50 protein-coding genes (2 of these 50 running past the window's edge) are annotated in these 57671 nt (G+C 71.5%); 29 read left to right on the forward strand and 21 right to left on the reverse strand.

Annotated features, from left to right (window positions below):
* From AB0D74_RS27805 to AB0D74_RS27815, 3 genes are all read left to right on the forward strand, one after another.
* On the forward strand, positions 1-327 hold the final stretch of the coding sequence (locus AB0D74_RS27805) for a SpoIIE family protein phosphatase (RefSeq protein ID WP_362592580.1). Its footprint begins 2163 nt before the window's first position; the window shows 327 of its 2490 coding nt (coding positions 2164-2490); the start codon falls outside the window, past its left edge; it ends in the stop codon at positions 325-327.
* Between the two features lie 65 nt (positions 328-392).
* Positions 393-1310, forward strand: a complete 918-nt coding sequence (mmuM, locus tag AB0D74_RS27810) for a homocysteine S-methyltransferase (protein ID WP_362592583.1) — start codon at positions 393-395, stop codon at positions 1308-1310.
* Positions 1311-1459: 149 nt separating this feature from the next.
* Positions 1460-2518 carry a LacI family DNA-binding transcriptional regulator gene (locus AB0D74_RS27815; RefSeq protein WP_362592586.1) on the forward strand — a complete coding sequence of 353 codons (1059 nt, stop codon included), beginning with the start codon at positions 1460-1462 and terminating at the stop codon, positions 2516-2518.
* Here AB0D74_RS27815 and AB0D74_RS27820 read toward each other — a convergent pair.
* The 7 genes from AB0D74_RS27820 to AB0D74_RS27850 form a co-directional block, all read right to left on the reverse strand.
* Entirely contained in the window at positions 2492-4051 is a 1560-nt protein-coding gene (locus AB0D74_RS27820) for a carboxylesterase family protein (RefSeq protein ID WP_362592589.1), read from the reverse strand. The two genes, AB0D74_RS27815 and AB0D74_RS27820, sit on opposite strands and share 27 nt — an antisense overlap.
* A 110-nt stretch (positions 4052-4161) precedes the next feature.
* Positions 4162-5400, reverse strand: coding sequence for an alginate lyase family protein (locus AB0D74_RS27825; protein WP_362592592.1), 1239 nt, complete (start codon positions 5398-5400; stop codon positions 4162-4164).
* Between the two features lie 29 nt (positions 5401-5429).
* Entirely contained in the window at positions 5430-8762 is a 3333-nt protein-coding gene (locus AB0D74_RS27830; RefSeq protein WP_362592595.1) for an alginate lyase family protein, read from the reverse strand.
* Positions 8759-10291: a glycosyl hydrolase family 28 protein gene (locus AB0D74_RS27835; protein ID WP_362592598.1), complete on the reverse strand. Its 1533-nt coding sequence runs from the start codon at positions 10289-10291 to the stop codon at positions 8759-8761. Before AB0D74_RS27835 ends, AB0D74_RS27830 begins: the two co-directional genes overlap by 4 nt.
* A 23-nt stretch (positions 10292-10314) precedes the next feature.
* Positions 10315-11172, reverse strand: coding sequence for a carbohydrate ABC transporter permease (locus tag AB0D74_RS27840; RefSeq protein WP_362592601.1), 858 nt, complete (start codon positions 11170-11172; stop codon positions 10315-10317).
* Complete coding sequence (locus tag AB0D74_RS27845) at positions 11169-12098, reverse strand: sugar ABC transporter permease (protein ID WP_362592604.1); 930 nt, start codon at positions 12096-12098, stop codon at positions 11169-11171. Before AB0D74_RS27845 ends, AB0D74_RS27840 begins: the two co-directional genes overlap by 4 nt.
* Positions 12095-13438: an extracellular solute-binding protein gene (locus tag AB0D74_RS27850; protein WP_362592607.1), complete on the reverse strand. Its 1344-nt coding sequence runs from the start codon at positions 13436-13438 to the stop codon at positions 12095-12097. Before AB0D74_RS27850 ends, AB0D74_RS27845 begins: the two co-directional genes overlap by 4 nt.
* Positions 13439-13770: 332 nt before the next feature.
* Between AB0D74_RS27850 and AB0D74_RS27855 the strand changes: the two genes are divergently transcribed.
* The 6 genes from AB0D74_RS27855 to AB0D74_RS27880 all read left to right on the forward strand — a co-directional run bounded on the left by AB0D74_RS27855 (position 13771) and on the right by AB0D74_RS27880 (position 20050).
* Positions 13771-15099 carry an extracellular solute-binding protein gene (locus AB0D74_RS27855; protein ID WP_362592610.1) on the forward strand — a complete coding sequence of 443 codons (1329 nt, stop codon included), beginning with the start codon at positions 13771-13773 and terminating at the stop codon, positions 15097-15099.
* 12 nt (positions 15100-15111) lie between these two features.
* On the forward strand, positions 15112-15996 hold the full coding sequence (locus AB0D74_RS27860) for a sugar ABC transporter permease (protein WP_362592613.1): 885 nt from the start codon (positions 15112-15114) through the stop codon (positions 15994-15996).
* Positions 15996-16901, forward strand: a complete 906-nt coding sequence (locus AB0D74_RS27865) for a carbohydrate ABC transporter permease (RefSeq protein WP_362592615.1) — start codon at positions 15996-15998, stop codon at positions 16899-16901. The genes AB0D74_RS27860 and AB0D74_RS27865 overlap by 1 nt, the downstream gene beginning before the upstream one ends.
* On the forward strand, positions 16898-18538 hold the full coding sequence (locus AB0D74_RS27870; protein WP_362592618.1) for a family 43 glycosylhydrolase: 1641 nt from the start codon (positions 16898-16900) through the stop codon (positions 18536-18538). Before AB0D74_RS27865 ends, AB0D74_RS27870 begins: the two co-directional genes overlap by 4 nt.
* A gap of 210 nt (positions 18539-18748) precedes the next feature.
* A complete protein-coding gene (locus tag AB0D74_RS27875) occupies positions 18749-19813 on the forward strand; it encodes a substrate-binding domain-containing protein (RefSeq protein ID WP_362592621.1) in 1065 nt (354 codons plus the stop codon).
* 30 nt (positions 19814-19843) lie between these two features.
* Positions 19844-20050 (forward strand): hypothetical protein, encoded by a 207-nt coding sequence (locus AB0D74_RS27880; protein ID WP_362592624.1) that lies wholly within the window; start codon positions 19844-19846, stop codon positions 20048-20050.
* Positions 20051-20137: 87 nt separating this feature from the next.
* Here AB0D74_RS27880 and AB0D74_RS27885 read toward each other — a convergent pair whose 3' ends face one another.
* The 3 genes from AB0D74_RS27885 to AB0D74_RS27895 form a co-directional block, all read right to left on the reverse strand.
* The gene (locus AB0D74_RS27885) at positions 20138-20395 is read right to left on the reverse strand and encodes a hypothetical protein (protein WP_362592627.1); all 258 of its coding nucleotides are present in this window, start codon (positions 20393-20395) and stop codon (positions 20138-20140) included.
* A complete protein-coding gene (locus AB0D74_RS27890; RefSeq protein WP_362592630.1) occupies positions 20392-21258 on the reverse strand; it encodes an isocitrate lyase/PEP mutase family protein in 867 nt (288 codons plus the stop codon). Before AB0D74_RS27890 ends, AB0D74_RS27885 begins: the two co-directional genes overlap by 4 nt.
* Before the next feature lie 290 nt (positions 21259-21548).
* Entirely contained in the window at positions 21549-22103 is a 555-nt protein-coding gene (locus AB0D74_RS27895) for a membrane lipoprotein (protein ID WP_362592633.1), read from the reverse strand.
* Positions 22104-22209: 106 nt separating this feature from the next.
* Between AB0D74_RS27895 and AB0D74_RS27900 the strand changes: the two genes are divergently transcribed.
* A complete protein-coding gene (locus AB0D74_RS27900) occupies positions 22210-22641 on the forward strand; it encodes a VOC family protein (protein ID WP_362592636.1) in 432 nt (143 codons plus the stop codon).
* 58 nt (positions 22642-22699) lie between these two features.
* Here AB0D74_RS27900 and AB0D74_RS27905 read toward each other — a convergent pair whose 3' ends face one another.
* Positions 22700-23374: a helix-turn-helix transcriptional regulator gene (locus AB0D74_RS27905; RefSeq protein WP_362592639.1), complete on the reverse strand. Its 675-nt coding sequence runs from the start codon at positions 23372-23374 to the stop codon at positions 22700-22702.
* A gap of 27 nt (positions 23375-23401) precedes the next feature.
* A complete protein-coding gene (locus tag AB0D74_RS27910; RefSeq protein ID WP_362592642.1) occupies positions 23402-24547 on the reverse strand; it encodes a YihY/virulence factor BrkB family protein in 1146 nt (381 codons plus the stop codon).
* 127 nt (positions 24548-24674) lie between these two features.
* Between AB0D74_RS27910 and AB0D74_RS27915 the strand changes: the two genes are divergently transcribed.
* From AB0D74_RS27915 to AB0D74_RS27985, 15 genes are all read left to right on the forward strand, one after another.
* Positions 24675-26312, forward strand: a complete 1638-nt coding sequence (locus AB0D74_RS27915; RefSeq protein ID WP_362592645.1) for an acyl-CoA dehydrogenase family protein — start codon at positions 24675-24677, stop codon at positions 26310-26312.
* A 400-nt stretch (positions 26313-26712) separates the two neighbouring features.
* On the forward strand, positions 26713-27999 hold the full coding sequence (locus tag AB0D74_RS27920) for a GAF domain-containing protein (RefSeq protein WP_362592648.1): 1287 nt from the start codon (positions 26713-26715) through the stop codon (positions 27997-27999).
* A gap of 306 nt (positions 28000-28305) precedes the next feature.
* Complete coding sequence (locus AB0D74_RS27925; RefSeq protein ID WP_362592651.1) at positions 28306-29640, forward strand: hypothetical protein; 1335 nt, start codon at positions 28306-28308, stop codon at positions 29638-29640.
* A 70-nt stretch (positions 29641-29710) separates the two neighbouring features.
* Positions 29711-30289: a GNAT family N-acetyltransferase gene (locus AB0D74_RS27930; protein ID WP_362592654.1), complete on the forward strand. Its 579-nt coding sequence runs from the start codon at positions 29711-29713 to the stop codon at positions 30287-30289.
* 104 nt (positions 30290-30393) lie between these two features.
* Positions 30394-30477, forward strand: coding sequence for a putative leader peptide (locus AB0D74_RS27935; protein WP_309500612.1), 84 nt, complete (start codon positions 30394-30396; stop codon positions 30475-30477).
* Positions 30478-30603: 126 nt separating this feature from the next.
* Entirely contained in the window at positions 30604-32298 is a 1695-nt protein-coding gene (locus tag AB0D74_RS27940; protein WP_362592657.1) for a nitrite/sulfite reductase, read from the forward strand.
* Positions 32295-32483, forward strand: coding sequence for a hypothetical protein (locus tag AB0D74_RS27945; protein WP_352223108.1), 189 nt, complete (start codon positions 32295-32297; stop codon positions 32481-32483). The genes AB0D74_RS27940 and AB0D74_RS27945 overlap by 4 nt, the downstream gene beginning before the upstream one ends.
* The gene (locus AB0D74_RS27950; protein WP_362592661.1) at positions 32480-33199 is read left to right on the forward strand and encodes a phosphoadenylyl-sulfate reductase; all 720 of its coding nucleotides are present in this window, start codon (positions 32480-32482) and stop codon (positions 33197-33199) included. Before AB0D74_RS27945 ends, AB0D74_RS27950 begins: the two co-directional genes overlap by 4 nt.
* 74 nt (positions 33200-33273) lie before the next feature.
* The gene (gene cysC, locus AB0D74_RS27955) at positions 33274-33810 is read left to right on the forward strand and encodes an adenylyl-sulfate kinase (RefSeq protein ID WP_362592664.1); all 537 of its coding nucleotides are present in this window, start codon (positions 33274-33276) and stop codon (positions 33808-33810) included.
* Positions 33807-34745, forward strand: a complete 939-nt coding sequence (gene cysD, locus AB0D74_RS27960; RefSeq protein ID WP_362592667.1) for a sulfate adenylyltransferase subunit CysD — start codon at positions 33807-33809, stop codon at positions 34743-34745. The genes cysC and cysD overlap by 4 nt, the downstream gene beginning before the upstream one ends.
* 2 nt (positions 34746-34747) lie before the next feature.
* Positions 34748-36085 (forward strand): GTP-binding protein, encoded by a 1338-nt coding sequence (locus AB0D74_RS27965; protein WP_362592670.1) that lies wholly within the window; start codon positions 34748-34750, stop codon positions 36083-36085.
* A 231-nt stretch (positions 36086-36316) separates the two neighbouring features.
* Positions 36317-37426 (forward strand): aliphatic sulfonate ABC transporter substrate-binding protein, encoded by a 1110-nt coding sequence (locus AB0D74_RS27970; protein WP_362592673.1) that lies wholly within the window; start codon positions 36317-36319, stop codon positions 37424-37426.
* A gap of 35 nt (positions 37427-37461) precedes the next feature.
* On the forward strand, positions 37462-38247 hold the full coding sequence (locus tag AB0D74_RS27975) for an ABC transporter ATP-binding protein (protein ID WP_362592676.1): 786 nt from the start codon (positions 37462-37464) through the stop codon (positions 38245-38247).
* A complete protein-coding gene (locus tag AB0D74_RS27980; protein ID WP_362592678.1) occupies positions 38234-39112 on the forward strand; it encodes an ABC transporter permease in 879 nt (292 codons plus the stop codon). Before AB0D74_RS27975 ends, AB0D74_RS27980 begins: the two co-directional genes overlap by 14 nt.
* A gap of 5 nt (positions 39113-39117) precedes the next feature.
* Complete coding sequence (locus AB0D74_RS27985; protein WP_362592681.1) at positions 39118-39858, forward strand: sirohydrochlorin chelatase; 741 nt, start codon at positions 39118-39120, stop codon at positions 39856-39858.
* 269 nt (positions 39859-40127) lie between these two features.
* Here AB0D74_RS27985 and AB0D74_RS27990 read toward each other — a convergent pair whose 3' ends face one another.
* Together AB0D74_RS27990 and AB0D74_RS27995 are read right to left on the reverse strand one after the other, a co-directional pair.
* On the reverse strand, positions 40128-41144 hold the full coding sequence (locus AB0D74_RS27990; protein ID WP_362592684.1) for a 2-dehydropantoate 2-reductase N-terminal domain-containing protein: 1017 nt from the start codon (positions 41142-41144) through the stop codon (positions 40128-40130).
* Between the two features lie 59 nt (positions 41145-41203).
* Complete coding sequence (locus AB0D74_RS27995) at positions 41204-41755, reverse strand: DUF1697 domain-containing protein (protein ID WP_362592687.1); 552 nt, start codon at positions 41753-41755, stop codon at positions 41204-41206.
* Positions 41756-42150: 395 nt separating this feature from the next.
* On the opposite strand from AB0D74_RS27995, the gene AB0D74_RS28000 reads away from it, so the two are divergent.
* Complete coding sequence (locus AB0D74_RS28000) at positions 42151-44400, forward strand: MMPL family transporter (RefSeq protein ID WP_362592690.1); 2250 nt, start codon at positions 42151-42153, stop codon at positions 44398-44400.
* Between the two features lie 83 nt (positions 44401-44483).
* Here the strand turns inward: AB0D74_RS28000 and AB0D74_RS28005 are convergent, their stop codons facing one another.
* The 3 genes from AB0D74_RS28005 to AB0D74_RS28015 are packed head-to-tail and all read right to left on the reverse strand — an operon-like array spanning position 44484 to position 47505.
* Positions 44484-45761: a sugar ABC transporter substrate-binding protein gene (locus tag AB0D74_RS28005; RefSeq protein WP_362592693.1), complete on the reverse strand. Its 1278-nt coding sequence runs from the start codon at positions 45759-45761 to the stop codon at positions 44484-44486.
* On the reverse strand, positions 45761-46594 hold the full coding sequence (locus tag AB0D74_RS28010) for a carbohydrate ABC transporter permease (RefSeq protein WP_362592696.1): 834 nt from the start codon (positions 46592-46594) through the stop codon (positions 45761-45763). Before AB0D74_RS28010 ends, AB0D74_RS28005 begins: the two co-directional genes overlap by 1 nt.
* Entirely contained in the window at positions 46591-47505 is a 915-nt protein-coding gene (locus tag AB0D74_RS28015; protein ID WP_362592794.1) for a sugar ABC transporter permease, read from the reverse strand. Before AB0D74_RS28015 ends, AB0D74_RS28010 begins: the two co-directional genes overlap by 4 nt.
* Positions 47506-47702: 197 nt before the next feature.
* On the opposite strand from AB0D74_RS28015, the gene AB0D74_RS28020 reads away from it, so the two are divergent.
* Positions 47703-48566 (forward strand): aminoglycoside phosphotransferase family protein, encoded by an 864-nt coding sequence (locus AB0D74_RS28020; protein WP_362592699.1) that lies wholly within the window; start codon positions 47703-47705, stop codon positions 48564-48566.
* Between the two features lie 136 nt (positions 48567-48702).
* Here AB0D74_RS28020 and AB0D74_RS28025 read toward each other — a convergent pair whose 3' ends face one another.
* The 4 genes from AB0D74_RS28025 to AB0D74_RS28040 all read right to left on the reverse strand — a co-directional run bounded on the left by AB0D74_RS28025 (position 48703) and on the right by AB0D74_RS28040 (position 53096).
* Entirely contained in the window at positions 48703-49422 is a 720-nt protein-coding gene (locus AB0D74_RS28025; RefSeq protein WP_351712367.1) for a 3'-5' exonuclease, read from the reverse strand.
* Positions 49423-49537: 115 nt separating this feature from the next.
* Positions 49538-50779 carry an SAV2148 family HEPN domain-containing protein gene (locus tag AB0D74_RS28030; protein WP_362592797.1) on the reverse strand — a complete coding sequence of 414 codons (1242 nt, stop codon included), beginning with the start codon at positions 50777-50779 and terminating at the stop codon, positions 49538-49540.
* 102 nt (positions 50780-50881) lie between these two features.
* Positions 50882-52222, reverse strand: a complete 1341-nt coding sequence (locus AB0D74_RS28035; RefSeq protein WP_362592703.1) for a copper amine oxidase — start codon at positions 52220-52222, stop codon at positions 50882-50884.
* 58 nt (positions 52223-52280) lie between these two features.
* Entirely contained in the window at positions 52281-53096 is an 816-nt protein-coding gene (locus tag AB0D74_RS28040; protein ID WP_362592706.1) for a Tat pathway signal sequence domain protein, read from the reverse strand.
* Between the two features lie 196 nt (positions 53097-53292).
* Here AB0D74_RS28040 and glgX point away from each other — a divergent pair, with 196 nt between their 5' ends.
* Entirely contained in the window at positions 53293-55401 is a 2109-nt protein-coding gene (gene glgX, locus AB0D74_RS28045; protein ID WP_362592709.1) for a glycogen debranching protein GlgX, read from the forward strand.
* A 160-nt stretch (positions 55402-55561) separates the two neighbouring features.
* Positions 55562-57671, forward strand: partial view of a malto-oligosyltrehalose synthase gene (gene treY, locus AB0D74_RS28050; RefSeq protein ID WP_362592712.1) — the 5' portion only. It continues 269 nt past the right edge of the window; only the first 2110 of its 2379 coding nucleotides appear in the window; it begins with the start codon at positions 55562-55564; its stop codon lies beyond the right edge, outside the window.

A 57671-nucleotide genomic window follows, 5' to 3' on the forward strand; every position in this document is an offset into this window, starting at 1 on the left:
CTGGAGGACTCCACGGAGCTGATCGTCAGCGAACTGGTCACCAACGCCGTCCGCCACAGCACCGGCCCGATCGGTCTGCGACTGATCCAGCACCAGGTCCTGACCTGCGAGGTGTTCGACACCAACGCCTGCTTCCCGCACCAGCAGCACGCGCACGCCACCGACGAGAACGGCCGCGGCCTGTTCCTGGTCGACCGGTTGTCGCGCCGATGGGACTCCCGGCCGGTCGCCGGCGGCAAGGTCGTCTGGGCCGAACAGGAGCTGGCCCGGGACACCGCGCACACCGGGCCCCGGGAGCCGGCGGTTCCGGTACCGGTGTCCCTGTGACGGTCCGTCCGGTCGGCCTGTGGACAGGACCGGTCGTCCGGTGCCGGGTCGGCTAGCGTCGGGGTATGACCAGCGCCCCCTCTCCCGGCCTCGCCGACGCCCTCGCCGCCGGGACGGTCGTGCTCGACGGTGGCATGTCCAACCAGCTGGCGTCCGCCGGGCACGACCTGAGCGACGAGCTGTGGTCGGCACGGCTGCTGGCCGACCGGCCCGACGCGGTCCGCGACGCGCACCTCGCGTACTTCAGGGCGGGCGCCGACGTCGCGATCACCGCCGGCTACCAGGCCAGCTTCGAGGGCTTCGGCAGGCGCGGCATCCCCCACGAGGAGGCGGCCCGGCTGCTCGCGCTCAGCGTGCGGCTGGGGCAGGACGCGGTACGGCGGGCACGGACGGAGGGGATCGTACGGCCGTTGTGGGTGGCCGCCTCGGTCGGGCCGTACGGGGCGATGCTGGCCGACGGCTCCGAGTACCGGGGGCGGTACGGGCTGAGCGTCGGGGAGTTGGAGCGGTTCCACCGGCCTCGCCTTGAGGTGCTCGCCGGGGCGGGTCCTGACGTGCTGGCGCTGGAGACCGTGCCGGACGCGGACGAGGCGGAGGCGTTGCTGCGGGCGGTGCGGGGGCTGGGGGTGCCGGCCTGGCTGTCGTACAGCGTGGCGGGTGGGCGGACGCGGGCTGGGCAGCCGCTGGAGGAGGCGTTCGCCCTGGCCGCGGACGTGGACGAGGTGATCGCCGTGGGCGTGAACTGCTGTGCGCCGCAGGACGTGGCGCTCGCGGTGGAGACGGCGGTGCGGGTGACCGGGAAGCCGGCGGTCGTCTATCCCAACAGCGGGGAGGTGTGGGACGGGGAGGCCAGGGCGTGGACGGGGCGGTCGTTGTTCGACACCGGGCAGGTGGTGGGGTGGCGGGATGCGGGGGCCCGGTTGATCGGGGGGTGCTGTCGGGTGGGGCCGGACGCTGTCGCTGGGATCGCTCGGGTGGTGTGACGGGCGCCCGTTCGCCGTGAGAGCAGTGAGGCTGGAGGGCGACCGCGGCCCGGTGGGGGCTGGTCGCGCAGTTCCCCGCGCCCCTTGCGGGGCGCTGTAGTCCCGTGGGCGCTAAGGTCCCCCGTGGGAAGCGGTTGGCGGGGGTGGGGTTGACCAGGAAGAGCGAAGAGGCGGGGCGGAGCACCGTCAGGGATGTCGCCGCTCGCGCCGGGGTGTCCGCGTCCACGGTGTCGCGGGTGCTCGGTGGGGACTACCCGGTCAGTGCCGCGACGCGTACGCGGGTCCTGCGGGCCGTGCGGGAGCTGGACTACGTCGCCGACGCGCGGGCCAAGGCGGTTGCCGGGGCCGGGACGCCCACGCTCGCCTTCGTGCTGGAGGACATCACCGGGCCGTCGTTCGCGCACATGGCGTACGGCGTGGAGCGGGAGGCGGCGCGGCTCGGGCATCTGTCGCTGGTGTGCAGCACCGACGGTGACGTGCGGCGGGAGCTGGAGTTCATCGGGATGATGCGGGCGCAGCGGGCGGCGGCCGTGATCCTGGTGGGCGGCGCGGCGGACACGCCCGAGTACCGGGAGCGGACCCGCCGGGTCGCCGACTCGCTCGCCTCGGCCGGGTCGCGGCTGGTGCTCTGCGGACGGCCGCCGCTCGGGCCCGGCGCGCCGGTGACGGTCATCGAGTACGACAACGAGGGCGGCGCCTACGCCCTGGTCGCCCACGTCCTCGCGCAGGGCCACCGGCGGGTGCTGTTCCTCGGCGGCAAGCCGGACCACACGACGGCGATGGGGCGGGAACGGGGCTATCTGGCCGCGCACCGGGCCCGGGGGCTCGAACCCGATCCCGCTCTCGTGCTGCACGGCGACTTCACCCGGGACTCCGGGCACCGGCTGCTGCGGCAGGCCCTGGCGCTGGGGCTTGAGTTCAGCGCGGTGGTCGCCGCCACCGACATGGTGGCGGCGGGCGCGCTGACCGCGCTGCACGAGGCGGGGCTGGACGTGCCCGGGGACGTGTCGCTGGCCGGGTACGACGACATACCGTTCGCCCGCGACCTGCACCCGGCCCTGACCACCGTGCACGTGCCCTACGAGGAACTGGGGCGGCTCGCCGTGCGGACCGCGCTCGGGCACGACGGGGAGTCGGCCGACGAGCACCTGCTGCTCGGCACACATGTGGTGGTACGGGACTCAGTGACGGCGTACGGCGGCGACTGAGCGGCGCAGCCTGCGTACCGCCAGGGTCAGTTCGGCCGTGCGTTCGGGGTGCGGCGGAGGTACGGCGGGGCTCCAGAGGGCGAACTCCGCGTCCCGGGGGCCGGACACCGTGCGGGGCTCGCCGTCGCCGAGGACGCGGACCGGGTGGGTGTCGTCCCAGGGCTGCCAGCCGGGGTCGCCGGTGGCGGCGAAGCGGACCCAGGCGCCGTGCATCGCGTCGGCGAGGTCCTGCGGGGCGTCCGGGCCGGCCAGCCGGGCCGAGTCGGGGTCCTGCCCGGTGTCGAAGACGAAGCCCAGTTCCAGGGCGTGGCAGGCGCCGAGGCCGGGGCGGTTGGAGGGCCAGGCGAACTCGTAGAGGTAGGAGGAGCCGGGGCGGGCCTCGGCCAGCCGGTGCAGCGGGAGGCGGAGCAGGTGGTCGGTGACCATCTGGCCGACGGTCTCGGCGGGGCCGGCCCCGGGATGCAGGGTGCGGTAGCCGCGCGGCACCTCGGGGCCGACGCGGCAGCGTGCCATGGCGCCGGCGAAGGCGACCGGGCCGAGCCGTTCGACGTGGTCGACGAGGCCGCCGGGGACCAGCCAGAGCCGGTACTCGTCGTGGGTCCAGCCCATCAGGAGGTCGACGCCGTGCGCGGCCTCGCCGTCGAGGAGGGCCTGGAGCGGGTCGCGCGGGACGAGGTCGCCGTCGACGACGATGCCGAAGGCCGGGCCGCCGAGGACGGGGCTGCTGAGCCGGCCCGCCTCGGCCTGGGTGCGCAGCAGCAGCTCGCGGTCGACCCCGGCGAAGGCCTGCGCGGTCGCGGGGATCCTGAGCCGGTTGGCCATCCGGCGGACCATGCGCCGTACCTTGTCCCGCTCGGCGGCCTCGGGCGGGCCGCTCTGCAGGACGGCCCGGCGGATCAGGCCCTGGGTCTGGGGTGCGGCGAGCAGGGCGCCGGCGCTGATGGCGCCGGCGGACTGGCCGCACAGGGTGATGCGGTCCGGGTCGCCGCCGAAGGCCGCGACGGCGTCGTGGACCCAGCGCAGGGCGGCGAGCTGGTCGCGCAGCCCGGGGTTGGGCGGGGTGTCGGGGAACAGGCCGTAGCCCTCCACGCCCAGCCGGTAGTTCACCGAGACGAGGACGACCCCGTCCCGGGCGAACGCGTGCCCGTCGTACACCGGTACGGCCGAGGATCCCCTGGTCAGGGCGCCGCCGTGCAGCCAGACCAGGACCGGGAGCCGGGCGCCTGGTCCCGGTTCCGGGGTCCATACGTTGAGGTTGAGGCAGTCGTCGCCGGGGATCACGGGGTCGGAGAGGTACTCCGCGAACGCCTGCGAGTACGGCGGTTTGGGTGCCGTCGGTCCGAAGGAGCCCGCGTCCCGGACCCCCGTCCAGGGCTCGGGCGGCACGGGCGGACGGAACCGGCGTTCCCCGAAGGGCGGGGCGGCGTAGGGGATCCCGCGGAACACCGCGATCCCGCGTTCCCACCTGCCGCGGACCGCCCCGTACGGGGTGTCGGCGACGGGGTCCTCCGGACCGGTCAGGTCTGCCGTCATCCGCCCCACCAGCTCCTCCCGCCGCGTGCACCGGAAACGCCGGTAGGAAAGGAGCACTGCGGCGGGTTCCAGTATTCCGGCGCACACGGCGGCCGGGCGGATACGCGCGGCTACTTGGCGTACATCAGGGTGCCGAAGCCGAGCTGGTCGTAGCCGCCGCTGGTGGAGCCGTAGTCCCCGCCGCCGCCCTCGGGGGCGACGAGGTCGTAGTACATGGCGGAGATGTACGTGTCGTCGAGGCCGATGCGGCGGTTGTAGTGGAAGTGGAGCATGGCCCACACGGGGCGGAGCTGGCCGCGGGAGGAGTCGGAGATCACCGTCTGGGAGGACTGGGCGCAGCTCTGCCCGGTGCCCCAGGTGTAGGTGGTGTACGGCACGTCCTGGCCGAGGTTGTACTTGGCGACGTACTGGGCGGCCTTCATGAACCGCCGGTCGTCGTAGGAGTAGAGGTCGTCGCCCTGGTTCCAGGCCATCTCGCAGATCGCGCCCATCTGGCCCATCCCCATGACGGTGTGGCCCTGGTCGCGGCCGGACTCCTGCCACTGGCCGAGGCCGTAGCCGTCGGAGTCGGTGTAGAGGTAGGGCACCGCGTGCTCGATGGATCCGTTGCCCGCGCCGGACGTGAAGTAGGTGACGGCCTGGTCGTACTTGGCGGCATCGTCGGTGAGGATCCCGATGGCCATGACGGAGGCCGTGTTGCACAGGTCCCAGTTGGCCCAGTAGTTGGTGATGCAGGCGTCGTTGTGGTTGGTCAGGAAGCTGTTGTTGAGCGGGTAGAAGACGTCGACCATCATCGCCTGGAACGCGGCGAGGTCGAACCCGGCGTAGCCGCGCATGAGTTCGGCGGCCTGGCAGAACTCCCAGCCGTAGATGCCGGCGGCGAGGAACCGGTCGGCGTTCCCGGTGAGGGTGGTCAGCGTGGACGACCAGGCGTTGAGGATCTTCACCGCGGTGTCGCCGTTGGCGGCCGTCCCCGCGACCTTCCAGCGCAGGGCGTTCTGGTAGGCGGCGGCGATGTCGTTGTAGAGGATGCCGTAGTTCTCGCCGGTCCCGCCGCGGACGATCGTGGCCTGCGGGTTGGGCGTCCAGGTGGACGCGGAGTGGGAGTTGGCGGTCAGCCTGTTCCAGCCGGACAGCCAGGGGTCGGTGCCGGCGGCGACCCGCACCTTGGCGCGGTTGATGTCGCCCGCGTTGTGCAGCAGGCCGGGGTGGGTGAAGGTCGCCGGTGCCGCGTCGGCCACCCGTGGGGCGGTGACCGAGGCGGCGACGGCGAGCGCTGCGGCGGACTTCAGGACACCCCGGCGGCTCAACCCGCCTGTTTCCTTCGGTTGTTGTTCGCGGCGGCTCATCGCGATGGTTCTCCTTCGGTGGGGGGAGTTCAGGTGAGTGCGACACTCACCTCTTCGAACTGCGCGGTGCCGAGGGCGAGCGGGGTGCGGGAGCACACCACCAGGCCCACGTGGTAGGGGGCGTCACCGAAGGAGGGGATCTCCCCGTCGGCCACGGGGGTCCAGGTCACGCCGTCGTCGGTGGACAGGGCTGCGGTGAAGGCGGTCCCGGTGCGCCTCAGCCGCAGCAGGGCGGGGAGGGCGACGGCGGCGCCGCCCGTGAAGGCGGAGGCTCCGGCGACGGTCCTGCGGAGCATGAGCTGTGCGGTGGTGCCGCCGGTGACGACGACTCCGGCGGCCTGGTCGAACGGCGACAGCGACTTCGCCATCAGCAGGCCCACCCGGTCCGCGCCCGCGCCGGTGCGGGAGAGCAGCCGGGCGACGATCTCGCAGTCGCCGTCGACGGACCGTCGTACGAACTGGCCGGTCATGCCCTGGCCGTTGGCGTTCAGGTCGACGCCCGCGCCCCGCACGGTGAAGGTGCCGTCGTGGTACGAGGTACTGCCTGGCGTGGTGATCGCGACCACGCCCAGCGTGCCGAAGGCGCGGTCGTCGAGCACGGTGTCGCCGAGGTCCCCGTACGTCCACGGTTCGGGTGGCGCGGTACCGACGGTGAGCGCGAGGGTTCCGGTGGTGGTCCCGGCGGCGTTGGCCGCGGTGGTCGTGACGGTGAACTCGCCCGTCCCGGTGGGGGTTCCGGAGACCAGACCGGTGCGCCGGTCGATCCGCAGCCCGTCGGGCAGCCCGTCCGCCGTGAACAGCACGGGCTCGTGCGCGGCCCGCAGCAGATGCCGGAACCCGGCGCCCTGGTTGGCGAACACCGCGGTGGCGGAGGTGAGCCGGGGTGGCGCCGGGGTCGGCATGACCGCCTGGACCGGCGTCGAACGCGGGCCGCGTCCCGCGGTATTGGTCTTCGCGACGGTGTAGTGGTAGGCCGTGCCCGGTGTGCCGGTCGCGTCGGTGTACCGGACGCGGGTGCCGAAGCCGACCGGGCCGACGCCGGTGGCGAGCGTCCGGTACGGTCCGTCGGCGCGGGCGGCGCGCAGCACCGTGTAGCGGGCCGACGGGTCCGGGTCGCTCCAGGCCAGTTCGACGGCGTCGGCGCCGGTGCCGGCCCGCAGGTCGGTCACGGTGCGGGCGGGGCGCGGCACGCACCACACCGGCCCGGACGGCGAGGTCACGCCGACGTTGTCGAAGGCGCCGGTGCCGGTCTCGGCGTACTCCTCGCCGACGCCGAGGCAGGAGGTGAGCAGGAGGCCCGCGTACGCGGTCCGCCCCAGCTCGACGTCGGTGGCGCCGACCTCGGTCCAGTGGACGCCGTCCGGGGAGACGGCGCCCGTGCACCGCGGGCCCTTCCGGGTCACCCGCACCCAGTAGGGCGCCCGCAGCCGGTAACCGTCGCCCGCGCCCTCGACACAGGGCGCCTCCAGGGGAGTCGCCGACGCGGGCAGCGCGCCCAGGTCGGAGAGCGGGAAGGCCGCGTTCACGGTGATCGCCTGCTGCTGGGAGGGCGGCACCGGGGTGCTGCCGGTCGCGGAGACCTCGGCACCGGCCGCCGGGCGTACCGTCCACACCCCGCTCCAGGTGTGCAGCGGCAGCCCCTGGATCAGCATGGCGGCGTGCGCCGCGTCCGCGTCGAGGGAGGCGCGGAGGGTGACGCCGATCTTGGAGTACTGCGAGCTGAGCGGCCACACGATCCGCGCGGTGACGGTGCCGTCGCCGCGCAGGGGCAGGTGGACGAGGCGGTAGGTGTCGTCGGTGCCGCTCGCCTCCAGGACGAAGCGCTCGCCGTCGAAGACCGCGGAGCCGGGGATCCGCACCTCTCCGACGTCCTGGGTCGCCCAGGGTCCGGGGAGCCCGGCGGAGGCCGCCGCCCACGCGGAACTCCCGCTGCTTCCCAAGGAGTTGATGGCGGCAACCGTGTAGGAGTAGGTCCGTCCGGCCCGCACGCGGCGGTCCGTGTACGCCGGACCCGCGACCCCGGACGCGATCTCCTCGTAACGGCCGTCCGCGGTGCTCGCCCGCAGCACCGTGTAGGAGTCGGCCCCCGCCGAGGGCAGCCAGGTCACGGTGACGGACCGGTCCTCCCCCACTGCCGTGACACCGGCCGGCGGCGTCGGCACGCGCGGCGCGGTCGCCGTCGCACCGGCGTAGGCGAAGGTGCCCCAGCTCGGCAGGTCGTCGTTGCTGCCCTCGACGACCCGGGCGCCGCCGGGGCCGCGGAAGACGGCGTTCCTCGTGTACGGGGTGTCGAGGCCGCGCACACCCGCGTAGTGGGCGTACGCCATCTCGTAGATCGGCGGCAGGGTGCCGCGCGCGGTGGCCGAGACGGCAGCCTTGAGGTACTTGCCGGTGCGGTCGAGGTCGGGGACGAAGGGGACGTCGCCGCCGAGGTTGTAGCGGGCCGCGTACTCGACGTTGGCGAGGATGCGGTTGCCGTCGAAGCCCCACAGGTCGACGCCCTGGTTCCAGGCGACCTGCGCGGCGTCGGCGAGCAGGCCGACCGCGAGCTGTTCGTGGCCCTGGTCCCGGCCGCTCTCCTGGCCCTGGCCCGCGTCGGTGACGATGCGGTGCAGGACGCTGCCGTTGCCCGCGCCGGCCGCGGCGAAGCGCAGCGCGTCCTGGAAGAGGGCGGGTTCGTCGCAGAACACACCGATGGCGAGGGCGGCCTGAAGGGCCGTCAGGTCCCAGTTGCCGTTGGCGTAGAGCATGTAGCCGGAGACGGCCGGATACCAGACGTCGAGGAAGGAGGCCTCGCAGCGGGCGATGCCGGCGTCGCTCCAGCCGTCGTAGCCGGTGTGGCGCAGGAGTTCGGCCGCGTTGGCGAACTTGAAGGCCTGGAGTCCCGCGCCCAGCGGGCCGTCGGCACCGGTGACGACGGTGAGCGAGGCCGACCAGGCGTCGAGGATGTCACGGGCCTTGTCGGCGTGCGCGCGGTCGCCGGTGACGGCCCACATGAGGGCGTTCTGGTAGGCGGCGGCCGAGTCGGCGACGGCCTGGTTCTGGAAGTTGGCGGGTCCCCGCCCCCAGGAGGTGATCTGGCCCGTGTTCTGGATCGGGTAGGCCGACTGCGAGCGGGCGTGGGCCGCGAGGGCCAGGTAGCCGTCGTGGACCGGTGGTTCCTTGGCGGCGACGGCGGCCTTCATCCGCGCGAGGTCGTCGGCGGAGTGCAGCAGCCCGGGGTGGGCGAAGGCTCTGGTGGCGGTGTCGCTCTCGACGGCCGCCGCGGTGCCGGGCACGAGCAGACCGCTCGTGCCCGACGCCAGCAGCAGGGCCGCCGTGCCGCCGAGGAACCCGCGGCGGCTGGTGGCGGGGAGGCTCATGACGCGGTGGCCGCCTCGGCCTCGGCGGTGGTGAGGAACCGCAGGTTCGTCACGTGCTCGTTGGAGAACCACTGGATCTCGTCGGTGGTGTAGTACCAGGTCGGCTTCTTCATCGAGTCGGCGACGACCAGGCCGTTGATCACCAGGTTCTCGAAGGTGACGTTGTCGATGGCGTGGTCGGCGTCGTAGCCGAGGAAGAGCGAGGGATTGGCACGGGTGCCGGTGTAGCTGAGGTTCTTGACGTAGACGTCCTGGATGCCGCGGCCGACCGAGGTGTTGTACTTCGGGTTGAACATCACCTTCATGTAGATGACCTGGCCCCAGCGGAAGTCCTCGATACGGACGTCCTCGATACGGACGTTCTTGATGAGGTTGGAGTCGCCCGGGTTGAGGGCGATGCAGCCCTGGTAGTTCATCTGGGGCTCGCGGTGGTCGAGGACGTCGATGTTCCTGATGAGCAGGTTCTCGATCGTCTCGGGGGCGTCGGTGTTGCCGTGCGTGCCGACGTTGACCGGGTGGGCGACGTCCGCCCACAGGGTGCAGTTCTGGACGGTGACGTCGCGGGTGTCGCCGTAGTAGTCCCAGCGGTGGCAGTAGATCGCGATGCAGTCGTCGGAATTGCGCATGAAGCAGCCGTCGAAGGTGACCCCGGTGCTGGAGAAGACGTCGAAGCCGTCGCCGTTGCCCTTCGAACTGAAGGCGCGTGCGTTCTTCACACGGACGTTGTGGCTCTCGGCGAAGGTGCCCGCGTAACCGGCCGGGTTGAGGATGATGACGTCCTCGACCCGGATGTTCCTGCTGCCCTCGCTGAGGATGGCGCCGCCCGGGTTGTTGTAGAGGACCCCGCGTCCGGACAGGCGGGCCTTCTCGACGTCCTTGAAGTAGACCTGGGCGGTCAGGACGGCGCCCCCGGCCAGGTAGACGGTCTTGCCGCTGGGCACGGTCAGGACGTTGCCGGTGACCGAGTGCATGCCGGGACCGAAGTAGATGACGTCGGGGTCGTCGGCGGACGGCGGGTCGCAGTCGACGTGGTTGGTGATGACGTGCAGGCAGTCGAAGATCTCGTCGTTGATCTGGACGACGACGTCCTTCGGCTCGTCCAGGGTGAACACCAGGGTGTCGCCGCCGAGTTCGGGCGTGATGCCGAGCGCGTCCGGGCGGACCCGGGCCTTGGTGGTGCCGCCCTTGAGGTACGTGACCTCGATCTCGACGGAGCCCCGGAAGTCGAAGTACACCATCGAGCTGCTGTAGACCTTGCCGGATCCGGTGGCGGCGTTGATCTCCTCCAGCTGGGGCCGCCAGATGTCCGGGGTCTGCCAGTCGCCGTCGGGGGCGGTGCGGACTCTCACCCTGAAGCTGGTGTTCGTGGGCATGGCGGCCGGGCGGGGGTAGGTCACCAGCCTGGGGGCGGACTTGTTGCCGGAGGCGTCGGCCCGGGCCGCCGTGGCCGTCACACCGGTCAGACCGGCGGCGAGGACGGTGGCGCCGGCCGCCTGGAGAGCCGTACGGCGGGACAGGGGCGTGTTCATGCTTGACTCCTTGCGACAGTGGGCTATTTCAGACCGGTCGTGGACATCCCGGCGACGAAACCGCGCTGGGCGATCAGGAAGATCAGCAGGATCGGGACGACGTACATCACCGAGGCCGCCGCCTGGAGGTCGGTGACGGGGGTGCCGGCCGAGGTGACGTAGGTGGACATGACGGCGACCGCGAGGGTGGTGCGGTCGGTGGAGAGCAGGAGTTGCGGGGCGATGTAATCGCCCCAGGTCCAGGTGAAGGCGATCACGAAGCTCGCGGACAGCACCGGCCAGGACTGCGGGAGGAAGATCCGCCAGAAGACGCCCGGCCAGCCGCAGCCGTCGACGATCGCGGCCTCCTCCAGCTCGCGGGGCAGACCGGCGAAGAACTGCCGGAAGAGGAAGACCAGGTAGGGGGCGGCGGACAGGCCCCACAGCACCCAGGGCCAGTACGTGTCGACCATGCCGAGCCTGGCGAAGATCAGGTAGGTCGGCAGCAGGGTGATCATCTGGGGCAGCATCATCGAGCCGAGCAGGATGCCGAACAGGAGCTTCTTGCCGGGGGCTTCGAGGCGGGCGAAGCCGAAGCCGACCCAGGCGGAGCTCAGGGTGACGAGGGTGGCGTAGATCGTGGCGATGATCAGGGAGTTGCGGGCGTAGCCGAGGAAGTCGATGAGGTGGAAGGCGTCGGCGAAGTTGTGCCACTGGATGTGGGCGGGCAGCCAGTGCACGGGCGAGGCGGCCAGTTCGGCGGGGGTCTTGAGTCCCGAGACGACCAGCCAGCCGAAGGGGCCCAGGAAGAGTCCGGTGATCGCGACGAGGGCCGTGTAGAGGACGAGGCGGTTGACGCGCAGGCGGGGCGCGGCCTTGGGGGCCGGGGTGGCGGCTGTCACTTCTTCGCCTCCGGGTCGACGTTGTAGAACACCACGCCGGACGTGGCCCTGAAGATCAGTCCGGTGGCGACGAGGATCAGGACGAAGAGCACCCACAGCAGCGCGGAGGCGTAGCCGTAGCGGCCGAACGCGAAGTACTCCGCGAACACGTGCATCATGTAGAGGTAGTTGGACTGCGGGAGCGCGGTGATGCCGGCCGGGGTGGCGTCGGGGGCCAGCAGCAGCGGCATGATGGTCTGCACCGAGGCGATGACGCCGGTCACGGTCTGGAAGAGCAGCACCGGGGAGAGCAGCGGTACGGTGACGCTGCGAAAGCTCCGCCAGGCGCCCGCGCCGTCGATGCGGGCCGCTTCGAGGAGTTCGCGGGGGATGTCCTGGAGCCCGGCCAGCGAGATGATCATGATGTTTCCGGCGGTCCAGAGCACCGTCATGATCAGCACGTAGCGTGCGTAGGGGTCGGCCAGCCAGCCGAGGGCGTCGATGCCGAAGAGGTTCAGCACACCGTTGGCGGCACCGGAGTTCTGGTCGAAGAGCTGCTTGAAGGCGATGCCCGCGCCCACCGGCGGCACCACGGCGGGCAGGTAGAGCAGGGTGCGGAACACACCGCGCGCCTTGAGCGGCCGGTTGACCAGCACGGCCAGCCCGAGCCCCGCGACGATCGACAGCGGCACCGAGGTGATCGCGAACAGGCCGGTGCGGCCCAGGGACTGCCAGGTCACCGGGTCGGAGAACAGCTCGCGGTAGTTGCCGAGTCCGACGTAGTGCCAGTGGGGCGAGATGCCGTCGAAGGTGGTGAAGCTCAGCCACAGGGCGTACGCCATGGGCGCGACGGTGAGGAGCACGAACCCGGTGATCCACGGCGCGGTGAACAGGTAGAACGCCCGGTGCCTGCGTGCGGTCACGGAGGTGGCCCGGTCGACCGTCATCCCACCTGCTTCCTGCCGCGCTTGAGCTGATCGTTCATGGCCGAGTTCAGGCGCCGGGCGAGGGTGTCGAGGGACATCGCGCCGTTCATGGCGGCCGGGGCGATCTGGTTGAAGAGGGCGTACAGGGAGTCGGCGCTGGCGTAGGGCGTGAAGGCGATCACCGAGAAGTGCTTCAGCTCGGCCTCCTGCACCTTCAGGACCCGTTTCTGGTAGTCCTCCTGGTCGGGCATCAGCGGGCGCAGGGACTTGAGGGTCGGGATGCCCCAGCCTCCCGAGGCGCGCGCCTTGGCCGGTGCCTCGCCGAAGAACCACTCGAAGACCCGCCAGGCGGCGTCCTTCCGGTGCGACCCGCTCGGTATCCAGAAGCCGGTGCCCGCCTGGCAGGGACTGGTCCGACGGCCGCCGGCGAAGACCGGCGCGGGGGCGAGACGGGACAGCGGGGCCAGCTTGCCGTCGGTGTTGATCAGGCCGCCCAGCCAGTAGCCCGAGTTGGACATGGCCAGCCGGTTCGCCTGGAAGGTGGGGCCGTCCCAGGCGTTGGGGTCGGGCTGGACGATGCTGGGGCCGACCCTGGTCCGGCAGTAGTCGATGTACCAGCCGAGCGCCTTGCGGGCCTCGGGAGCGGTGAAGTCGACCCGGGAGAAGTCCTCGGTGAAGATGCTTCCGCCGGCGGCCACCGCCAGGCTCGCCAGCAGGTTGGGGGTGAGCACGCCGTTGTAGCTGCCGCCGAAGACGGTCGTCTGGCCGTTCCTGCGCCGGGTGAGCCGCTTGGCCGTGTCCAGCCACTCGTCGAAGGTGACCGGCTCCAGTTCCGGCGGGCAGGCGACGCCCGCCTGGTCGAAGAGTGCGGTGTTGTACCAGTACATGGAGTCCTGGGAGAAGTCCTTCGCCATGCCGTAGCGCGGGCCTCTGCCCTGGGTACGGCCGTCGTAACGCCACAGGTCGTTGACCGGGTCGAGGTCGGCCGGCCTGAGGACGGTGCTCTTCGCGAAGTAGGGATCCAGGTTCTCCATCACCCCGCGCGCCGCGAAGTAGGGCGCGTCCACGGCGCCGACGCCGCGCACCAGGTCGGGCGGGTTGCCGTCGGTCATCATCGCGATCAGTTTGCTGGTGCTGTACAGCACCGTGTTGATCCTGACGCCCAGGTCCCGCCGTGCCTGCTGGACGAGGTCCGCCGAGATGTCGTCGGGCTTCGCCATCACCGTGACGGTCTCGCCGGGGCCGCCGACACTGCCGGACACCGGAAGGGCACAGCCCCCGAGGGCGGCCGTGGCGACGGCGGTGCCGCCGAGCGCCAGAAAACGGCGCCGGCCGACCGGGGCACGGGCGTGCGTCTGCATGGACTACCCACTCTCTGGAGGGAGGTGACAGGGCGTCGACCCGGTTAGGCAACCGGTTGCTATGGGCGGTGAGGGGAGCTTCAACCCGTGGGAGAGGCTCGTCAAGAGGAGTGACCAACTTTCGAAAACCCTTCAGCGGCAACCGGTTGTCCTTGCGTACCGGTTGCTGCTCACGGACCGTTCGACCGACCGGACATCGAAAGATTCCGACTCATACCCCTTGCTGGGAGCGGCCGAGCCGTCCTACGGTCTCGTGGAAACCGGTTTCTAAGGCACTGCCGAGCCGCCGCCCTCCTCCCCGAGAGCGCCCACCTCCGAAGGAACACGGTCACATGAACTCCACCAGGTTGGTCCGCGCCGCGATCGCGGGCCTCGCGCTGACAGGTCTGCTCTCCGCCTGCGGCGGATCGGGCTCCGGCTCCGGCGGCTCCGACGCGGCCTCCGGCCCGGTCACGCTGCCCTTCTGGGGCTGGGCGAACGGCCAGGAGGCCGTGGTGAAGGCGTTCAACGCCGCCCACAAGGACGTGCAGCTGAAGTACACGAAGGTCACCGACCAGCTGACCATGCAGAAGCAGCTCACCAACGCGGTGAAGGCGGGCAACGCGCCCTGCCTGGTGCAGAACACCGCCGAGTACGTGACCAGTTGGGTCGCCCAGGGCGCCCTCGCCGACATCACGAAGTACGTCGGCACGGCCAAGGACAAGTTCAACCCCGGTTCCTGGTCGGCCGCCCAGGTGCAGGGCAGGCTCTACGGCGTCCCCACCAGCTCCTCGCCGAACTTCACCATCTACCGCACGGACGTCTTCCAGAAGTACGGCCTCAAGGCCCCCACCACCTGGGACGAGTTCATCGCGGCCGGCAAGGTCCTGAAGAAGCACGGCGTCAAGATCACCAACTACGCCGGTGAGGACCCCAGCACCCTCGAAGTGCTCGCCATGCAGGCCGGCGCCCACTGGTACGCCATCGACGGCGACTCCTGGAAGGTGGACTTCCAGGACGCGGGCACCCTCAAGGCCGCCGGCGTGATCCAGCAGATCATCGACGACGACCTCGACTCCACGCTGTCGTTCGCCGACTACGCGGCCGTGCAGCGCAACTACGACAGCGGCGGTACCGCGACCCGGCAGATCTCCACCTGGCAGATGGCGGGCATGGTGCAGAACTTCACCAAGTCCTTCGGCAAGTGGGCCCTCGCCCCCTGGCCCGCCTTCGCCGGCGAGGCCGCGAAGACCCCGGCCGGCACCAACCTCACCGGCAGCGTCACGCTCGTCACCCAGCAGTGCGCGCACCAGCAGCAGGCCGCCGAGGCCGCGTTGTGGATGTCCACCGACTCGGGCGCGGTGAAGACGATGGCCAGCCCGACCACCGGCAACGGCGTGATGCCCGCGCTCGCCGACAGCAGCGCCTACGTCGACGAGGCGATCTCGCAGAAGCTGCTCGGGGCGAACTACACCCCGGCGAAGAAGGTGGTCACCGACAGCCTGGGCACGGTCACCACGGACTGGACCTTCGGCCCCGACTGGACGGCCATGTTCACCGAGTTGCAGAGCGGCTGGGCGAAGGTGGTCAGCAAGCAGCAGAAGGTCACCGACCTCCTCGCCCACATGCAGCAGTGGACGGTCAATGACCTCAAGTCCCGCGGCATCAGCGTCAAGGGCTGAGGCGGCGCACGGATGGTCCGCTCCCAGCGCTGGAAGGGCGCCGCCTTCACGGTGCCCTTCCAGCTAGGTTTCGTCTTCCTCTACCTGCTCCCGATCGGGTACGCCGGCTACGAGTCGCTGTACCGCTCGCACTCCTCCGGCCTCGGCCTCGGCGGCACCACCGACGAGTTCTCGGGCCTGGCCAACTACCAACAGGGCCTGACGGACCCGGCGTTCCTCCACTCGGTCCTGCGGGTGCTGCTGTTCGCCTGTGTCCAGATCCCCGTGATGCTGCTGGTCAGCCTGCTGCTCGCGCTCTTCCTCGACACCCTGGCGGCCCGGGCGGCGGGCCGTTTCCGCGTCCTGCTCCTGGTCCCGTACATGATCCCGGGCGTGGTCGCCGCGATCGTCTGGATCAACGTCTACAGTCCGGACGTCGGCCCCCTCACCGCGCTGGGCAAGGCGTTCGGCCTGGACTGGAACTTCTTCGCCCCGTCGATGGTGTGGCCGTCCATCGGCAACCTGCTGACCTGGCACGGCATCGGCTACAACATGGTGATCATCTACTCGGCGCTCCAGGGCGTCCCGCGCGAACTCTTCGAGGCGGCCCGGCTGGACGGCGCCTCCGAGTCCCGCATCGCCCTGAGCATCAAGATCCCCTACGTACGGGGCGCACTGGTCCTCACCGGCATGCTGTCGATCATCCAGATGCTCCAGATCTTCAACGAGCCCGCCCTGTTCCGCAACGTGACACCGCAGACGGTGAGCGACAGCTTCACCCCGATCATGGTGATCTACAACCAGGCGTTCAACGCGGGCAACTACCACTACGCGGCGGCCCTTTCCGTCCTGCTGGCCCTGATCCTCGGCGTCGCCTCCTTCCTCTTCTACCGGCTGACCGCGAAGGAGGCCGACTGATGGCACTCACCGAGGAGCGCACGAGGACGAACCCCGTCCGCCGCATCACCAGGCCCGACCCCGCCGCCCGTTCCCGGGGCGGCCAGCGCTTCCTGCTCGTCGGCCTGGCCCTGGCGAGCGCCTACAGCCTCTTCCCGGTCTGGTGGCTGGTCGTCGCCGCCACGAAGGACCGCACCGCCCTGTACCAGAGCAACGGCCTCTGGTTCTCGGGCTGGCACCTCTGGGCCAACCTGCACCAGCTCTTCACCTACGAGAACGGCATCTTCCTGCGCTGGACCGCCAACTCCTTCCTCTACGCGGGAGTCGGCTCCCTCGGCGGCACGCTCATCGCCCTCGCCACCGGCTACGGCCTCGCCCGCTTCCAGTTCCCGGGCCGCGGCCTGGTGTTCGCCTGCGTGGTCGGCTCCTTCCTGGTCCCGATCGCCCTGCTGACGCTGCCGTTGTATCTGCTGTTCTCGAAGATCGGCCTGGTGGACACCCCCTGGGCGATGCTGATCCCCTGCCTGATCAACCCGTTCAGCGTCTACCTGGCGAAGGTCTACACCGAGGCCACGGTCCCGTACGAACTCCTCGAAGCGGCCCGCATAGACGGCGCCGGCGAGGTGCGCATCTTCTTCTCGATCGTCCTGCGCATGATGACGACCGGCGGCGCCACGGTCTTCCTGCTGGCCTTCGTCAACACCTGGAACGCCTTCTTCCTCCCCCTCACGGTGCTCCGCGGCGAGCAGAACTGGACCCTGAACCTGGGCCTGTACAACTGGTCCGGCAAACGCCTCGAATCCGGGGTCGACCTGACCAGCCTGGTCCTCACCGGCGCGCTGCTCTCCATCGTCCCGATGGCGGTCATGATGATCGCGATGCGCCGCTACTGGCGTACCGGCGTCACCCTCGGAGCCCTCAAGTGACCCTGCTGCACAACCCCGTCGTCCGCGGCTTCGCCCCCGACCCCTCCCTGGTCCGCGCCGGCGACTGGTACTACCTCGCCAACAGCTCCTTCGAGTGGTTCCCGACGATCCCGATCCACCGCTCCCGCGACCTGGCCCACTGGGAGTACGCCGGCCACGTCGAGGGCGCGGTCCCCGGCGGCTCCCTGGCCGGCGTCCCCGACTCGGGCGGCGTCTGGGCCCCTTCGCTGAGCTGGGACGGGGAGCGCTTCTGGGTGACGTACTCCGTCGTCCGCTCGGTGGGCACCCCGTACTTCGACCTGGACACCTACGTCAGTACGGCCCCGGAGGTGTCCGGCCCCTGGACTCCCCCGCGCCGCGTCCCGAGTCACGGCTTCGATCCCGCGCTCTTCCACGAGGGCGGCCACGTCTGGCTCCTCAACCTCCAGAACGACCACCGCCCGGGCGGCCGGCGCTTCGCGGGCATCGTCGCCACGGAACTGGACCGGGAGACGCTCACCCCCGTCGGCACCACCCGACTCCTGCTCCAGCACGACCGGTTGGTCGAGGGCCCCAAGCTGCTGAAGCGCAACGGCTGGTACGTGCTGCTGCTCGCGGAGGGCGGGACGGGGTTCGAGCACGGGGTGCGGGTGGCCCGCAGCAGGAACCTGACGGGCCCGTACGAACTCGGCGAACGGCCGCTGCTGACGTCGCGGGACGACCCGGAGTGGCCGTTGCAGAAGGCGGGTCACGGGGAGCTGGTCCAAACCCCGGAGGGCGACTGGTACTTGAGCCACCTGACGGCACGCCCGCTGCACACACCGGAGGGCCCGAGGTGCCCACTCGGCCGCGAGACGGCGATCCAGGCGGTGACCTGGGACCCGGAGGGCTGGCCGAGACTCCGGAACGGGGATCCCCGACCGGCGGTCACAGTCGAGATGCCCCGGCACAGGCGCCCCGTCAGGGGCGCGGGGCTGTATTCAATGTGCGGCTGCCGCCGCGCGGGCGCGACCAGCCCCCACCGGCCCGCACCCGACAACGCACCCCCCTACTACACCCTCCGCTCCCCCGCAGACCCGGCCTGGCTGGACGACACCACCCACCCCGGCCGCCTCCGCCTCCGCGGCCACCACGGCCCCGACTCCCTCTGGTCCCACCACCTCCTGGCCCAGCGCATCACGGAACACCGCACGGAGGCCCAGGTCACCCTCCGGGCAACCCCCACCACCTTCACCCAGTCCGCAGGCCTGCTCCTCTGGTACAACACCTCGGCCTATTTCGCCCTCGACCTCACCTGGGCGGAGCCCGAAGGCGAGACACAGCACGGCCAGCAATGGCAGGACGGCGGCCGAACCGTGCTCGCCCTGACCACCCGGGACGAGAACGAGACCCGCCGGGCGGCGGTACAGGAAGTCGACGCGGGCAGCCCCCTCACCCTCGGCGTCACCGTCGACGGCCCCGACGCCCGTTTCTGGTACGCGGCAGACGGCCCCCGCCACCCCATCGGCCCGCCCCTCGACTTCACCCGCCTCTCCGACGACCACGGCACCCGCCTCCGCTTCACCGGAGCCATGGCCGCGATCCACGCCGTGGACCTCGTCGACGCAGCCTTCACCGCCGACTTCACCGACTTCCGGATCACCCGCACGCCCGCATAACCCCGCAAAACCCCGATCCGCCCTGTTCGAAGTTTCGAAAGTCATGCCCGGGAAGATCCCGCGAATTCCCAGGCCTTCACGCCGTGTTGACGCCCACCTATCGTAGGAAGCGCTTACTGCACGGCGTGCACGCAGACCGCGGAAGCAGCGTTGGTCGCAACTTTCGTTACTTTCGTTGGCCCAAGGGCGGGCCGGAGAGGCGGGTTCCCCATGGTCCGTGCCGGAGGTACGAGCATGGCGGCGGCCGGTCCCACGCTGGCCGTGGTGGCCCGCGAGGCGGGCGTCTCCGTGCCGACCGCGTCGAAGGTGGTGAACGGCCGCGACGACGTGGCCCCCGAGACCCGCCGCCGGGTCACCGAGGCCCTCGAACGGCTCGGCTACGTCCGCAGACCGCGGTTCGACGCGACGAAGGCCCCCACCCTGATCGACCTGGTCGTGCAGGCGCTGGACAGCTCGTGGTCGGGTGCGGTGCTGCACGGGGTGGAGGCGGCGGCGTACGAGGCGGGTCTGGAGGTCGTCGTGTCGGCGGGGCCGGCCCGGACGCGGGCCGGCCGCCCGGAGCACGGGTGGCTGGACAAGCTGACCACGCGCGGTTCCTCCGGGGTGCTGTTCAACCTGGCCGAACTGACCGAGGCGCAGTACGCCTGGCTGGACCACCACCGCATCCCGTACGTACTGATCGACCCGGTCCACGAGCCCCCGGCGGGCGTGGTCTCCGTCGGGGCGGCGAACTGGCAGGGCGGGGTGACCGCGACCGAGCACCTGCTCACGCTCGGCCACGAGCGGATCGCGGTGATCGCAGGCAACCGGCGCCGGATGTGCAGCGGCGCCCGCCTGTCCGGCTACCGCTCGGCGCTCGCCTCGGCGGGGCTGCGCCTCAGCGGCGACTACGTCCGGCACGCGGGCTTCGACGCGGACACGGCCCGGCTGCGGATGCACGAGCTGCTGGACCTGCCGGAGCCGCCGACCGCCGTGTTCGTCTGCTCGGACCGGATGGCGCTCGGGGTGTACGCGGCGCTGGCCGAACGCGGCCTGCGGGTGCCGGCGGACGTCAGCGTGGTCGGCTTCGACGATCTGCCCGAGGCGCGCTGGGGCACCCCGGCGCTGACCACGGTCCGGCAGCCCCTGTCGGAGATGGCGGCGACCGCGCTGCGGCTGCTGGTGCGGCTGATGCACGGGGACCGCCCGGAGGGCACCCGGACCGAGCTGTCGACCAGGCTGGTGGAGCGGGCGAGTACGGCGGCACCGGCGGCCCGTTCGGCCGTACGACGGTGACCGCACCCTCGTCAAGATCGTTTCCAGGGCATGAAACTCACCCTGCGCACCGCCGCGGCCTGCGCTCTCGCCGCAGCCGCCCTGACCACGGCCCTGGGCACCGCCCGGGCCACGACCCTGACGGTCGCCCCGGCCCAGCACCACGCCGTGGTGGCCGCCGCCCCGACCGACGAGCACGACCCGAAGGAGGACGTGGAACTGGACGAGAACGGCCTGCCGGACCTGACCGAGGACTGAGGACGCGCCCCATAGGGGCGCGGGGAACTGCGCGACCAGCCACAACGGTCCCGCAGTTCCCCACCGGCCGATCCGGCCGGCCACCCCTCACTCGTCGTCGTTCTGACGCGGCTCCCCCATCAGCGCCTGGATCGCGTCCACGGCGCTGCCGTCGTGGTCACTGCCGGCGTCGCCCCTCCCGGTCTGGAGGTTCGCCGTGCGGTCCACCTCCAGGATGGAGTCCGCGTGGGAGTTGTCGAGGACGGTGATCAGGCTGCCGCCCGCACAGGCGGGTGCCGCGGCCCCTCCCAGCAGGGCTGCGGCGACCACCACGGCCGCCCGCAGCCGCACTCCGCCACCCGTCACACGCCCACGCCCTCGGGCTCGTCGAGCCGCTCCCGGGCGATGTTGCGCTCCAGCAGGGTGGTGGACGCCTTGACGCCCACGCCGCTGGCCGCGTCGACCGACGGCAGCCGACCGTCCGCGGACTTCAGCTCGCTCAGCGCCGAGTCCATCGCCTCGTGCGCGGCGAACAGGCAGGGCGTGGAGTAGATCGCGACGTCGACGCCGAGGTCGTCCAGCTCGGTCAGCGAGAGGCGGGGCGACTTGCCGCCGGCGATCTGGTTGAAGAGCAGCGGCTTGTCGCCGACGACCTTGCGGATCCGGCGGATCCACTCCTCGCTGCGCACCCCGTCGACGAGGATCACGTCGGCGTCGGTGGCGGCGAGCCGCTCCGCGCGGTGCAGGATGTCGTGCTCGTCGGTGGCGTCCGTACGGGCCACCACGACCAGGTCGTTGCGGGTCTCCAGGACCTTCTCCAGCTTGTCCAGGTACTCCTCCAGGGGCAGCACCTGCTTGCCGTCGGCGTGCCCGCAGCGGCGGGGTCGCTTCTGGTCCTCCAGGATCACCCCGGAGGCGCCGATGCGTTCCAGTCCCTCCACGACGTGGCAGGCGACCTCGGGGTCGACGTAGCCGTCGTCGATGTCGACGAGGAGATGGTGGTGCGGGAACGCGCCCCGCAGCCGCTGGACGAAGGCCACCATGTCGGGCCAGGCGATGAACCCGATGTCCGGCAGGCCGTAGTACGAGGCGGCGAAGCCGAAGCCCGATACGAACATCCCGTCGTAGTGTTTGGCCGCGATCGACGCCGAGTACATGTCGTACACGCCGATCAGCGGGGTGGTCCCCGGCCCGGCGATCTGCTCGCGCAGCTTCTTCCCGTAAGTCAAGGTCCGGCTCCTCCTGTGGGTGGGTGGCGCGACGGCACGAGCGGCCTCCGCGTCTCTACAGCCCTTTGCCAAGACAAGAGCATCTCTAGATACGCACGTGACTATCTCCGTGCGCGACCTTTACTCACCCCAATGGCGGATCCGGTTCACCGGAGAAACGTCACTGGACCGGCCGTGCGGCCCACGCGACTCCCCCGTGAGGACGGGCCGGAAGCCGGAATCCGGGCAGTGCTCCGGGGCGTGACCGAGGGCCGGACAGAACACCCGTCCGGCCCCTTCCGGGGGCCGGCTCAGTAACCCGGCGTCGGCACGCTGTTGTCCGGCGGTCCGCCGTCACCGTTGGTCGGCAGGTCGCCGCGCTGCACGGGCCGGTCGTCGGTGAAGGCCGGGTCGGGGGCGGGCAGCAGGGTGTCGAGTTCGCCGGCGGTGGGACGGCGGACGGCGCGCAGCGCCTTGCCCAGGACCGTGCCGGACACGCCGCCGTCGCCCTCCAGCCAGACCACGCAGCCCTTCTCCGACACCTCGTACCTGTGCTGCCCGGCGTAACGCAGGTGATCGGTGTACAGGTGGATGACGGCGCCGGTGTCGTCCGCGTACGAGGCGGAGAAGCCGTCGTCGCCCTGGACGCCGACGGACTGCTGGGAGAGGGTGAAGCCGGGCGCGTCGGTGACGTAGACCATCTCCGGGGCGATCCCCAACGCCTTGGCCTTGGCGGCCAGTTCGGCCGGGTCGGCGGGGGCGGTGGAGGCTCCGGAGGCCGCGGGGCCCGCCTTCTCGGTGCCGCACCCGGTGAGCAGGGCGGCGGCGAGGAGCAGCGGCGGCAGGACGCGCACGGCACGGATCATGTGCCCATCGTGCCGCACAGGCGTTCCACAGGAGGGTGGTTTTCCGGCGCGCCGCCTGTCCGATTCCTTCAAGACCGCCGGCCGGTCCCCCGCCTACCGTGACGGCATGACTCCACGATTCGCCGTTCTCGGTCTCGTCACCTCCGACCTGGCCGCGTCCCTCGCCTTCTACCGCCGCCTCGGCCTGGAGTTCCCGCCCGGCGCCGAGGAACAGCCGCACGTCGAGGCGGAGTTGCCCGGCGGGCTCACCCTGGCCCTGGACACGGAGGAGACGATCCGCTCCTTCCACCCGGCCTGGCAACCGCCCGTCGGCGGAGGCCGCGTGGCGCTCGCCTTCCGCTGCGGGTCGCCCACCGAGGTGGACGGGCTGTACGACGACCTGGTCGGCGCCGGGTACCACGGCGAGCTCAAGCCCTGGGACGCGTTCTGGGGACAGCGGTACGCCACGGTGCACGACCCCGACGGCAACGGCGTCGACCTGTTCGCCCCGCTGCCGCCCGCCGACGGGGCCGACGGCTCGTCACTCCACGGATCCTGACGCCGTACGCCGGCAGCCTGAGCGGGGGTCCGCCGGGTGTCGCCGCCGCGCGGTCCCGCTACCCGCCGAGCAGCCCGGACAGCGGCAGCCCCGCCAGTTGCCGTACGTCCCGGGAGAGATGCGGCTGATCGGCGTACCCCGCCCGGGCCGCCGTCTCCGCGAGCGGAACGCCGGCGCGGGCGAGCGCGAGGGCCCGTTGCATCCGCAGCACCCGGGCCAGCGTCTTGGGCCCGTAGCCGAAGGCGGCCCGGCTCCGGCGGTGCAACTGGCGTGCTCCAAGGCCGAGTTCGTCGGCGACGGCCGCCACGGACCGCCCGGCGTCCAGGGCTGCCACGAGCCGCCGCAGGGAGGGGTCGCAAGGCGGGGTCCGTTCCAGGGCGATCTCCTCCAGCGCGACGGCCGGATCGCCCGCGAGCGCGACCCGGTCCCGCAGCCGCCGTACGTCCCCGGCCGGCCACAGGTCGCCCAGCTCGACCCGCTGATCGAGCAGCGCGTACGCGGGCACGCCGAGGAGGGCGGGAGCGGTGCCGGGACAGAAGCGCAGGCCCACCCATGCGCCTCCGGCGCCCCCGGTGACGTACGCGCGCGTGTCGGGCCCGGCGACCAGCAGCCGCCCCTCGTGCCAGAGCAGGTCCATGCACCCGTCGGGCAGCACCCGCCCGGTACCGCCCGCGTCGGGCGTGTTCACCCAGACGACCGCACCGGGGAGCCGGGACGCCCGTTCCTTGTACACGGACGCCAGCGTAGACGGCGCCGGCCCTCAGGCCTCCGGCTTCCGCGGCGGCGGGTGGCTGCTCTTCACGTGCGTCCGCAGGCGCGCCGTGACGTCCTCCGGCGGCAGGAAACGGGACCAGCGCTCCGGGAACTCCGAGGGCATGTCCGGGTCGTCGGGGTCGTCCGGGCCCTCCTCCCGGGCCGCCGCCGCGCGGGCCACGTACTCGGCGACCTGGGCCTCCCGCAGCCGTTCGTTGGCGGCGCGTGCTGCGGCCGTCGCGGCGGCCGGCCAGACCCGGTCGATCGCGGCGTTCACGGCGGCACCGACCAGCACGGCGAAGGCGGACACGCCGATCCACAGCAGCACGGCGACGGACGCGGCGAGGGAGCCGTAGATCGTCGCGCCCTCGATGGTGTTGGTCAGGTAGATGCGCAGCAGGAAGCTGCCGAGGACCCACATGCCCAGGGCGACCAGGGCGCCGGGGACGTCCTCGACCCACGGCGAGCGCACCGGCACGGAGACGTGGTAGAGCGTGGTCAGGAAGACGACGGACAGGACGATCACGACCGGCCAGTACAGGACCTGGACGAGCGTCGCCGACCAGGGCACGATCCCGACCACCGCGTCCGGCCCGGCCACCATCAGCGGGAGCGCGACCGAGCCGATCAGCAGCGCGGCGATGAAGAGCAGGAAGGAGACGATCCGGGTCTTCACGATGCCCCGGACGCCGTCGAGGCCGTACATCACCGTGATCGTGTCGATGAAGACGTTCACCGCGCGGGAACCCGACCACAGGGCGAACAGGAAGCCGATGGAGATGACGTCGGGGCGGCCACCGCGTACCACGTCGTGCAGGATCGGCTCGGCGATCTCCTTGACGCCCTTGTCGGACAGGACCGTGCGGGAGGCGTCCAGGAGGTTGGCCTCCAGGCTGGCGATGGTGTGCGCCCCGGTCCAGGCGTCCACGTAGCCGAGCAGTCCGATGAGGCTGAGCAGCAGCGGCGGGACGGACAGCAGGGTGAAGAAGGCGGCCTCGGCGGCGAGACCGAGGATGCGGTACTCGATGCAGGAATTCGTGGTGTCCTTGATCAGCAGCCAGGCGGTCCTGCGCTTGGAGACGTTCCGGTAGAGGGCTCTGGCCCGGTGGAGCCGGCCGGAGGGCCGCTCGGGAGTATCGCTTGCTGGCTGCACGCCCTAACGGTATCCGCCGTCCGGGGCCGTCCTCACCTCCCGGGTCCCCGGCCGGGGCGGACGCGGCGGACGGGGCCGTTGTGTCAGGCTGGAGACCACCGCCACCGCCCCGGGTAGGTTCGCAGACATGGCAGGCAACACCACGCATACCGTGAGCAACCAGCCGCCCCCGCTGACCGGATACGACCTCTTCGCCACCGACCGGGCGCTCGTCGAGGCCGTCGAGCGGCACACCGATCCCGAACTGCTCGGCGAGGTGCGCACCGAGCTGTCCGGGATCGGCGCCTCGGCCGGCTCGGCGCAGGTGCAGGAGTGGGGGAGCCAGGCCAACGAGCACCCGCCGCGGCTGCGCACCCACGACCGCTACGGCCACCGGATCGACGAGGTCGACTTCCATCCCGCCTGGCACCGGCTGCTCGGCAAGGGCGTCGGCGCGGGCCTGACCACCGGCTGGGTACGGCCGTCCGGGCACGTCCGGCGCGCCGCCGCCTTCCTGGTCTGGACCCAGGTGGAGGCGGGCAACTGCTGTCCGCTGTCGATGACCAACGCGGCGGTGCCCGCACTGCGCACCGACCCGGAGCTGGCCGCCGCGTGGGAGCCGCTGCTGACGTCCACGGTCTACGACCGTGAGCTGCGGCCCGCCGAGCGGAAGGCCGGCGCCCTGTTCGGCATGGGCATGACGGAGAAGCAGGGCGGCAGCGACGTCCGGGCCAACACGACCACCGCCGCCCCGCTCGCCGAGGCGGGGACGTACACCCTGACCGGACACAAGTGGTTCTGCTCCGCACCCATGTCGGACGGCTTCCTGGTGCTGGCCCAGGCGCCGGACGGCCTCACCTGCTTCCTCGTGCCGCGGGTCCTCGCGGACGGCACCCGCAACGTCTTCCTCCTCCAGCGGCTCAAGGACAAGCTCGGCAACCGGTCGAACGCGTCGGGCGAGGTCGAGTTCGACGGGACCTGGGCGCGCCGGGTGGGCGAGGAGGGGCGCGGGGTGCGGACCATCATCGACATGGTCGCCGCGACCCGGCTGGACTGCGTGCTGGGCTCGGCGGGGCTGATGCGGCAGGCGGTGGCGCAGGCCGTGCACCACGCCACGCACCGCGAGGCCTTCGGCGCGAACCTCGCCGACCAGCCGCTGATGCGGAACGTGCTGGCCGACCTCGCGATCGAGTCGGAGGCCGCGACCACCCTCGCGCTGCGGCTGGCCGCCGCCTACGACGACGGGAGCGAGCCGGAACGGGCCCTGCTGCGGCTCGCGTTGCCGACCGCCAAGTACTGGGTGACCAAGCGCTGCGCGCCGCTCGTCGTGGAGGCCGCGGAGTGCCTGGGCGGCAACGGTTACGTGGAGGAGTCCGGCCTGCCCCGGCTGGTCCGCGAGTCCCCGCTCAACTCCGTCTGGGAGGGCGCCGGCAACATCCAGGCCCTGGACGTGCTCCGCGCCCTGCAACGCGAACCGGGCGCCCTGGACGCCTACCTCCAGGAGATCGGCCGCGCCCACGGCGCCGACCACCGCCTCGACCGCGCGGTCAAGGACCTCTTCTCCGCACTGGCCGACCTGGAGGGCATGGAGGCCCGGGCCAGACGCCTGGTGGAACGCCTGGCGACAGTCCTCCAGGGCTCACTGCTCGTCCGCTTCGCCCCACCCGAGGTCGCCGACGCCTTCTGCGCGTCGAGGCTCGGCAACGACTGGGGTTCAACCTTCGGCACGCTGCCGAGCGGCCTGGACCTCACGACGGTGGTGGACCGGGCAAGGGTGACTTCTTGACCCACGGAATCTGCCCTACCTGAAGGGGCGCGGGGAACTGCGCGACCAGCCCCACTCAACCGTCAGCCGCCGACGCACCTGCCCACGCACCCCCTGCCGCGCACGGCCAAGGCGCCGCAGGCTACGGCGGAGGTGGTGCTGCGCCGACACGGCACCACCCCCGCCTCTTCGGCCCATGTCAGGCCACTGACGCCACGGCGTCGGCTCAAGTTTCGGCCACTCCCGGCCCGTTCACCAGGGTTGCAAGGGGTTGCAACATCTCGGTGTCTGTGTGCGGACTGTGTGCCTACGGCACCGGAAAACGGCAGTATAAGACGCGCAGTCGGACCGGAATCCGCCGCCCGGACGGCTTGACAGCGACTCATCGATGCCTTGTCGAGGCGTATTCGGGAGGACCTCCGTGGGGAACCCGCCGATGGACGCGGCGCGACGCGCCGCGATGGACGCGGCGCAGGCGGCGCGGGTACTGAACGAGGTGCGCGAGGCCAGACTCGCCGGACAGCGTGGGCGCGTCCCGCCCCGGCCGGTGATCGAACAGTCCTGGGGGCGGATGCTGCGCCGCGGCGTCGACCCCGACCACGGTTTCCGTCCCGGGCTGCTGTCCGCCGACGAAGTGCGGCGCAGACGCGAGGAGTCACCGCTCAAGGACGTGCTGCCGGTGCTGCGCGAGGGTCTGCTTTCGGTCGCGGACGTCGCCCAGCACATCATGGTGGTGGCGGACGCCGACGGCCGTGTGCTGTGGCGGGAGGGATCCACGCCGGTGCTGCGCAAGGCGGACGGTATCGGCTTCGAACTCGGCGCCGACTGGCGCGAAGACGTCGCCGGGACCAACGGGGTCGGCACCCCGGCGGTGGTGCGCAGGCCCGTACAGGTGTTCGCCGCCGAGCACTTCGTCCGCTTGCACGTCTCCTGGACGTGTTCCGGTGCGCCGATCACGGACCCCCGGGACGGCAGCCTGCTCGGCGTGGTGGACGTCAGCGGGCCGCTGGAGACGATGCATCCGGCGACCCTGGCCTGGGTGAACTCGGTGGCGAAGCTCGCCGAGGCGCGGCTGCGGGAGCTGCACGTGGACGCGCTGGAGCGGTTGCGGGCGGTCGCGGCGCCGGTGCTGGCCCGGCTGGGCGGGCGGGCGCTGGTGGTGGACGCCGACGGCTGGACCGCGGCGGTCACCGGCATGCCCTACCCGCGGCGGCTCATGCTGCCCAAGTCGCTGTCGCCGGGCCGCCGGTGGCTGCCCGCGCTCGGGCTGTGCGCGGTGGAGCCGCTGGCCGGGGGCTGGCTGCTGCGGGCGGTGGACGAGCCCGCGCCGGTGGGCGGCGGCCGACTCGTGCTCGACCTGGCCCGGCCCCGCAGGCCCTCCGTGACGGTCGGCGGCGGCGCGGGCTCGTGGTCGCACGAACTCAGCCCCCGGCACGCCGAGTTGCTGTACCTGCTGGCGGTACGGCGGGGCGGGCGCAGCGCGGCCGGGCTGGCCGAGGACGTCTTCGGCGACGCCTCGCGGACCGTGACCGTGCGCGCGGAGATGTCCAGGATCCGGCGGTACCTCGGGGCGCTGCTCGAACACCGGCCCTACCGCTTCCGGGACGACGCGGAGATCGAGGTACTGCTCCCCGACGACCCGCGCGACCTGCTGCCGTCCTCGACCGCCCCGGCGGTGACGGCGTCCCGGACACCCGGACCCATCTAGCGCGGCCGTACCCACCAGAGCCGTACTCGACAGAGCAGTACCCAACAGAGCAGTACTCGACAGAGCAGTACTCAACAGGCCGTGCTCAACAGGGCCGCACTCAACTGAGCTGTATTCAACACAGCCGTATTTAACGCATCCGTATTTAACGCATCCGGGGCAGTCAGGGAGGTATCTTCCGCGTATTTGCGGGGTCTTCGGGGTACGGCGGCCCCGGCTGTCGTAGCATCCCGGTACGGGCTCCCCACCTGCTCCTCGGTCAACGCTTTGACCATCAGGCGCAGTTGGCCCGCCTCGGGAGGACACATGAAGCATCGCGGCAGACACCGGCGGCGCAGACGGGGCACGGCCCTGCGCGCTGCCCTGGCAGGCACCGCGCTGGCGCTCACCGCGACGGCCACGATCGTCAGCGCCTCGCAGGCCACGGTCGCCGAGGACCCGGGCGCACTGAAGCCGCTGACCGCCACCGCCGACACCGCGCGCCTGCAACTCCGGGAGCACCTCGTACCGCGCCGCTCGCTGGACCGGCTCGCCGCGGCGATGGGCGGCACGCTCGGGGTGGCCGACGTGCTGGCCGCCTCCGACCACACCCTGCGCGAGGCGGCCGACTGCGACTCCGACGACCGGGACTCGCTGCCGGTCACCCCGGCCGCCACCGAGGCGTACTGCTGGGACCCCACCGACACCCTCACCGACGACTGGCGGCCGGCCTCGGTGACCACCTCCTCGGAGGCGGACGACGACGGCCTGTGGGGCGCCAACCGCGTCGTCCTGGCCGGCTGGACGCACAGCACCTCCAGCGGCCCCGCCGCCTCCCGGGGCCTGGCCAGGGTCGCGGTGATCAACGCGAACGACCCCGCCCACCCCGCCTACTCCTGGGTCCTGCTGGCCGTGCCCAGCACCGACGGCAGCACCTACCGGGGCCTGACCTCGCAGATCTCCGGCATGGCCTGGTACGGGGACAAGCTCCTGGTCACCACCGTCCAGGGCAGCGCCGACGCGCTCTACGTCTACGACCTGAACCGCATCCAGCGCACCTCGGTGCTGACCGACGCGGTCGGCCGGGTGTCCGGCGGGTGGTCGGCCGACGGCTTCCGGTACGTGATGCCGGCCGTGGGCTCGTACCGCTACACCGCCGGAGCCTGCTCCCGGACCGGAGCGCCCTGCCCGAGCGCGCTCTCCGTGGACCGCGGCACGGCCCCGGACAGCCTGGTCCTCGGCGAGTGGACGCCCGCCGACAGCGACCAGCACGCCCGGCTGTGGCGGTACGCGTTCGACGAGAACCCGAAGCGGGCCGGGCTGCTCGCGACGGACGCCGCCGGCCGGGCGGACGCGGTCGAGGCGTACCGGACCGGGGCCTCGGAGATCCGGGGCGTCCTGTCGTACCGGCCGCCGGGCGCGACGGACTCCGAGTGGTACGTCGGGCACCTGCCCGGCGCCATGGACGGGCACGGCAGCCTGTGGCGGCAGGACGCCAAGGGCGCGCAGGCGGCCCGCTGCGGCTCGGACACCTCGCACCGCTGCTGGGGCGAGGGCACCGGCTCGCTCTCCTACGCCCCCGACACCGGCGAGGTGTGGTCGGTCACGGACCGCATGCTGTTCTCCGTCCCGCTGCGCGCGATCGACGCGTCGCTCGGATGACGGCCGTCGACAGCCGTCCCCCGGCGGACGGCTGTCGACATGTCCGGGGCCGGGATGATTGCCTGGCCCCATGAGCAGCATCGTCGTGACCACCTGGTCCCTGGAGCAGACCTCCCCGGCCGACCTCCTGCCCGCCGCCGCCCCGGACGGCGGCACGGTCGGGATCGTCCGCGCCGAGGTTCCCTCCCCCGAGTTCAGCCGCTTCCTGTACGCCTCGGTCGGCGGTGACATCCGCTGGACCGACCGGCTGGGCTGGAGCCACGCCCGCTGGCAGCAGCACCTGGCGCGGCCGGGCGTGGAGACCTGGGTCGCATACGACCGGGGCACCCCGGCCGGCTACGTGGAACTCGAACCGCAGGACGACGGCGTGGTGGAGATCGTCTACTTCGGTCTGCTCCCGGCCTTCCGGGGCCGCCGCATCGGCGGTCACCTGCTCTCGTACGGCGCCGCGCGCGCCTGGGACCTGGCGGAGCGCTGGGACGGGCTGCCGCCGACGAAGCGGGTGTGGCTGCACACGTGCAGTCTGGACGGCGAGCACGCGATGGCGAACTATCAGCGGCGGGGGTTCCGGCTCTTCGACACGAAGGTCGAGGAGGAACCGGACGTCTCGGCGCCCGGACCGTGGCCCGGGGCGTACACCACCGCGTGAAACCCGGCGTGACCCACAACACTCTGTCTCACTATTCAGAATAGATCAGTCCGCATCGCGGACAATGGTGGACTGCCCGGAGATCCGCGTGACACGCTTCCGTCATGTCTGGAACTGGGATTGCCTTGGTGAGTCGGCGGCACGTCGACCTCGGCCGCATGTCCAGCGCCATCTGTCCGGCGGGCTGAGAGCACAGCACCGCCGCGCCTCCCTGTCCAGACCTCCCCTTGCGCAGTGCCGCGCAGACATGCCCCCGTGCGCCTGCAAGCACAGGTCAGAGCCGCTTCCCCGCCGTCTGAAGGACGTATATCGCCATGGCCGCCACCCCGCAGAACCCTGCCTCCGCGCCCCGCCGCAAGGTGAGCCGTCACCGTGGCGAGGGTCAGTGGGCCATGGGGCACTTCACCCCGTTGAACGGGAACGAGCAGTTCAAGAAGGACGACGACGGTCTCAATGTGCGGACACGCATTGAGACGATCTACTCCAAGCGCGGCTTCGACTCGATCGACCCCAACGACCTGCGCGGACGGATGCGCTGGTGGGGCCTGTACACGCAGCGCAAGCCCGGCATCGACGGCGGCAAGACCGCCATCCTGGAGCCGGAGGAGCTGGACGACAAGTACTTCATGCTGCGGGTGCGGATCGACGGCGGCCGACTCACCACGCAGCAGCTGCGGGTGATCGGTGAGATCTCGCAGGAGTTCGCCCGGGGCAGCGCGGACGTCACCGACCGGCAGAACATCCAGCTGCACTGGATCCGCATCGAGGACGTGCCGGAGATCTGGCAGCGCCTGGAGGCCGTCGGCCTGTCCACCACCGAGGCGTGCGGCGACACCCCGCGTGTGGTCATCGGCTCGCCGGTGGCCGGCATCGCCGAGGACGAGATCATCGACGGCAGCTGGGCGATCGACGAGATCAACAAGCGGTACATCGGCAGCAAGGAGTTCTCCAACCTGCCGCGCAAGTTCAAGTCCGCGATCTCCGGCTCCCCGCTCCTCGACGTGGTGCACGAGATCAACGACATCGCGTTCGTCGGCGTGCAGCACCCCGAGCACGGCCCCGGCTTCGACCTGTGGGTCGGCGGCGGCCTGTCCACCAACCCGAAGATCGGCGTCCGGCTCGGCGCCTGGGTGCCGCTGGCGGAGGTCCCGGACGTCTGGGCCGGCGTGATCGGCATCTTCCGGGACTACGGCTACCGCCGGCTGCGCACCCGCGCCCGGCTGAAGTTCCTGGTCGCCGACTGGGGCGCGGAGAAGTTCCGCCAGATCCTGGAGGACGAGTACCTCGAGCGGAAGCTCGTCGACGGCCCCGCGCCCGCCGAGCCCGTGTCGCGCTGGCGGGACCACGTCGGTGTGCACCGGCAGCAGGACGGCAACTTCTACGTCGGGTTCGCCCCGCGGGTCGGCCGGGTGGACGGCGCCACCCTGGCGAAGGTCGCCGACCTCGCCGAGGCGCACGGCTCGGGCCGGGTGCGGACCACCGTCGAGCAGAAGATGATCGTCCTCGATGTCACGGAGGACCAGGTCGAGTCGCTGGTCGAGGCCCTGGAGGCGCTGGACCTGACCGCCCGGCCGTCCACGTTCCGGCGCGGCACCATGGCCTGCACCGGCATCGAGTACTGCAAGCTCGCGATCGTCGAGACCAAGCACCGCGGCTCCACCCTGATCGACGAGCTGGAGCGCCGGCTGCCCGAGTTCGACGAGCCGCTCACCATCAACCTCAACGGCTGCCCGAACGCCTGTGCCCGTATCCAGGTCGCGGACATCGGTCTCAAGGGCCAGCTGGTCCTGAACGAGGCGGGCGAGCAGGTCGAGGGCTACCAGGTGCACCTGGGCGGTGCGCTCGGTCTGGAGGCCGGGTTCGGCCGCAAGGTCCGCGGCCTCAAGGTGACCTCGGAGGAACTGCCCGACTACGTCGAGCGGGTGCTCAGGCGTTTCCAGGCCGAGCGCGCGGACGGCGAGCGGTTCGCCGCCTGGGCGTCCCGCGCCAGTGAGGAGGCCCTCTCATGAGCGAGCGGGCCGCCCCCTTCTACTGCCCCTACTGCGGCGACGAGGACCTTCGGCCGAGCGAAGCTCTCGAAGGCAGTCACGGCGCCTGGGAATGCGCGGCCTGCAACCGCGCATTCCAGCTGAAGTTCCTCGGGCTGCTCGCCCGGGGACTGAAGCACTCCGAAGCCGGAGGGGAACAGATATGACCACAGCTCAGGAAGACCGTACGACCGACGATCTGAAGGCGCTGGCCGAGCAGGCCGGCCGCGATCTCGAAGACGCCTCCGCGCTGGAGATCCTCCAGTGGGCGGTGGACACCTTCGGCAAGGGCTTCTGCGTGACCTCCTCGATGGAGGACGCGGTGGTGGCCCACCTGGCGTCCCGCGTCCAGAAGGGCGAGGCCATCGTCGATGTCGTCTTCCTCGACACCGGCTACCACTTCCCGGAGACCATCGGCACCCGGGACGCGGTCGAGGCCGTGATGGACGTCAACGTCATCACGCTCACCCCGCGTCAGACGGTCGCCGAGCAGGACGCGGAGTACGGCCCGAAGCTCCACGACCGTGACCCCGACCTGTGCTGCAGGCTCCGCAAGGTCCAGCCGCTGGAGCGGGGCCTGACCAAGTACGCGGCCTGGGCGACCGGGCTGCGCCGCGACGAGTCCCCGACCCGGGCGAACACCCCGGTCGTCGGCTGGGACGAGAAGCGGCAGAAGGTCAAGATCTCCCCGATCGCCCGCTGGACCCAGGACGACGTGGACGACTACGTCGCCGAGCACGGCGTACTGACCAACCCGCTGCTGATGGACGGCTACGCCTCCGTCGGCTGCGCCCCCTGCACCCGCCGGGTCCTCGAGGGCGAGGACGCGCGCGCCGGCCGCTGGGCCGGGCGGGCCAAGACCGAGTGCGGGCTGCACGAATGACGACCACCGGGCTTTCGACGACCCAGCCGACCCAGCCGACCCGACCGACCCGACCGACGAACCAGGAGAACACCGTGACGACCGGAGCCACCGTCTGGCTCACGGGTCTGCCGAGCGCCGGCAAGACCACCATCGCGTACGAGCTGGCAGCCCGGCTGCGCGAGGAGGGCCACCTCGTCGAGGTGCTCGACGGCGACGAGATCCGCGAGTTCATCTCCGCGGGCCTCGGCTTCAGCCGCGAGGACCGGCACACCAACGTGCAGCGCATCGGCTTCGTCGCCGAGCTGCTGGCCCGCAACGGCGTCAAGGCGCTCGTCCCGGTGATCGCCCCCTACGCGGACAGCCGCGACGCGGTGCGCAAGCGCCACGAGGAGAACGGCACCGCCTACGTCGAGGTGCACGTGGCGACCCCGGTCGAGGTGTGCTCCGTACGCGATGTGAAGGGTCTGTACGCCAAGCAGGCGGCCGGTGAGCTGACCGGGCTGACCGGCGTCGACGACCCGTACGAGCAGCCCGAGACGCCCGATCTGCGGATCGAGTCGCAGCACCAGACCGTCGCGGAGTCCGCGGCGTCCGTGCACGCCCTGCTGAGCGGGAAGGGACTGGCATGACGACGACCGTGGCGGCGCACGGAGAGGGCACGGGCACCCCGTACGCCCTGTCCCATCTGGACGCGCTGGAGTCCGAGGCGGTCCACATCTTCCGCGAGGTGGCGGGCGAGTTCGAACGGCCGGTGATCCTGTTCTCCGGCGGCAAGGACTCCATCGTCATGCTCCACCTGGCGCTGAAGGCGTTCGCCCCGGCGGCGATCCCCTTCTCGCTGCTGCACGTCGACACCGGGCACAACTTCTCCGAGGTCCTGGAGTACCGGGACCGCACGGTCGAACGGCACGGGCTGCGGCTGCACGTGGCCTCCGTGCAGGACTACATCGACCGCGGTGTGCTGCGCGAGCGCCCGGACGGCGTCCGCAACCCGCTCCAGACCCTCCCGCTCACCGAGAAGATCCAGAGCGAGAAGTTCGACGCGGTCTTCGGCGGTGGCCGCCGCGACGAGGAGAAGGCCCGCGCCAAGGAGCGGGTGTTCTCGCTGCGCGACGAGTTCTCCCAGTGGGACCCGCGGCGCCAGCGGCCCGAGCTGTGGAACCTGTACAACGGCCGGCACGCCCCCGGCGAGCACGTCCGCGTCTTCCCGCTCTCCAACTGGACCGAGCTGGACGTCTGGCAGTACATCTCCCGCGAGGGCATCGAGCTGCCGGAGATCTACTTCGCGCACGAGCGTGAGGTCTTCCGGCGCAACGGCATGTGGCTGACCGGCGGCGAGTGGGGCGGCCCGAAGGACGGCGAGACCGTCGAGAAGCGGCAGGTGCGCTACCGGACCGTCGGTGACATGTCCTGCACCGGCGCGGTCGACTCCGACGCCGACGACATCGAGAAGGTGATCGTCGAGATCGCCGCCTCCCGGCTCACCGAGCGCGGCGCCACCCGCGCCGACGACAAGCTCTCCGAGGCCGCGATGGAAGACCGCAAGCGCGAGGGGTACTTCTAAGCATGAGCACCAGCACCACGGAACTCGGCCTCGCCGAGACGACCCTGCTGCGGTTCGCGACCGCGGGCTCCGTCGACGACGGCAAGTCCACCCTCGTCGGACGGCTGCTGCACGACTCCAAGTCGGTCCTCACCGACCAGCTGGAGGCCGTGGAGCGCGCGTCCGCCTCGCGCGGCCAGGACGCTCCCGACCTGGCCCTGCTCACCGACGGACTGCGCGCCGAGCGCGAGCAGGGCATCACCATCGACGTGGCCTACCGCTACTTCGCCACCCCGAAGCGCCGGTTCATCCTCGCCGACACCCCGGGCCACGTGCAGTACACCCGCAACATGGTGACCGGCGCCTCCACCGCCGAACTGACCGTGGTCCTGGTCGACGCCCGCAACGGCGTGGTCGAGCAGACCCGCCGGCACGCCGCGATCGCCGCCCTGCTGCGCGTCCCGCACGTCGTCCTCGCCGTCAACAAGATGGACCTGGTCGACTACCAGGAGCCGGTCTTCGCGGCGATCGCGGAGGAGTTCACGGCGTACGCGACCGAGCTGGGCGTCCCCGAGGTCACCGCGATCCCGATCTCGGCGCTCGTCGGCGACAACGTCGTGGAGCCGTCCGCGCACATGGACTGGTACGGCGGCCCGACCGTCCTGGAGCACCTGGAGACCGTCCCGGTCAGCCACGACCTGGCGCACTGCCACGCCCGGCTGCCCGTGCAGTACGTGATCCGCCCGCAGACCGCCGAGCACCCCGACTACCGGGGCTACGCAGGCCAGATCGCGGCCGGCACCTTCCACGTCGGCGAGGCCGTCACGGTCCTGCCGTCCGGCCGTACCACGACGATCTCGGGCATCGACCTGCTCGGCAGTCCGGTCGACGCGGCGTGGACCACCCAGTCGGTGACCCTGCTGCTCACCGACGACATCGACGTCTCGCGCGGCGACCTGATCGTGCCGACGAAGGACGCCCCGGCGACCACCCAGGACGTCGAGGCGACCGTCTGCCACGTCGCCGACCAGCCGCTGACCGTCGGCCACCGGGTCCTGCTCAAGCACGGCACCCGCACCGTCAAGGCGGTCGTCAAGGACATCCCGTCCCGGCTCACGCTCGACGACCTGTCCCTGCACCCGCACCCGGGCCAGCTCGTCGCCAACGACATCGGCCGGGTGAAGATCCGTACCGCCGAGCCGCTGCCGGTCGACTCCTACGCCGACTCGCGGCGCACCGGCTCGTTCATCCTGATCGACCCCGCCGACGGCACCACGCTCACCGCGGGCATGGTCGGCGAGTCGTTCGCCTCCCCCGAGCCGGTCAAGGACGAGTCCGAAGACGACGGCTGGGACTTCTGACATGACGATGACCGACGTCTACTCGACGTTCGCGAAGGAGGGCGGCCGGGTCGGCAGCGGCGCCCTCGGGAGCGGGCAGGGCGGGGTGGCGCGATGTGCGTGCTGACGTACGCGCACTGCCTGCGCGCCCCGGCCCCCCACCCGCCGTCCCGGATGCGACGAAGACCTGCCGACCTCCCGGCCACGACCTGAGAGACCGTGACCGCCGGGCCAACGAGAGGAAAGCCTCCCGTGCCTGCCAACCGCTCCAAGCTCCTTCGCCGCGGCATAGCCGCGCTCGCCGCACTTCCCCTGCTCACGCTCGCCGCCTGCGGGTACGGGTCGGACTCCGACAAGAGCGACACCACCAAGGTCGCCGCCGGGGCCAAGAAGATCGACGGTCTCAACACCGTCAAGATCGGCTACTTCGGCAACCTGACCCACGCGACCGCCCTGGTCGGCAACCAGAAGGGCTTCTTCCAGAAGGAGCTCGGCGCCACCCAGGCGAAGTACGCGATCTTCAACGCGGGCCCCTCCGAGATCGAGGCGCTCAACTCGGGCTCGATCGACATCGGCTGGATCGGCCCCTCCCCGGCGATCAACGGCTACACCAAGTCCAACGGCACCGACCTGAAGATCATCGGCGGTTCGGCGTCCGGCGGCGTGAAGCTGGTCGTCAACCCGAAGAAGATCAAGTCGCTGGCGGACGTCAAGGGCAAGAAGATCGCGACGCCTCAGCTGGGCAACACGCAGGACGTGGCGTTCCTCAACTGGGTGGCCGACCAGGGCTGGAAGGTCGACGCGCAGAGCGGCAAGGGTGACGTCACGGTCGTCCGCACCGACAACAAGATCACCCCGGACGCCTTCAAGGCCGGTTCCATCGACGGCGCCTGGGTGCCGGAGCCGACCGCGTCCAAGCTGGTCGCCGAGGGCGGCAAGGTACTGCTCGACGAGTCGACGCTGTGGCCCGACAAGAAGTTCGTGATCACGAACATCATCGTGTCGCAGAAGTTCCTGAAGGAGCACCCGAAGGTCGTCGAGGCGGTCCTCAAGGGCTCGGTCGAGACCAACAAGTGGATCAACGCCAACCCGGACGCGGCGAAGACGTCGGCCAACAAGCAGCTGGCGATCGACTCCGGCAAGGCGCTGCCCGACGACGTCCTGAACTCGGCCTGGTCGTCGATCAAGTTCACCGACGACCCGCTGGCCTCCACCCTCGACACCGAGGCCCAGCACGCCGTCAAGGCCGGTCTGCTCACCGACCCGCTGCTGAAGAACATCTACGACCTGACGATCCTCAACAAGGTGCTGAAGGCCGACGGCCAGAGCCCGGTCGACGCCGCCGGTCTCGGCAGCAGCTGACCCCGGTCCCGACGAGTTCCCAGGAGGTGACGACCATGGCCACGACCACGACACTCGCCAAGGCCGAAGAGTCGGTCGAGTACGCGGCACGCCTTGAGCATGTCTCGAAGTCCTTCGCGACTCCGGGCGGGCAGCAGCTCGTCCTGGACGACATCACCCTCGATGTCGCGCCGGGTGAGTTCGTCACCCTCCTGGGGGCCTCGGGCTGCGGCAAGTCCACGCTGCTGAACCTGGTGGCGGGGCTCGACCGGCCCACCGCGGGCTCCATCGCGACGGACGGGCGGCCCGCCCTGATGTTCCAGGAGCACGCCCTGTTCCCGTGGCTGACCGCGGGCAAGAACATCGAACTCGCCCTGAAGCTCAGGGGGGTTCCCAAGAACGACCGCCGGGACAAGGCCGAGGAACTGCTCGAACTGGTCCGGCTGAAGGGCGCGCACGGCAAGCGCGTCCACGAGCTGTCCGGCGGCATGCGCCAGCGGGCCGCGCTCGCCCGCGCGCTCGCCCAGGAGAGCAGACTCCTGCTGATGGACGAGCCGTTCTCGGCCCTGGACGCCATCACCCGCGACGTGCTGCACGACGAGCTGACCCGGATCTGGGAGGAGACCGGCGTCTCCGTCCTGTTCGTCACGCACAACGTCCGCGAGGCGGTACGGCTCGCGCAGCGGGTGATCCTGCTGTCGTCCCGGCCGGGCCGGATAGCCCGCGAGTGGGAGGTCGGCATACCGCAGCCGCGCCGCATCGAGGACGCGCCGGTGGCCGAACTGTCCCTTCAGATCACCGATGTACTGCGTGGGGAGATCCGCCGTCATGGCCAGCACTGAGACGACGCCGGCCAAGGACGCCGGAAGCGTCGAGGCCGGCCTCGACGCCCTGGAGACCACGGCCACCAGCCGCCCGACCCTCCGCCAGACCTTCACCAGCAAGATCCTGCCGCCGATCATCGCGCTCGCCGTGGTCCTCGTGGTCTGGACGCTGCTGGTCCCGGTCGTCGACGACCCGTCCAAGCTGCCCTCGCCCGCGGCGGTCGGCGACGCGTTCAAGGACGCCTGGCTCAAGGGCGACCTGCTCGGCTACATCTGGACCAGCGTCAGCCGCGGCCTGCTCGGCTTCCTGTTCGCCCTCGTCATCGGCACCCCGCTGGGGCTGCTGGTGGCGCGGGTGAAGTTCGTGCGCGCGGCGATCGGCCCGATCCTGTCCGGCCTCCAGTCGCTGCCGTCGGTGGCGTGGGTGCCGCCGGCCGTGATCTGGCTGGGCCTGAACAACTCGATGATGTACGCCGTGATCCTGCTCGGCGCGGTCCCCTCCATCGCCAACGGCCTGGTGTCCGGCGTCGACCAGGTGCCGCCGCTGTTCCTGCGGGCCGGGCGCACGATGGGCGCGACGGGTGTGAAGGGCATCTGGCACGTCGTGCTGCCGGCCGCCATGCCCGGCTATGTGGCCGGTCTGAAGCAGGGGTGGGCGTTCTCCTGGCGCTCGCTGATGGCGGCGGAGATCATCGCGAGTTTCCCGGACCTCGGCGTGGGCCTCGGCCAGCTGCTGGAGAACGCGCGCACCGCCAGTGACATGGCGATGGTGTTCGAGGCCATCATCCTGATCCTGTTCGTCGGCATCGCGATCGACCTGCTGATCTTCAGTCCGCTGGAGCGGTGGGTGCTGCGCAGCCGCGGCCTGCTGGTGAAGAGCTGAGGTCCATGCCCGCGAAGCCCGTTCTCCTCGTCATCGCCCACGGCAGCCGCGATCCGCGGCACGCGGCGACCGTCCACGCCCTGGTGCGCCGGGTACGGTCGCTGCGGCCCGGGCTGCGCGTGGAGACGGGCTTCCTGGACTTCAACATCCCGTCCGTGCACGCGGTGCTGGAGTCCCTGGCGGCGGAGGGGGTCCGTGACGTCGTGGCCCTCCCCCTGCTGCTGACCCGCGCGTTCCACGCGAAGGCCGACATCCCGGCGGTGCTGCGGGACGCGCCGCCGCGGCTGCGGATCCGGCAGGCGGAGGTGCTGGGCCCGTCGCCGCTGCTCCTGTCGGCCCTGGAACGGCGGCTGTACGAGGCGGGGCTGACCCCCGCCGACAAGTCCTCGACCGGGGTCGTGCTGGCCTCCGCCGGGTCCTCCGACCCCGAGGCCATCGCGGTGATCGCGGACATCGCGCGGGAGTGGCGGCACACCGGCTGGTGCGCCGTGCGGCCCGCGTTCGCCTCCGCGTCCCTGCCCCGCACCGAGGACGCGGTGCGCGAGCTCCGGGAGCTGGGCTGCGCCCGGGTCGCGGTGGCGCCGTACGTCCTGGCTCCCGGCTTCCTGCCGGACCGGATCGCGCGGGGCGCGGCGGAGGCGGACGTGCTGGCCGAGGTGCTCGGTCCGGCGCCGGAGGTGGCGCGGGTCCTGCTGGAGCGGTACGACGCGGCGCGCACCCCGGCCCTGGCGGCCGTGGGGGCCTGACCGAGAGGCCTGGTGTTCGCGGTCCGGCGCTCCCCAGTCCGTCGGACCGCGAACAGACCGGCCCGTGGCCGGCACACCTGCTTCTGCGTCCCGTCCGGCAAACACGTCACACCACGGGTTGCACCGGTCCGCGCAAACCGCCCCGCCGTGGGGGTTGTTCGCGCAGTTCCCCGCGCCCCTTCGGGGCACGTCAGCCGTAGCGCCCCTTCAGGGGCGCGGGGAACTGCGCGCTCAGCCACGACGGCGCCGTACGTGACCAGCTCCCTGCCTCAACCGGTTGCGGCGACAGCCTCACCGGCGAGCCGGACGAGTTCCCCGAACGGCATCGACCCGGGTGCCCGCCGCTCGCGTGCGAAGGCGTTGGCGAGGTGCTGGAGGAGGTCGTTGAGCGGGGTGGGCACACCGTGCAGGCGGCCCAGCAGGGCGATCTCGCCGTTGAGGTAGTCGGCCTCGATCGTGCCGGTGCCCCGGCTGAGGGACTGCCAGGAGGAGCCGCCGCCGCGCGGGGCGCCCGCCAGCGGCACCAGGTCCACCTTGTGGCCGCGCAGCGCCTTCTGCTCCTCGACGCTCGCGTAGGCGATCCCCGCGGCGTCGAGCACGGCCTCGCCCTCGGCCCGCACGCTCGCGAACAGCGCCGTCGCCTCGTCGTCGGCGATGGGCCCGCCGACCGCCTCCAGCGCGTTGCCGAGGTTGGAGAGCAGCTTGGCGTACTGCCAGCGCGCCACGTCGGGCACGACCGGCGCCTCGAAGTGGGACTTCTCCAGGTCGGCGGCGACCAGCAGGGCGGTCGCGTCGGTGCCGTGCGGGTGGCGGCCCAGGTGCAGCATGCCGGTGAGCGGGGCGCCGCCGGCGGAGACGACACCGGGTTCGACGAAGGTCGACGGCAGCCACACGCAGACGCCGTAGACGTGCCGGAAGACGCGCAGGGCGAGCCGCTGGCCCTCCACGCCGTTCTGGGCGCAGAACAGGGGCAGCCGCTGCGCCGCCGTACCACCGCCCGCGACCGGCGCCGGTCCCCAGGCCTGGAGAGCGGTCACGGTGTCCTGCGTCTTCACGGCGAGGACGAGCACGTCGTCCGCCCGCAGCCCGCCCAGTTCCGCGGGCCCGGTGACGGCCTGGAGCCGGTAGGTGTACTCGCCGTCCGGCACCGTCAGCCGCAGCCCGCCGTCCCGCAGCGCCGCGTGGTGCGCGCCCCGTGCCACCAGGACGACCTCGTGTCCGGCGCCGGCCAGCCGCCCGCCGATCGCACCGCCGACGGCCCCTGCTCCGATGATGATGTAGCGCATGGGACGAGCCTCGCACAGACGCGGCCCCCGACCCGGGGCAGGGTCGCGGCGGCCGGCGGTCATGCTCCGGGGGCCGTCAGCTCCACCAGTTTGACCACCGTGTTCCAGTTCCGGGTGGTGGCGGTCAGCCCCTTGTGGAGCCGGGGCCGGGCCAGCGCCTCGGCGAGCTTGGAGCGGCCGAGGCCGTCCGGGGCGTACAGGTACAGGGCGCGGTCGCCGAGCCGGAACTCCTCGGGGAGGTGGGCGGCCGGGTCGATGTCGGCGTAGCGCTCCGCGGTGACCGGCGCGGAGAGGTACGTGACGTGCAGCTGCTTGGCCGTCAGCTCGGCGGCCGGGAACGGGCAGTCCGCCTCGACCGCCTTCAGGTAGGCGTGGTCGCGGACGAGCACGTCGACGGAGAAGCCGAACCGCTCCTCGATCGCCCCGGTCAGCTCGGCGGCCAGGGACTCGGCGTCCCCTCGGGCGGTGGCGAAGACGGCCTGTCCGCTCTGCAGGTAGGTCTGGACGGAGTCGTGCCCGAGGCCGGTCAGGAGCGCGCGCAGTTCGGCCATCGGGAGCTTCTTGTTGCCGCCCACGTTGATCCCGCGCAGCAGCGCCGCATACGTCGTCATTCGAACACCTTAGAACGGCCGTCGTGCCCCGTGGGGGATGGCACGACGGCCGTGCCGGGCATGCCGGGCTGCCCGAAACTCTGGCCGATCCGACCGGTCCGGATCAACTCCTACACGCACCTGTGACTTGTTCAACAAGGTTTCGTAATCACAAACAGGATCCGCGTCGTCGGAAGGGACGTCCCTGATCATCACCCCCGAGATGGGTCGATAGATGTAAGGGCCCGACATCCTCCCAGGCGACGAGAGCCGGCCGCCGGACTTCACCGGGCAGCACGAGGAGTCGGTCTTATTCCGCCCATACCTTCGAATCGAACGAAGGAAGTCGTGAAGAGACCGTGGCGGCCGGGGCCGTCACCGCACACGAGGGGGGCATTCCCGTCATGGATCCCGTCATGGGGAACGGAGAGACGCGGGTGCGGGGGCTGGCCGCCCGGGCCGGCGGCTGGAGCGCCCGGCACCGCTGGGCCGCCGTCGGCATCTGGGTGCTGTTCGTCGTCCTGGCCATGGGGCTCGGCTCGGCCGCAGGACGGGTCGACGTCGACGAGAGCGACCAGCTCAAGGGCGAGACCCACACCGCAGCGCAGATCATCAACGACGCGGGCATCAAGGAACCGGCGAGCGAGACGGTCCTGATCCAGTCCGGGGACCCGTCGGTCAAGGCCACGGACGCCGCGTTCAAGGCCGCCGTCACGGATGTCGTGAAGGCCGTCGACGGCACCGGCAGGGTCACGGACGTCACCTCGCCGTACGTCACCGGGACGATCTCGAAGGACGGCCGCAGCGCGCTCGTCCAGTTCGACATGCGCGGCGACTCCGAGACCGCGGGCGACCGGGTGCAGCCGGTGCTGGACGCGGTGGCGGGGGTGCAGAAGGCGCACGGCACGCTGCGGATCGAGGAGATCGGCGGCGCCAGCATGAACAAGCAGTACGACGACGCCTTCGGCAAGGACTTCCAGCGGGCCGAGTACTCCGCCGTGCCGGTCGCCTTCGGCATCCTGCTGATCGCCTTCGGCGCGCTGGTGGCGGCCCTGCTGCCGGTAGGTCTGGCGGTCACCGCGATCATGGCGACGATGGGCCTGATGGGTCTGGTCAGCCACCTGCAGCCGATGAGCGACACCGCCAACTCCGTGATGCTGCTGGTCGGCATGGCGGTCGGCGTCGACTACTGCCTGTTCTACCTGCGCCGGGAGCGCGAGGAACGGGAGGCCGGCCGGGGCGCGGACGCCGCGCTGCGGATCGCCGCCGCCACCAGCGGCCGGGCGATCATCGTCTCCGGTGTCACCGTCTGCGTGGCGATGGCGGGCATGCTCTTCACCGGCCTCGCCGAGTTCGAGGCGATGGGCCTGGCCTCCCTGATGGTCGTCGCGGTCGCCATGGTCGGCTCCGTGACCGTGCTGCCCGCGCTGCTCTCCCTGCTGGGTCACCGGGTGGAGAAGGGTCGTATACCGTTCCTGCGCCGCCGCAAGAGGGCCCACGGGCCGTCCGAGAGCCGGTTCTGGACGGCCGTGCTGCGGGGCGTGCTCGCGAAGCCGCTGGTCTCCGTGCTCGTCGCGGTGGGCGCGCTGCTCGCGGTCGCCGCTCCCGCCCTCGGCATGAAGACCTCACAGCTCACCCTGGACCAGGAGTTCGGGCACTCGCTGCCGATCGTGGGGACCTACGACCGGCTCAACCAGGCCTTCCCCGGCGGCTCCGAGCCCGCCGAGGTGGTCGTCAGGGCGAAGGACATCAACTCCCCCGAGGTCAGGCAGGCGCTGACCGACTTCAAGGAGCGGGCGATCAGCTCGGGCGCCTCGCGCGGCCCGGTCGACATCAAGCTGCACGACGCCCAGAACGTCGCCCTGGTCACCGTGCCACTGGTCGGCGGCTCCGACCTGGACAAGGCCGGCAAGAGCCTGCAGAAACTGCGCGACGAGGTACGTCCGGCCACCCTCGGCAAGGTCGACGGGGTGCAGGCGCCGATCACCGGGAACGTCGCCGGCAACCAGGACTTCAACGACCAGCTGCTCGGCTCGGTCGTCCCGGTCTTCGCCTTCGTGGTCGTCTTCGCCTTCCTCCTGATGCTGCTCTCCTTCCGCTCGCTGACGGTCGCGGTCACCTCGATCCTGCTCAACCTGCTCTCGGTGGGCGCCGCCTACGGCATCCTCGTCGCCGTCTTCCAGCACGGCTGGGGCGCTTCGCTGGTGGGCGCGGAGGGCGTCGGCGCGATCGTCACCTGGCTGCCGCTGTTCCTCTTCGTGATCCTGTTCGGCCTGTCCATGGACTACCACGTGTTCGTCGTCTCCCGGATCCGCGAGGCCCGGATGCGCGGCCGGTCCACCAGGGACGCGATCCAGCACGGCGTGGTCACCACGGCCGGGGTCGTCACCAGTGCCGCCGTCATCATGGTCGCCGTGTTCGCGATCTTCGGCACGCTGTCCATGCAGTCCATGAAGCAGATGGGCGTGGGCCTGGCCGCCGCGGTCCTCATCGACGCGACCGTCATCCGGGGCGTGCTGCTCCCGGCGGTGATGGCCCTGCTCGGCGAGCGCAACTGGTACCTGCCGAGCTGGCTGCGGTGGCTGCCCGACCTGACGCACGACGAGTCGCCGGAGGCGGTGGCACCGCCGGCCGGCCGGGACGAGCAGGACCGGCTGCCGGTCTGAGCCGTCCGGCAACAGGTGCGGCACCCTTCGACACAGGGTCCGTCGGTCTCCGGGGGAGCCGACGGGCCCTGTTCCCCGTGGCCTCAGCGCTGGTAGCGGGCGAGCACCAGGTTGCCGTCCTTCTCCAGGCGGTGGCGGAGTTCGCCGAGGCCGATGACGCCGCTGTAGTACTCCTGGAGGGCCGGGGTGGCCACCTTGTCCTTCCACTCGGGGTAGCCGCGGACCGTCTGGGCGGGGGCCGGGCTCAGGTACCCGGCGAGGGCGGTGCCGGTGGCCCAGCCGTACTTGGCGGTGTGCAGGGCGGGGTCCTTCAGTGCCCGGGTGCCGGTGGGCAGCATCCAGTCGCCGAGGGCGAGCCGGACCATGTTCTCCGGCCGCAGCAGGAAGTCGATGAACTCGGCGGCCTCCTTCTTGTGCGGGCTGTCCGCGGCGACGGACAGCGTCTGCGGGCTGACGCCCTGGGCGAGGCCGTCGGCGCCGGCCGGGGCGGGCAGCACCTCCCACTCGAAGCCCTTGGGCGCCTGCTGGACGATCTGCTGACGGTAGGAGAAGCCGAGCGGGACCATCGCGTACCTGCCGCCGAAGAAGCCCGGCAGGGTGTCCGAACCGCCGCTGCCCAGGGTGGAGCCGGGTGCGCTGTGGTCGACGTCGACCTGGTCGTGGACCGTGCGCGGCACGACCTGGTCGGCGGCCCCGAACCGCACGGTCACCTTCCCGTCGGCGCCCCGGTGGAAGAGCTGCCCGCCCGCCGACAGCGACAGGTTGAGCGTGGCGGAGACGGGTTCCTTGAGCGGCCAGGCGACGCCGTACTTTCCGTCGCCGCTGAGCTGCTTGGCGATCTGCCTGAACTCGGCCCAGCTCCACGGGTGTTCGGGGGTGGGGATGCGCACGCCGGCCTGCGCGAGCCAGGTCCTGTTGGCGATCAGCACCCGCGGCTCCTGGAGGAAGGGCACGCCGTAGACGCCCTTGCCGAAGGTGGCGGTCTCCCAGCTCCGCCGCGGTATGCCGGACCTGAGGCGGGCGGAGAGCAGGCCGGTCAGGTCGGCCAGGTAGCCGCCGTAGGCGAAGTCCGCGAGGTCGTCGGAGGCGTCGTGGATGATGTCCGGGGCCTCACCGCCCTCGAAGGAGGTGAGCAGCTGGTCGTGGACGCTGTCCCAGCTGCCCTGCACGTACTCGACCTTGACGTCCTCGTGCGTGGCGTTCCACTCCTTCACCAGCTCCTTGTTGGCGGCGACCGACTCGTCCTGCCAGGCCAGGGACTGGAAACGGAGGGTGACCGGGCCGCCGGCACGGGACCCGGAGGTGCAGCCCGCGAGCAGCAGGAGGAGTACGACGGCCGCCGTGCCGATCCTGGTGCGCATCAGCTCTTCACCGCCCCGGCGAGCATCCCGCCCGTGATCCGCCGCTGGACGAGCGCGAAGACCACCAGCGAGGGCAGGGTGGCGAGGAAGGCTGCCGCCGCCAGCGGGCCCAGGTCGGCCACGCCCTCCGCGCCGATGAAGTGGGTGAGGACGACCGGCAGGGTCTGTTTCTCCGGTGTCTTCAGCAGCACCAGCGCGAAGAAGAACTCGTTCCACGCGGTGACGAAGGCGAACAGCCCGGTCGCCACGATCCCTGGCGCCAGCAGCGGCGCCGTCACCGACACCAGCGTCCGCAGCCGCCCGGCCCCGTCGACGGCCGCCGCCTCCTCCAGTTCGACGGGCACCGCGCGGACGTAGCCGACGAGCATCCACAGCGCGAACGGCAGCGCCCACACCACGTACACCAGCACCAGTCCGACCAGCGAGTCGATCAGCCGCAGGTTCTTCAGCACCAGGAACAGCGGGATGATGACCAGGACGAAGGGGAACGCCTGGCTGACCACCACCCACCCGGTGGCCGCCCGGGACAGCGCGGTACGGCGCCGGGCCATGACGTACGCCGTCGGGGTGGCGAGGAGGACGGCGATCAGTGCGGCGCCGAGCGCGGCGAGCAGGGAGTTGAGGCCGGCCCGCAGCAGGGGCTGTTCGTCGAAGGCCTGGCGGAAGTTGGCCAGGGTGGGGTGCCGGGGGATCCAGGTGGGGTGCAGACTGCCCAGCTCCTGCGGCGACTTGAAGGCGGTGGAGAGCAGCCACAGGAGCGGGAAGGCCAGGAAGACGAGATAGCCGAGCAGGGCCGCGTACTGGCCCGCGCGGGCTGCGGTACGGGTCCTCACGCGTCCTCGCCTCCTCTCAGCCGGCCCGTCAGGAAGACGGCGAGCAGCACCGCGATCACCGCGACCATCACGCAGCCCATCGCCGCCGCGTACCCGAACTGGCCGTACCGGAAGGCCTCTTCGTAGGCGAAGAGCATCGGCAGCCGGGTCTTGCCGCCGGGCCCGCCGCTGGTCAGGACGTAGACCAGGGCGAAGGAGTTGAAGTTCCAGATCAGGTTGAGCGCGGTGACGGCCAGCGCGATCGGTCTCAGGGCGGGCCAGGTGACCGTGCGGAAGCGGCGCCAGGCGCCCGCGCCGTCCACCGCCGCCGCCTCGTGCAGTTCGCGCGGGGTGTTCTGGAGCCCGGCGAGCAGGGCGACGGTGGTCTGCGGCATCCCGGCCCAGACGCCGACGACGATCACCGCGGGCAGGGCGGTGCCGAGGCCGCTCAGCCAGTCCCGGCCGTCACCGAGGCCGAGGTCGTGCAGGGTCTCGTTGAGGACTCCGGCGTCCGGGTTGTAGACCAGCCGCCAGATGATGCCGACGACGACCTCGGGCATCACCCAGGGCACGATCGCCAGGGCGCGGGCCAGCCAGCGCAGCCGTAACTCCTGGTCGAGGAGGAGGGCGAGGCCCAGGGCGAGCAGGAACTGGGGCACGGTCACCCCGACGGCCCAGACCAGGCCGATCCGGAACGACTCCCAGAAGAGCGTGTCGTGCAGCAGGTCCCGGAAGTTGAGGCCGCCGATCCACCGGGTGGCCGCGGTCCGGCCGGACTGGGCGTCGGTGAACGCCAGCAGGATCCCGTAGAGCAGCGGGCCGACGCTCAGCACCAGGATCGGGATCAGCGCGGGCAGGACCAGGAACCAGGCGCCGTGGCCGGTGACCCGTGCGGCGGCCGGCCGCCTCGTACTCGCCACGTCGGTGACCAATGCCACGTCATCCCCCTTTGCGCGGCCCGGCCGGGCCTGGACATGGTCGTGAAGACGGGTTGTCCCGTCAAGGCACCGCGCACACCGTCCGACCTCCCCGGATGCGAGACTGACCGCCGGATGGCGAGAAGACGACGCCGTGTGCACCCGCACAGCGGCGGCCACCCGGGCGTCGGCGACGGACACGGAGGCGGGCGATGGACGAGGCAAGGGCGCGGGACGTACTGGCGGCGGCGGGGGTACTGCCCGGCGCGGCGGCCGACGCCTCGCTCCTGGCCCTGGGCGAGAACGCGGTGTTCGCGGCCGGTGACCTGGTGGTGAAGGTCGGCCGGGACGCCGAACTCCTCGACCGGGCCCGGCGGGAGCTGGACATCGCCGGGTGGCTGGCGGCGGCGGCCGTGCCCGCCGTTCGCGCCGCCGAGCCGAAGGCGCTGCTCGTCGACGGCCACCCGGTCACGGTGTGGCACCGGCTGCCGGACCCGGTGCGACCGGCCGAGCCGCGGGATCTGGCCGAACTGCTGCGGATCGTGCACGCACTGCCCTCCCCCTCCTTCGCGTTGCCGCCCCGCGAACTCCTTGGCGGGGTGGAGCGCTGGCTGCGGCTGGCAGGCGACGCGATCGACCCCGCCGACGCGGCATACCTGCGGGAGCGCCGGGACGGCTTCGCTACGGCCGCGGCCACGCTGACGCCCCACCTGACGCCGGGGCCGATCCACGGGGACGCGCTCCCCCGCAACGTGCACGTCGGCCCGCACGGCCCGGTCCTGGTCGACCTGGAGACCTTCTCCGCCGACCTGCGCGAGCACGACCTGGTGGTGATGGCTCTGTCCCGGGACCGCTACGGGATGCCGGCCGAGGCCTACGACTCGTTCACCGAGACCTACGGGTGGGATGTACGCGAGTGGGAGGGGTGCAGTGTGCTCCGCGGCGCCCGGGAGACGGCCAGCTGCGCCTGGGTCGCCCAGCACGCCCCCACCAACCCGAAGGCACGGGCGGAGTTCGAGCGCCGGGTAACGTCGCTACGCGAGGGCGACGAGTCGGTGCGCTGGTACCCCTTCTGAGCTACGTCCCCTGAAGAGCGCCCCGCAGAGCGCGCCCCGCAAGGGGCGCTGGGGGTACCCCCGGCCGAAGGCTGGGGGAGGAACTGCGCGACAAGCCCCCACCGGCCCGCGGCCAACACACCACGTAACCCGGTACTCAGACGGCGTCGGCCAGCTCCCGCAGGGGCCACGCCCCGTCCACCACCGCGTCGGCCTCCCCCTTGCGCCGCAGGAACTGCTGGAAATCCGCCGCCCACTCCGCGTACCACTCCACCTGGCGCCGGTGCAGCTCCGCCGGCCCCAGCGCCGCGATCTTCGGATGGCGCTCGGCTATCGCACCGGCAAGCCGCGCCGCGGCGAGCGCGTCGGCCGAGGCGTTGTGGGCCGCGGCGAGGGTGATGCCGTACTCGGCGCAGACCGCTTCGAGGTTCCGCTTGCCGCGGCGGTAGCGGTCGACCCAGCGGTCGATGGTGTACGGGTCGACGACCGGCGCCGGGTCGAGTCCGCCGAGGCGGTCGGAGAGGGACGGGAGTCCGTGCCGGCGCAGCTCCGCCGAGAGCAGGGTGAGGTCGAAGGTCGCGTTGTAGGCGACGACCGGGACGCCGGTCTTCCAGTAGCCGGTGAGGACGTCCGCGAGGGCGTCGGCGACCTGGTCGGCCGGTCTGCCCTCGGCCGCCGCCCGCTCGTTGCTGATGCCGTGCACCGCCACCGCGTCGGCCGGGATCTCGACGCCCGGATCCGCCAGCCATTCGCGGCGGCCCAGTTCCTGCCCGGCCCTGACCTCGATCACGGCCCCCGTGACGATCCGTGCCTCGCGCGGATCCGTACCCGTCGTCTCCAGGTCGAAGCCGATCAGGAGCTCCTGGTGCCAGCCCATGGGCGGCCCCCCTTCTTGGTGGTGCTTTCCCCCAGTGGTCTCCACCCTCGCATGCGCCACTGACAATCAGATGACCGCGTTCCGCTTACCGGCGCGTCAGGGGCCCGCACCCGCGTCAGGACACCGGACGCGAATCCACCCAAGCCGTCTCGAACTCCTCGCGGTAGGTCGGAAAGAGTCCCGTTTCCACCACGTCGTCCGACTTGACCACCTTGCTGCCGTTGCGCAGCACCAGCACGGGCGACTCCATCCCCCGCGCCCCGCGCAGATAGGACTGGATGATCGCGACGCCGTCCGCGCCGTCGCCGTCCACCAGGTAGGCGGAGAAGCGCGGGGTGTCGTCGTACACCTGGATCTCGAAGGCGCCCGGGTCGCGCAGCCGGGAGCGGACCCGGCGCATGTGGAGGATGTTCATCTCGACCGAGCGGGCCAGTTCGCCCCGTTTCATCCCGAGCTCGCGCTCGCGGCGCTTGACCGCGCTGGAGGCGGGGTTGAGGAAGAGGAGGCGGACCCGGCAGCCGGTCTCGGCGAGGCGGACCAGGCGGCGGCCGGAGAAGTTCTGCACGAGCAGGTTGAGGCCGATGCCGATGGCGTCCAGGCGGCGGGCCCCGCCGAACAGGTCCTCGGCCGGGAACTGGCGCATGAGGCGGACCCGGTCGGGGTGGACGGCGACGACGTCCGCGTAGCGGTCGCCGACCAGGTCCTCCACCGCGTCCACCGGCAGCCGGCGCGCCGAGGGCACATCGCCGCCCGCGCCGAGCATCTCCAGGAGCCGGGCGGAGGCGCGCTCTGCCTGGTCGAGGACGGCCCCGGACAGCGCCCGGTTGCGGGAGACGACGTTGCGGGTCACCTCCAGCTCGTCCAGGGCGAGTTCGACGTCGCGGCGTTCGTCGAAGTACGGCTCGAAGCACGGCCAGTGCTGGACCATCAGCTCGCGCAGCTGCGGGAGGGTGAGGAAGCTGAGCACGTTGTCGTCGGCGGGGTCGAGCAGGTAGCCCTTGCGGCGGCTGACCTCGCGGACCGCGACGGCCCGCTGGACCCATTCCTGGCCGGCCGGACCGGCCGCGGCGACCACCCACTCGTCGCCGTGGACGGGTTCGTAGATGGGCCGCAGCACGGCGGCCACGACCGTGCGCATCCGCTGTTCGACGAGGTTCAGCCAGATGTAGGCCCGGCCGGCCCGCTGGGCGCGCGTACGCACCTCCAGCCAGGCGTCGGCGTCCCACTCCAGCTCCGGTCCGATGGAGCCCGTGGCGTCCATCGGCCGGGCCAGGGACACCGCGCCGGGCGGGACGTCTTTGGAGTTCCCCTCGTGACCCTCGTCACCAGGGGGCAGCTCCAGGCCTCCCGAGCCCACCCGTGCACCGCCTTCCGCTCCCCCGAGCTCTCCCTGTGCCAACGATCAAGGAAGGGTACTCCGGGAGTGGTCGGCGGTGCAGCCGGATGGACAGGTCGTTTCTCAACTACCGTTTCCGGGCTGTCCGTTCTGATCAGCAAGGGCGGCCGGAGTGAGCGGATTCATAGCGGTGACGTCCCGCGGGGCGATGGAGAAGCCCTGCCAGTGGACCGGCATCGGCTGCTGGTCCTCGTCGCGCGCGATGTGGTGGAAGCCGACGTTCACCCAGACCACGGGGTTGGTGAGGGTCTGCCCGTTGACGAACTTGTCGACGGTCTTGGGGTGTCCGGTCGCGCAGCCGGGGTTGTTGCTGGCGAACTGCTCGCACTTGTCGTACTGGGTGAAGTAGACGTCGTGCGAAGTGAACGGGTGGCCCGGGTACTTGCTGCTGGCGCCCCGGGCGATCTCGTAGGACCGCGCGTGCCCGTCCTTGTTCTTGCCGGCCGTGCTGACCACTCGCCACCAGCGCATGTTCTGGGCGTCACCGGCGAGTTCCTTGGTGACGTCGGTGCGGGTGGTCTTGTTGGTGGGGGCTTCCTGACCGCGCGCGGGGGCACTGACCTTCGAGTCGTACTGTTCGATGCGGCTCTTCGACGAGCCGTCGAGGTCGAAGTCGAGCTTCCAGAAGACGTTGTGCGCGTGGCTGGTGGCGTAGGCGTGCGCGCCCTTGCCGATCGGCCAGCCGCGGCCGTCGCCTGCGTCGTAGTCGTTCGGCGAAAGGCTGCCGGTGGCACCGACGTTCATGTTGATGGTGCCGTCGTCCTGGAACCGCCACTCGGTCATGTACTCGTACCAGCCGACCTTGTTGACGGTGTAGATCAGCAGGTCCTTGCCCTGCTGCTGGTACACCCGGTTGCCGGTGTCGGCCTGCATCCGGTACGCGTGGCCGCGCGAACGGGTGGTGGTGCACAGGCCGTTGACGTTCGGGTGGGCCGGGTCCCAGGCGTCGGGGACCTTGACGGTCTTGATGGTGCCGCCGGGGCACTCGGCCGAGGCGAGCGGCACCAGGCCCTGGGCGAAGCCGAAGCCGGTCAGGTCGTCGTACTCGACGCTGCCGTCGTCGTAGGGGACGTCGATCTGGGCGAGGCGGGCGCTGGAGAGCACCTTGATGGGGGCGGACTCGCCCTTGGGCTGGTAGGAGATGTGTTCCAGGACCAGTCCGGCCTTGCTGTCGTAGCGCCAGCACATCCGCCAGGTGGTGCCGGTGGAGAGCTTCTGCTCGATGCGGTAGGCGGCGGAGCAGTCGGCGGCGGGCGCGGCGGCCTGCTTGGACTGGGCGACGGCGGGTCCGGCCGCGGTGGTGGCGCCGGCGGCCAGCGCGACCGTGGACAGGCCGACGGCGGCCGTCCTGCGGGCACGGCTGATTCTGGGCGCGCGCGTGCTCGCGCGCAGGTTCACGTGCATGACGAAGTGACTCCTGGTACGGGAGATGCGGAGTGGAGAGGTGAACGGAGGGTCCGGCTCAGCTGTCGAGCTTCACGACCTTGCGCGCGCTCAGGTCGACGATGAGCGACCTGGCGTCGATCCACGGCCCGTTCTTCACCTTGGGGAAGAGCCGCACGCAGCGGTGTTCGCCGCACTTGTCGAGTGCGGCCGGCTGGGCGCCCGGAGTGGCGCGGTAGACCGCGCTGTTGAGCAGCAGCTGCTGCTCCGGGTCGGTCAGCGCGCTGCCGGTGGCGTCCTTGAAGTCCGCCTTCAGGCCGGCGCCGAGCGGGTCGGCGATCAGCAGCTTGAGCGCCTCGACGTTCTCGTCGTGGCTGAGCGGCGGCTGGACGCCCGTGCGGCTGGTGGTCTGCTCGACCTTGCCGGTGTCCAGGTTGACCGTCCGGGTGACGAGGGTGTCGTCCCGGTAGTCGTAGAACGTCACGTCCGCGCGGCGCGGCGCGTTCGAACTGTCCAGTTCGTTCGCGTTCGGCTCGGCCAGATCGACGCTGATCCGCTCCGGGCCGCGCCGGCCCTCGACGTTCTCCCCTGCGCTGAACATCTGCTGGGACAGGGCGAGTTGTTCGACGCGCTTGGTCTCGTCGTCGGTCAGCGGGTCGCTGCCCGTGCCCTTCTTCCCCTCGGCCGGCGCCTGTTCCACCACGCCCGGCTTGACGGCGTCCTGTCCCTGGCCCGCCTGCTGCCCGGCGACCGCGCCGGTCCCGTCGCTCCCTCCCGACTCGTTCGCCCCTGCCGTGCCCGGCAGGGTGATCCCGACCATCACGGCGGTCCCCGCCACCGCCAGTCCCGCACCGGCCACCACCTTGCCCAGATGGCGGTGCACTATCTTGCGCACATCTTCCCCCTACTCCACCTTGGTCACAGGGAGTACGTGTATGCCCCACTGGTTCGGCACACTTCGCCACATGGGTCGCTGTGTGCACTGGTCGCCGGGTAAGAGGGGTGTAAGTCACATGGGGTTCCATTACTTTCGGGCAGACTCATGACCAAGGCGCCCCCGGGCGCGGGACCCACCTGGAAGAGTCGACTTCATGCAGGTCTGGCCTGGAGAGGCATATCCGCTCGGCGCCACCTATGACGGCGCCGGGACCAACTTCGCGGTCTTCACGGAGGCCGCGGACCGAGTGGAGCTGTGTCTGCTGCACGACGACGGCTCCGAGACGGCGGTGGAACTGCGGGAGAGCGACGCCTTCGTACGGCACGCCTACCTGCCGGGCGTGATGCCCGGGCAGCGGTACGGCTTCCGGGTGCACGGCCCGTACGACCCCGGGCGCGGGCAGCGCTGCAACTCGGCGAAGCTGCTGCTCGACCCGTACGCGAAGGCGGTCAGCGGATCGGTGCGCTGGGGCGAGGAGGTGTACGGCTACCACTTCGGCGACCCCGACAAGCGCAACGACCTGGACTCGGCGCCGCACACCATGACGTCGGTGGTGATCAACCCGTACTTCGACTGGGGCGACGACCGCCGGCCGCGCACCGAGTACCACCACACCGTGATCTACGAGGCCCATGTGAAAGGCCTCACCATGCGCCACCCGGGCCTGCCGGAGGAGCTGCGCGGCACCTACGCGGGCCTGGCCCACCCGGCCGTCATCGAGCATCTGACGGCGCTCGGCGTCACGGCCCTGGAGCTGATGCCGGTCCACCAGTTCGTGAACGACCACCGGCTGGTCGACATGGACCTGAACAACTACTGGGGCTACAACACCATCGGCTTCTTCTCCCCGCACAACGCGTACGCCTCCTGGGGCGACCGCGGCCAGCAGGTCCTGGAGTTCAAGTCGGCGGTGCGGGCGCTGCACGAGGCCGGCATCGAGGTGATCCTCGACGTGGTCTACAACCACACCGCCGAGGGCAACCACCTGGGCCCGACCCTGTCCTTCCGCGGTCTGGACAACCCGTCGTACTACCGCCTGACGGACGACCCGCGCTACTACATGGACACCACCGGCACCGGCAACTCGCTGCTGATGCGGTCCCCGCACGTCCTCCAGATGATCATGGACTCGCTGCGGTACTGGGTCACCGAGATGCACGTCGACGGGTTCCGCTTCGACCTCGCGGCGACCCTGGCCAGGCAGTTCCACGAGGTGGACCGGCTTTCGTCGTTCTTCGACCTGGTGCAGCAGGACCCGGTCGTCTCCCAGGTGAAGCTGATCGCCGAGCCCTGGGACGTCGGCGAGGGCGGCTACCAGGTGGGCAACTTCCCGCCGCTGTGGACCGAGTGGAACGGCAAGTACCGCGACACGGTGCGCGACCTGTGGCGGGGCGAGCCCCGCGCGCTGGCCGAGTTCGCCTCCCGCCTCACCGGCTCCTCCGACCTCTACCAGGACGACGGCCGCCGCCCGCTGGCCTCCATCAACTTCGTCACCTGCCACGACGGCTTCACCCTGCACGACCTCGTCTCGTACAACGACAAGCACAACCAGGCCAACGGCGAGGACAACCGGGACGGCGAGAGCCACAACCGGTCCTGGAACTGCGGGGTCGAGGGCCACACCGACGACCCCGCGATCCTCGAACTGCGCGAGCGGCAGATGCGGAACTTCGTCGCGACGCTGATGCTGTCCCAGGGCGTGCCGATGCTCGGCCACGGCGACGAGTTCGCGCGCACCCAGCAGGGCAACAACAACGCGTACTGCCAGGACAACGAGGTGTCCTGGGTGGACTGGCCGGCTCCCGGGGACGACAGCGAGCTGCTGGCCTTCACGCGCGCGATGGCGCGGCTGCGCAAGGAGCACCCGGTCTTCCGGCGCCGGCGCTTCTTCCACGGCCGGCCGGTTGAGGGCACCCACGACGAGCTCTCCGACATCGCCTGGTTCACCCCGGAGGGCCACGAGATGGCCCAGCGCGACTGGGACTCGGCCCCCGCGTCGGCCCTCACGGTCTTCCTCAACGGCAACGCGATCTCGGAACCGGACACGCGGGGGCAGCGGATCGCCGACGACTCGTTCCTGCTGATGTTCAACGCGTCGCCGGACCCGCTGGACTTCGTGGTGCCGGTGAACCACGGCCGGCAGTGGGAGGTGGTGGTCGACACCGCGCAGGCGGAGCCGGTGCCTCCTGGGGTGAAGGTGGTCGGGGGCGAACGCCTGACGCTGGTGGGCCGGAGCCTGACCGTTCTGAAGCGGCCGGCGTAGGCATGGGTTCCCCGATGGGCTGTTGTGCGGGTGCGGGCCGGTGGGGGCTGGTCGCGCAGTTCCTCCCCCAGCCTTCGGCCGGGGGTACCCCCAGCGCCCCTATGGGGCGCTCTGCCGTACCCGGCGACAGACAAGCCGACGGGGCGGGTACGAGGTCTCCATGACAGCTGAGCGAATCGCCTCCACCACGCCCACGGCCACCTACCGACTCCAGCTCCAGCCCGGCTTTCCCTTCTCGGCCGCCGAAGCCGCCGTGCCGTATCTCGCCTCGCTCGGTGTCTCCCACCTCCACCTCTCCCCCGTCCTGGAGGCCGTCCCGGGCTCCACGCACGGCTACGACGTCGTCGACCCCGCGCGCGTGCGCGAGGAGCTCGGCGGCGAGGACGGGCTCCGCGCACTCGCCCGCACCGCCGGGGCGCACGGCCTCGGCCTCGTCGCCGACATCGTGCCGAACCACATGGCGATGTCCCCGCGCCACAACCACGCCCTGTGGGAGGTGCTCCGGGAGGGCCCGAAGTCGCCGTACGCGCGCTGGTTCGACGTCGACTGGGAGGCGCAGGGCGGGCAGCTGCTGGTGCCGGTGCTGGGCGGCCCGGTCGGCGAGGTGCTCGGGCAGCTGGTGGTCGACGGGGACGTGCTGCGCTACCACGAGCACGCCTTCCCGCTCCGCGACGGCACCGCGGACCTGCCGTTGCCGGAGCTGCTGGACGCCCAGTGGTACCGCCCGGTGTGGTGGCGGCTGGCCCGCACCGAGCTGAACTACCGGCGGTTCTTCAGCATCTCGGAGCTGATCGGGGTGCGGGTGGAGGACCCGGAGGTGTTCGAGGCCACCCACGGCAAGATCCTCCAGCTGCTGCGCGAGGGCGTGCTGGACGGGCTGCGCGTCGACCATCCCGACGGCCTCGCCGACCCCGACGGCTATCTCGCGCGGCTGCACGAGGCCACCGGCGGGCGCTGGACGGTCGTGGAGAAGATCCTGGCCGACGGCGAGCACCTGCCGGCCGGCTGGCCGGTCGCGGGGACCACCGGGTACGACGCCCTGCGGCACGTGGACGGCGTGTTCACGGATCCCGCGGGCGCCGGTGAACTGCTCGGGCAGTACCGGAGGTTCGCGGCCCCGCAGACGGACCGGGGCGGCGACTGGGCGGCCACGGTGCGGCGGGCGGCGTACAAGGTGATCACGCATGAGCTGGCGGCCGAGACGGACCGCCTGACACGGGTGGCCACGCGCGTGTGCGCGGCGTCGCAGGATCCCGCCCTGCGCGACCGGGCGCCCTGGGCGCTGCGCACCGCGCTGCAGGAGCTGCTGGTGCGGCTGCGGGTGTACCGGCCGTACGCCTCCGGTGACGTGGCCGCCGTGGTCACCGAGGAGGCCGCCGAGGAGGCCCGGCGGGCCTTCGTGGTGCCCGCCGAGGGCGGGGCCGTGGACGTGGTGCGCGAGCTGCTCCTGACGGGGGACGGACCGGGGCGCGCGGAGTTCCGGACGCGGTTCGCGCAGACCGCGTCGGCGCTGCGGGCCAAGTCCGTGGAGGACACGGCGTTCTACCGCTATGTGCCGTTGCTGTCGGCGACCGAGGTGGGCGGCGACCCGGGCGACCCGGGCGTCTCGCCCGGCGCCTTCCACGCGTACTGCGCGCGCGTGCAGCGCGACTGGCCGCTGACCGGGACGGTGGTGACGACGCACGACACCAAGCGCAGCGCCGACGTGCGGGCCGCGCTGGCGGTGCTGACGGAGGCCCCGGAGCGCTGGGCGGACGTGCTGGCCGAGGTGACCCGGGACGGGGAGGGCGCGCCGGACGCGCAGCTGGCCTGGGCGGCCTGGCAGACGGTGTTCGGGCTCGGCCCGGCGGATCCGGAGCGGGTCCGGGGGGCGCTGGTGAAGCACGTGCGGGAGGCGGGCCTGTACACGAGCTGGACGGAGCAGGAGCCGCCGTACGAGGAGGCGGTGGTCTCGTTCGTCGCGGCGGGGCCGTGCGGGCCGCCAGGAGAGCGCGTGGCGGCCTTCCGGGCCTCGCTGGAGCCGCACGTCCGGGCGAACGTGCTGGGCACGGCCCTGGTCCATCTGACGATGCCGGGGGTGCCGGACGTCTACCAGGGCACGGAGGGCGAGTACCGGGCGCTGGTGGACCCGGACAACCGGCGGCCGGTCTCCTTCCCGCCGGCGCACCCGGGCGAGAAGGACGCGGTGACGGTGGCGGCGCTGCGGCTGCGGGCGCGGCGCCCCGGGGTCTTCGGTGACACGGCGACGTACGCACCGCTGACCGCCGACG

The organism is Streptomyces sp. NPDC048278, from assembly GCF_040652195.1.
Taxonomy (GTDB): domain Bacteria; phylum Actinomycetota; class Actinomycetes; order Streptomycetales; family Streptomycetaceae; genus Streptomyces.

Bases quoted from the DNA above. Each gene is read 5' to 3' on its own strand.
- mmuM (WP_362592583.1), top strand. From the start codon at position 393: ATGACCAGCGCCCCCTCTCCCGGCCTCGCCGACGCCCTCGCCGCCGGG.
- AB0D74_RS27820 (WP_362592589.1), bottom strand. From the start codon at position 4,051: ATGACGGCAGACCTGACCGGTCCGGAGGACCCCGTCGCCGACACCCCG.
- AB0D74_RS27825 (WP_362592592.1), bottom strand. From the start codon at position 5,400: ATGAGCCGCCGCGAACAACAACCGAAGGAAACAGGCGGGTTGAGCCGC.
- AB0D74_RS27830 (WP_362592595.1), bottom strand. From the start codon at position 8,762: ATGAGCCTCCCCGCCACCAGCCGCCGCGGGTTCCTCGGCGGCACGGCG.
- AB0D74_RS27835 (WP_362592598.1), bottom strand. From the start codon at position 10,291: ATGAACACGCCCCTGTCCCGCCGTACGGCTCTCCAGGCGGCCGGCGCC.
- AB0D74_RS27845 (WP_362592604.1), bottom strand. From the start codon at position 12,098: ATGACGGTCGACCGGGCCACCTCCGTGACCGCACGCAGGCACCGGGCG.
- AB0D74_RS27850 (WP_362592607.1), bottom strand. From the start codon at position 13,438: ATGCAGACGCACGCCCGTGCCCCGGTCGGCCGGCGCCGTTTTCTGGCG.
- AB0D74_RS27855 (WP_362592610.1), top strand. From the start codon at position 13,771: ATGAACTCCACCAGGTTGGTCCGCGCCGCGATCGCGGGCCTCGCGCTG.
- AB0D74_RS27860 (WP_362592613.1), top strand. From the start codon at position 15,112: ATGGTCCGCTCCCAGCGCTGGAAGGGCGCCGCCTTCACGGTGCCCTTC.
- AB0D74_RS27865 (WP_362592615.1), top strand. From the start codon at position 15,996: ATGGCACTCACCGAGGAGCGCACGAGGACGAACCCCGTCCGCCGCATC.
- AB0D74_RS27875 (WP_362592621.1), top strand. From the start codon at position 18,749: ATGGTCCGTGCCGGAGGTACGAGCATGGCGGCGGCCGGTCCCACGCTG.
- AB0D74_RS27880 (WP_362592624.1), top strand. From the start codon at position 19,844: ATGAAACTCACCCTGCGCACCGCCGCGGCCTGCGCTCTCGCCGCAGCC.
- AB0D74_RS27895 (WP_362592633.1), bottom strand. From the start codon at position 22,103: ATGATCCGTGCCGTGCGCGTCCTGCCGCCGCTGCTCCTCGCCGCCGCC.
- AB0D74_RS27900 (WP_362592636.1), top strand. From the start codon at position 22,210: ATGACTCCACGATTCGCCGTTCTCGGTCTCGTCACCTCCGACCTGGCC.
- AB0D74_RS27915 (WP_362592645.1), top strand. From the start codon at position 24,675: ATGGCAGGCAACACCACGCATACCGTGAGCAACCAGCCGCCCCCGCTG.
- AB0D74_RS27925 (WP_362592651.1), top strand. From the start codon at position 28,306: ATGAAGCATCGCGGCAGACACCGGCGGCGCAGACGGGGCACGGCCCTG.
- AB0D74_RS27930 (WP_362592654.1), top strand. From the start codon at position 29,711: ATGAGCAGCATCGTCGTGACCACCTGGTCCCTGGAGCAGACCTCCCCG.
- AB0D74_RS27935 (WP_309500612.1), top strand. From the start codon at position 30,394: ATGTCTGGAACTGGGATTGCCTTGGTGAGTCGGCGGCACGTCGACCTC.
- AB0D74_RS27940 (WP_362592657.1), top strand. From the start codon at position 30,604: ATGGCCGCCACCCCGCAGAACCCTGCCTCCGCGCCCCGCCGCAAGGTG.
- AB0D74_RS27945 (WP_352223108.1), top strand. From the start codon at position 32,295: ATGAGCGAGCGGGCCGCCCCCTTCTACTGCCCCTACTGCGGCGACGAG.
- AB0D74_RS27950 (WP_362592661.1), top strand. From the start codon at position 32,480: ATGACCACAGCTCAGGAAGACCGTACGACCGACGATCTGAAGGCGCTG.
- cysD (WP_362592667.1), top strand. From the start codon at position 33,807: ATGACGACGACCGTGGCGGCGCACGGAGAGGGCACGGGCACCCCGTAC.
- AB0D74_RS27965 (WP_362592670.1), top strand. From the start codon at position 34,748: ATGAGCACCAGCACCACGGAACTCGGCCTCGCCGAGACGACCCTGCTG.
- AB0D74_RS27975 (WP_362592676.1), top strand. From the start codon at position 37,462: ATGGCCACGACCACGACACTCGCCAAGGCCGAAGAGTCGGTCGAGTAC.
- AB0D74_RS27980 (WP_362592678.1), top strand. From the start codon at position 38,234: ATGGCCAGCACTGAGACGACGCCGGCCAAGGACGCCGGAAGCGTCGAG.
- AB0D74_RS27985 (WP_362592681.1), top strand. From the start codon at position 39,118: ATGCCCGCGAAGCCCGTTCTCCTCGTCATCGCCCACGGCAGCCGCGAT.
- AB0D74_RS27990 (WP_362592684.1), bottom strand. From the start codon at position 41,144: ATGCGCTACATCATCATCGGAGCAGGGGCCGTCGGCGGTGCGATCGGC.
- AB0D74_RS27995 (WP_362592687.1), bottom strand. From the start codon at position 41,755: ATGACGACGTATGCGGCGCTGCTGCGCGGGATCAACGTGGGCGGCAAC.
- AB0D74_RS28000 (WP_362592690.1), top strand. From the start codon at position 42,151: ATGGGGAACGGAGAGACGCGGGTGCGGGGGCTGGCCGCCCGGGCCGGC.
- AB0D74_RS28005 (WP_362592693.1), bottom strand. From the start codon at position 45,761: ATGCGCACCAGGATCGGCACGGCGGCCGTCGTACTCCTCCTGCTGCTC.
- AB0D74_RS28020 (WP_362592699.1), top strand. From the start codon at position 47,703: ATGGACGAGGCAAGGGCGCGGGACGTACTGGCGGCGGCGGGGGTACTG.
- AB0D74_RS28025 (WP_351712367.1), bottom strand. From the start codon at position 49,422: ATGGGCTGGCACCAGGAGCTCCTGATCGGCTTCGACCTGGAGACGACG.
- AB0D74_RS28035 (WP_362592703.1), bottom strand. From the start codon at position 52,222: ATGCACGTGAACCTGCGCGCGAGCACGCGCGCGCCCAGAATCAGCCGT.
- glgX (WP_362592709.1), top strand. From the start codon at position 53,293: ATGCAGGTCTGGCCTGGAGAGGCATATCCGCTCGGCGCCACCTATGAC.